This is a genomic window from Nodosilinea nodulosa PCC 7104 (assembly GCF_000309385.1).
GTDB classification, from domain to species: Bacteria; Cyanobacteriota; Cyanobacteriia; order Phormidesmidales; family Phormidesmidaceae; genus Nodosilinea; species Nodosilinea nodulosa.
Window position 1 is genome coordinate 1,092,527 of the sequence record NZ_JH976537.1, and the last position, 57,671, is coordinate 1,150,197.

A 57,671-nucleotide genomic window follows, 5' to 3' on the forward strand; every position below is an offset into this window, starting at 1 on the left:
GATCTCCGCATCAAGGGCTTTGACCCGCTGCTTGAGCCAGTCAATGTGAGTATCAATATCGGCCTGGGCCGTGCGGTTGCGCGCACTGTGGCGACGACGCTGCTCACTGTTGAGCATCTCAATCACTTGAGAACGCCGATGGACCAAGTCAGAGAGCGCTTCCTGATGCTCTGAGGCCAACGGTTTCGGTAACGGCTGCAGCGCCTCGCCAAAATGCGCCAACATCGACGCATCAATGCGATCGGTCTTGGCCAATCGCCCAGACGCTTTGCTAAAGTCCCGCGCCCGCTTCGGATTGATCACCGCCACCGCGATTTCATGGCGCTGCAAGACCTGAACCACGCCCCGTTCCATCCCACCTGTGGATTCCACCACCACCAGCGCGACGGTGACAGCCTGTAGTTCATTCAACAGCCTCTGCCATCCCGACTCGTCATTAGCCACTTGCCAGTAGCGTCCCGAGGGTCGCAGCGCTACGTCCAGCTTGGCCTGACTCACATCAATACCCACCCATTGCCGTTCTTCACTCGTCCCCATCACGCACCTCCTGAGGAATAGAATGACCATTCATCACTCGACCTTGTTCGATGCGGGTTCATGACCCTGGCGATTTTTCGAGCTGTTGACAAATGGCAGAACGGCGACCTGGACTAAATCTCGGTTTCTAGAACCGGGGGGAGATCGGTCTACCGTCCTGCTGCTTAAAATACAAGGGGGATCTCCACTTTTGCTACAAAAATAGGGCTTTTCAAACATCCTCTCAGCCTCAGATTCCGGATGGCTATTCAGCTAGCCGTTTTTGTAGATGGGGGCAATGGGCGCTTGCGACACCTGGCCCAGTTGCCCCACTGCTGTTTACCCATTTTTTTATGACGCGATCCCTACTTCGACTGGCTACTCTGCTGCTAGCCCCGGCTGCGCTGCTTATGGCGATCGCCTTTGGCTACCAGCCCGCCAACCCCATCGACCTAGCCGAGGCGTTGGCCAATAGTGCTCCAGGCGACACGGTGAATTTGCCCTCCGGCACCTACGAACTGTCGGCCCCCCTTGAACTCAAGCGCGGCACGGTGCTGATTGGGGCCGGGCCAGAAAAAACGGTAATTAAAGCGGCCTCTGCCTGGGCTCCAGGCCTGGAGGGACTGCCCCAGCAGGAAAACCCCGGCGCCTATCTGCTAAAGCTGATGGGCACCAACAATGTGCGCATTGCCGACCTCACCCTGACGGCCCCCGCCCTGCACGGCGCTATCTACGCCGATGATGCCAACCGCGTGGAGCTGAGCAATCTACAGATCAAAGATTTTCGGTGGAGCGGCGTGCGCACCTTTCGCATGAATAACCTCAAGGTGCACGACTGCCAGTTTATCGATGCTGGCGGCGAGGTGCAGTGGACTGGGGGGGCGCTTTTCACCAGCTACACGCGCAACTCAGAGTTTTGGAATAACCGCATCCAAAAATCTGAGGATTTAGACCGCAACTTCTACGGGTTTAAGGGCCAGGGGGGAGAGTCGAATCGCTTTCACCACAACGATGTGGGGGTCAACTTTTCCTTTGAGTCGCCCTTTGACAACGAAACCGGCATTGAAATCGACCACAACCGCTTCGATGGCGTCATCTCCATTCCCAAGTTTGGCGGTGGCCCGGTGCTGCGCAATGGGTTTTCGTACCACATTCACCACAACTGGCTAAAAAGCTCCTACGCCCTGGAGTGGACGCGCAACTCGGTTGAGGTTGACCACAATCTGTTTGATTTTGACCCAGATCATAGTGACGGCAACCTGGTATCTAGCTTTGGGGATGAACCCGCCCCTGGGCCAACCGACTTTCACGACAACCTGATCAAAAATCCGGGGCGGGGCATTTTTTGGGCCAACGGCGTTTACAACCGATTTCGGTTTCACAACAATGTCGTCAAGGCCGAGGGGGGCGATCGCTCCCAGGGACTTTTCGCCTTTCATCCGGATACGGACTTTAGCACTATCGTGATTCGAGACAATATCTTCGAGAGCACGGGCACCAACCCGCGCCCGCTGATGCGCAACGATGCCAGCTACCGGGCAACGGTGCAAAACAACACCCTGACCCACATTGCCGATGCGGGGCGCCTGCCCAACCGCACAACCGCAGCGGCCCGGGGCCTCGCTGCTCCCCTGAGCTTTACCGTCGGGGTCAATGGCGCTTACCAGGTAGACGGCTGGACGGCGCGCCGAGCAGGGGCAGCTAATTCTTAGCGAAAAAATTACCTATGTTAGTATGTGGCCTAAGTGTATCTGCCGACCTGAAATTCGCCATCAGCTGTGATTTGACGTTAGGTCAGGAGATCATACTGTGCAGTACACACCAGCACTGGTTAAAGACATTAACCCCGGCCCTGGAGCCTCTGCTCCCAACGGCTTAAGCGCCCTAGGGGGGCTGCTTCTGTTTGGCGCCAACGGCGGTATTGACGGCCTTGAGCCCTGGGCCAGCGACGGCACCGCCGCAGGCACCAGCCAGATTCAAGACATTCTGCCAGGGATGATGGGCTCCCTGCCCTTTGAGTTTGTTGCCCTTGGCAACCAGGCTCTCTTTGTGGCCAGCGACGACCAGCACGGTCGCGAGCTTTGGGTAACCGATGGCACTGCCGCTGGTACGTACCTGCTTATTGACCTGGTGGAGGGCAGCGGTTCGGCGTCTCCGGCCCAGCTAACGGCCAGCGATGGCCAGGTGTTTTTTACCACCAGCGCTGGCGAGGGGGGCAACGAACTGTGGGCAACCGATGGCACAGCCGCAGGCACCGGGCCAGTGGCCAACATCAACCCCGGCCCGATGGGGTCCTTTCCTAACCAGCTGGTTAGCAGCCAGGGGCGACTGCTGTTTTCGGCCTACAATGTGGCCCACGGTGCCGAGCTTTGGCTCAGCCGTGGCACCCCCGAAACAACCGAGCTGGTGGCCGATATCAACCCCGGCCCCCAGAGTTCTCTGCCCAGTGCCATCACCCCAGGCGATGGCGACAGCTTCTTTTTTAGCGCCGATGACGGCAGCCACGGGCGCGAACTCTGGCTCAGCGACGGTACCACGGCGGACACCCGTCTGGTCAGCGACATTAACCCAACAGGCAGCGCCAACCCCAGCAGCCTGGTAGCGGTCAACGGCAGGGTTTTATTTAGCGCCGACGATAGCGACCACGGCACCGAGCTGTGGATGAGTGATGGCGTTGAGACGAGCCTGGTGGCCGATATTAACCCTGGCCCTGGCGGTAGCGCGCCGCTTGACCTGACCAGAGTCGGCGATGCGGTGTTTTTTAGCGCCGACGATGGGGTAGCCGGGCGCGAGCTGTGGGTAAGTGATGCTGCCGGTACGCGGCTGGTGGCCGATCTCAACCCCGGCGGGGCCAGTGCCGCCCCCGCCAACCTGACGCGCGTTGGCGATCGGCTATTTTTTAGCGCCAACAATGGTGCCCAGGGGGTTGAGCTGTGGGTTAGCGATGGCACGGCCCCAGGCACTCAGCTTGTAGCCGATCTAAACCCCGGTAGCGCCAGCGCTTTCCCCACCGAGCTGACCTGGCTTGACCATACGCTTTTCTTTAGCGCCAGCGATGGCACCCACGGCACCGAGCTTTGGCAGATCGATGTTGGCCCTGGGGAAGATGGGGGTGAGCCAGAAGTTCAGTTTCAAGATTTCTCAGATACCTCGCCGCTGGTTTTCAATGGGGCGGCCAGTCAAGTCAGCGATCGCCTGCGCCTTACCCCGGCCCAGCGCAACCAGGCAGGCAGCGCATTCTATCAAGATGCCTTTAGCTTTGGGGCCGACACCTCCTTTGAAACCCACTTTGAGTTTGAGATTGGCGGCGGCCAGGGCAAAAATGGTGCCGATGGTTTTGTCTGGCTGCTGCAAGACAGCCCGGCAGGCGGCAGGGCACTGGGCAACGAGGGGGGAAATCTGGGCTATGGCGGCATAGGTAACAGTCTGGCGATCGAGTTTGACACCTACGGTGGCAAGTCTAACCCCGGGGATAACGGCAACGACAACCACATTTCTCTGCTGCGCGATGGGGATGTGCGATCGCCCCTAGCGACAGCAATGCCCGATTTTGATCTCAATGGCGGCGGCTCTGCCCACGCCTGGATAACCTATGACGGCACCTCAGACCTGCTGGAGGTGTTTGTATCTCAAATGGCTCAGAAACCTGAGACAGCCCTTATCGCCACGACCGTAGAACTAGATAGATTCTTTGAGCAGGGGGCATATTTCGGCTTTACCGCTGGCACCGGAGGCCGCGTCAACACCCACGATATATTGAGCTGGCAGCTCGATCTAACCGAGCCTATTGCAAGCAGCGGCCAGGCTCAGCAGGCCCTAACCGATAAGTAACTAACCTGAGTTCGGGATAAGAAAAGACCTTGGCAAAGCAGGCCCACTGTCCCCTCCTTGGGAGGGGTGGGTTGTCTATGCCAGCATAGCAACTCACCCTATCTAGAAGCTTGTATTTGGCCGTAGGTTTAACCCACCCCGCCCTTCGGGCACCCCTCCAAGGAGGGGACAGCGTTATCCCGAACTGAGGTTAAATAGGTCTGATTGTCGATAGGACCCATGCCGACTCCGCTCAATGCTCGCTCCGTCACTGGGCAGAGGGTTGAGCGGAGTCGTTTTGCTCCGCAACGCCATCGCGAATACGAAGTGTCTCCCAAAGGGAGAAAACCCGGAAACCTGGTTGACTGACAAAACCCTTGAAACCCTTATGCTGCCGTAGCCGTAGATTGGGTTAGCCTTAGCGTAACCCAACAAAACCGTTACTGGTGTTGGGTTTTCTCTCCTGGAGACGCTACGCGAACGCTTCGCTCAACACCAACCTACATCAGAACTTTTGTCAGTCAATCAGGCCCTAACCTGAATGACTGTGGCTATACCTCAAAGTAAACAAACCAGCAGCACTATTTCCTCACCAATCAGCATTTAAAGTTCAGGCTCAGTTTCATGAGCAATCGATTAAATACTGCGGAATCTACTTACGCCCCCAGAGATCGAATTGTTACTATCGGCGTGAACTGCTTAAGGTTTTATCGGCCCATAGTTATGAGATATTTTTGAGCGTTTATAGCTGTAGCCAGCCTGGTTCAGACATGTCTCCCATGAATGTTCAAACAGTTGAACGTTCATAGGGTTTCTGGATGCCCTAATCAACGTGACTATGGCCATCGCGTGCTCAAAAGATAAATTTCTGCAAATCTACCTTTCGTTTCGATCGATCTGGCTAGTTTTTCCTAGCTAGCTCTATGGCTTTGCGCGTAGCCAAGGCCTATTAGCTGTTGCCTATAGCCCCAGAGCCAGTTCAGCTTCAAGCTGAGTTCTGGCCATCTTCATCTGCCCAAAAAAGGTATCAAGACTGCTATTTGTATGCCCCTTTAACACCTGCTCAAACCCATGGACCTAGTATTAAACACGGAGCCCACGCAACCCTTTCAGGATAGTTTTTATCAATCTGCTACATATTCTCAGCCCGCTTCCCTGGGGGAAAGCATTGGCTCCAGGCAAATTGCCTTTGTCGATCGCGCAGTAGATAACGTTGAAACCCTAACGGCGGGCATTCAGGCGGCAGAAGTCGTTCTGCTCGACCCCAACCAAGATGGCATTCGCCAGATTACAGAAACCCTCAAGGGGCGGCAGGGCCTGACGGGCGTTCATATTATTTCCCATGGCAATGTCGGCAGTGTTTTTTTAGGCAATGCCCAGCTAACCAGCGACACATTAGCCACCTACACCGACCAGCTGCAAAGCTGGGCCGACAGCCTGACCCCAACCGGGGACCTGCTTTTTTACGGCTGCAACGTTGCGGCGGGGGCCGATGGTCAGGCGCTTATTCAACAGCTCAGCCAGCTGACTGGTGCCGATGTGGCGGCCTCTACAGACCTGACGGGGCAGCCCTCGCAAAAAGGCGACTGGGAGCTTGAGTACACCGTTGGCAGCATTGAAACCGACCTGGCTATTGATGCAACTACTCGGCAAAACTACGATGGCCTGCTCGATACCACTGTCAACTACACCGACTTTTCGAGCCTCAGCGGGCTACAGCTCAACGGCAATGCGGTCCGGGCGGGCAACACTCTCCAAGTGACTCCTAACACTAATGGCCAGGTCGGCAGTGCCTACCTGGCTACCCCCATCGCCATTGATACTGACACCTCCTTCCAAACGCAGTTTCAGTTTCAACTCTTGGGTGGCACTGCCGGGGCCGATGGCTTTGCCTTTGTGCTTCAAAACAGCGCGGCTGGGGCCAATGCCCTCGGCGACAAAGGCGGCAATTTGGGCTTGGATACTTTCACTGCTGGCGCATCCAATCAGGTTGATCACAGTCTAGCTGTTGAGTTTGACACCTATAAAAGTAGTTGGGACCCCAACGATAACCACATTGCCCTGCTGCGCGATGGTGATGTTACCACCGCCCTGGCCACAACTACAGCGACGCTGCCAGACCTCAACAGCGGCAACCCCCTCACCGCCTGGGTTGACTACAACGGTCTAACCAACCAGCTCGATGTCTATCTCGCCACTACCACGACCCGACCCACCGCCCCCGTGCTCTCCCAAACCCTCGATTTAGCGGCCTTTGTGGGCAATCAGGCCTTTATCGGCTTCGCGGCTGGCACAGGCGGTAAATTCAATGCCCACCAAATCAATAGCTGGTCTTTTAGCTCGAATGCTCGCCTAATCAGCACGTTTTCCCTGCCGGATAGCAGCCCAATTTTCGTCAGTGAAGGGGCCGGTGCAGTATCGATTACGGCGGCGCGCACCAGCAGCGCCGATGCTGTTGAGACGCTTGAGTTTACTACCAATGAACTAGGCTCGGACGACGCTGCCACAGCTGATGCTGACTACATTACCCCCACCCTAAATGGCAGAGCCAACACCGGGCAGGTTAGCTTTGCCATCGGAGAGACGGAAAAACCCTTTACAGTTGCCATTGCTGACGACACCGACGTCGAAGCCAACGAAACCTTTGCCGTAGGCATTCAAAACCCCAGTGCAGGCTTGCTGGGAGCGCCCCGAACGGTACTGGTTACCATCGTTGACGACGATGGCCCTGCTACGATTTCGCTCAGCAATGCAGCCATTACGGTCTCCGAAGCAGAATCGGCAGTTCGCATTACGCTGCAACGCAGCGGCGATAATTCTGAAACCGCATCGATCAACTACGCAACCAATAACGGCTCGGCGATCGCAGGCAGCGACTATACCGCTATTTCTGGGTCGGTTACTTTTGCTCCAGGTGAAATTGTCAAGTCATTCTTGGTGCCCATCCTCAACGATGGCGCATTTGAGAGCGATGAAACCCTGTCAATTAGCCTGAGCAACCCCACGGGCGCTGTTTTAGGGAGCCAGTCTACCTCCACAGTGACCATTTTGGACAATGACCTCACCTTTGGCAGTCTCACCCGCCAAACAGTGCTAACGGGCCTAAACCAGCCCACAACCCTAGACTGGACACCGGATGGGCGCTACATGCTAATCGCCCAGAAAAATGGTGTTGTGCGAGTGGCCGACAACGGCAGCCTGCTGCCCATACCGCTAATTGATTTGTCCAGCCAGGTCAACGATGTTGGGGACCGGGGTCTCTTGGGGCTGACGATTCATCCAGACTTCCCCAATACCCCCTACGTGTATTTGCTATATACCTACGACCCACCGGAAACCGCTGGAAACACTGGGCTAGCTGGCCCCGACGGCAAAGGCAACCGCCCCTCGCGGCTGGTGCGGGTTACAGTCAACCCCACCACCATGGTGGCCGACCCCAACAGCCTGGTCGTGCTGGCGGGCACCAACAGCACATGGGCCTACACTAGTCGTCCGGATGTAAATAGCACTGGCGATGTCTCGATTTTGCCCTCGGGTATTGTCAACGGCACCACCATTACCGCCCCCGCCGACCAGATTAATGTTGGCACTCAGGACAACGATCCCAATCGCTCCGGCATTCAAAACCAAAACATTCGCGACTATCTGGCGACCGATAGTTCAACCCACAGCATAGGTTTTGTAGATTTTGGTCCCGATGGGCTGCTGTACTTTAGCAACGGCGACGGCACTTCCTTTAACTTTGTCGATCCTCGTGCGGTCAGAGTTCAAGACGTTAATAACTTTTCGGGCAAGGTGCTGCGCATTGACCCAATTACTGGCGAAGGCGTGGCTACCAATCCCTACTTCAATGGCGATCCAGACAGTAATCAATCGAAAGTTTTCTATTACGGAATGCGAAATCCGTTCCGGTTTACCTTCGACCCCGTTACTGACCTACCCGTGATTGGCGATGTGGGTTGGAGCAGTTGGGAAGAAATTAACACCGGAACGCCGGGGTCTAACTTTGGTTGGCCCTACCTAGAAGGGCCAGCCAAACAGGGGCGCGGCTACGGCAATCTCGATCAGGCCATTGCTTTTTACAACAACGGCAACGTCAACCCCGGTAGCCCAAACCCCGAGGCAGCTGTGTTCCCCATTTTGTCGCGCAGCCACGGTGCGCCAGACCAGGCCAACGCCATTATGGTCGGCGACTTTTACAACAGCAACACCCTCATGTTTGGCGACATTATCAACGGCACCCTCTACGCGGCCACCCTCAACGCCAGTCGCCAGGTGACCAACGTTCAGGTGTTTGACTCTGGCCTCTCCTACGTGGTGGATATGGAGGTGGGGCCGGATGGCAAACTGTACGGCGTTAACCTGGTCTCCGGCTCTATTGTGCGGTGGAACAATAACGCCTAGGCGATAGGTAGGAGGGCCAAATTAAACCCAGCTAAGTTTTTGGGTTTTCTCCCTCCGGGAGACGCTTCTTGTTCGCGATAGCGTTGCGGACAAAACGGCTCCGCTCAACCTTCTGCCTAGCAATAGATTGAGCCTTGAGCGGAGTCAAAATGCGTCTTATAGATAATCAGACTCACTTGCTTAGAGGGCGTTTGAAACGTGATCTGTTGTAGCTTTAGCCACCGGCTGATCCCCCTGCCCTCCTAAAAAAGGGGGGTAAAAGTCCCCCTTTTTATAGACGCTTGCGGCTTCCCGCAGAGTAGGGGGATCTAGGGGGATCTCCACTTTTGCTACAAAAAATAGGACTTCCCCACCCCCCTATTAGAGCATTGGCCCAATCTGCATCCAAACTAAATCCCCTACGTTTGGGGGATTTAGTTGACGATTTGACCTCGCCAGCGATCGCCGAGCCATTCGCAATCAAAATATCTGGCTCTATCTGGTCAGGGCGGCCAAAAACCTCCCCCGCTTCATGCCAATTAGCAGGCCCCTCGGCTAAACACGACGGCCCCAATCGTTTCCCAAATTAGCGTCATATCGTGCCCAAGCGACCACTGGGCCTGGTAGTCCAGATCCATCTTGACAATGGCCTCAAAATCTTTGATGTGCGATCGCCCCTTGGCCTGCCACCTGCCCGTTAGCCCCGGCTTAACATTCAGCCGCTGCCAGTGGTGGGGCGCGTACTGGGCTACCTCATCGAGGGTGGGGGGGCGCGTACCCACCAGGCTCATGTCGCCTCTCAGCACATTCCAAAACTGCGGAAATTCGTCCAGGCTGGTGCGGCGCAAAAACCGGCCCACGCGGGTGATGCGAGGGTCGTTTTCGTTTTTAAAGATCAATCCCTGGGCCTGATTTTCAACCAAATGTTTCAGGTCGTCGGCATTGGCGACCATCGAGCGAAACTTCCAGATCCGAAAGGGTTGCCCCCGGTAGCCGCAGCGAATCTGGGTGTAAAAGATTGGGCCTGGGTTGTCGATCTGAATGGCGATCGCGATCGGCACCAGCAAAATTAGCAAAATTAGCATGCCGACCAGTCCGCCCGCGATGTCCAAACATCGCTTCAAAAATGACGTCACCGAGGGGTGAGTAGGCAACGCACCTATACTTTCTGGAATTGTTAGGGTTGCCTTAAGGCCAGACCAGGGGGCCTTAACCGGAGAACTTAGGCGGTGAAACATAGGTCTACCGAGAATTCAAACTACAGGTACGCCAACTGTCTAGGGGTAGCTGTGCTCCAGAAATTTAATGCATAACCATATCGACTCAGCCCTCTGCCTAAATGGGCGATGTATTGCCGTGGTTTTTCCCAGATTTAGGCTTGTATTAAAAGGCTACAGAGCTTTCTTAAAGCTTCCGGATAGTTATTTACGGTTGTGCTCAGCGTCAATCTGTAGGTCGGGTAGAACCTTAGCGGAGCCTAGCAAAGTCCACCGCTGTTGGGTTTCTACGACTACGAGAGGCGTCGATTTTTGATTCATAAGTAACCTCAGTTCGGGATAACGCTGTCCCCTCCTTGGAGGGGTGCCCGAAGGGCGGGGTGGGTTAAACCTACGGCAAAATACAAGCTTCTAGATAGGGTGAGTTGCCATGCTGGCATAGACAACCCACCCCTACCCCTCCCAAGGAGGGGACAGTGGGCCTGGTGCGTCACGCCAAGCGATGACGCACCCTACGATAATTAAGGCGTTCTACTTACGTGCTTTTAGCAACCTCCTTACGATATTTGGGCCAAAATTCTGACTACCTAAAACGGAAATACCAAGGGCGTAACGATCACCGTAATGAGCCAAAACAGCAGGTTGATCGGAATGCCCACCCGCATAAAGTCGGTAAAGCGGTAGCCACCGGGGCCGTACACCATCAGATTGGTCTGGTAGCCAATGGGCGTGGCAAAGCTGGCCGAGGCCCCCACCATAATGGCAATGACAAAGGGCATAAAATCGACCCCCAGACTCTTAGCCAGGGCCAGGGCCACCGGAAAAATCAGCGCTGCCGCCGCGTTGTTGGTGACAATTTCAGTCAGCAGCGTGGTAGCCCCGTAGACCAGCACCAGCGCCAGCCAGGGGTTGCTGTGGGCAGGCCCCAACAGTAGGTCAGCCACAGCCGTCGCCACTCCGGTCGAGGCCATGGCCTGCCCCAGACCCAGGGAGGCCGCAATTACCAGCAGCACCGACCACTCAACACTGGCCAGGGCCTTGTGGGGCGAGCAGCAGCCCAGCGCTACCATAACCACAGCGGCCAGAATAGCGGCATGGAGCATTGACATAAACCCCAGCGACGCCAGGGCAATCATGCCCACCATAGTGGCCAGGGCCAGGGGCGCTTTTTCGTGGTTAATAGGGGTCGAGTCTGGCACAATGCTGACCAGATAAAAATCCTTCGAGGAGCGGTACTGGGTCTCAAAAACCGGGTTGGCCTCCAGCAGCAGGGCATCTCCAGAGCGCAGCCGAATGTCGCCAATTTTGCCCCGCAGCCGTTCGCCATTGCGGGCCACGGCCAGCACAACGGCGTTGTAGCGGGTGCGAAACTCGCCTTCGCGCACGGTTTTACCCACCAGGGGGCAGGTATCTGAGACCACCGCCTCGGTCAGACAGCGCCCCAGGCGGGGCGTATCGAGCTTAAACACCTGGTCGGTGGCGGGCTGTAGCCCCCGCAGCCGATGCAGATCGACAATGGAATCTACTGCGCCCACAAACACCAGCTGGTCGCGATCGCGCAGCACCTCCTTTGGCCCCACGGCGGGAATCACCTGCTGGCCCCGCACAATCTCGGCCAGGTAGAGCCCGGGCAGCTGGCGCAGCCCCGCCTGCTCTACGGTTTTACCGGCCATCGGGCTACCGACGGGCACGCTCATTTCCAGGGTGTACTGGCGGGGGTCGTCGCTGGTGCTAAAGGCCGACTTGCGATCGGGCAGCAGCCAGCGCTGGGTAAACAGCAAAAAGAGGCTGGCGGCGATCGCACAGGGCACCCCCACCCAGGCAATATCCAGCATGCCCAGGCCGCTTTGGCCGGTTTCGGCAATCAGCAGGCCGTTGACCACCAGGTTGGTACTGGTGCCAATCAGCGTACAAACCCCGCCAAAAATTGAGGCGTAGCTGAGCGGAATCATCAGCTTGGAGGGGTTGATCTTGAGCTTGCGGCACCAGTCGCCCACCACCGGAATAAACATGGCCACAACGGGAGTGTTATTGAGCACCGCGCTGAGGCCCATGACCGGCACCATCAGCCGCACCATGGCGCGCTTTTGGCTTTTGGGTAGCCCCAACACCTGCTGCGACACCCAGGTCAACCCGCCGGTTTGCTGTAGCCCGGCCACCACCACGTAGAGCACGCCCACGGTGACCATACCGGCATTGCTAAACCCGGCCAGGGCGGTGTCGGTATCTAAAATGCCGGTAATTAACAGAATGGCCAGCCCCCCCAAGAAAACCACCTCCGCCGGAAGATTGGTCATGGCATTGGCCAAAAAGGTAGCTGTAATGGTGGTCAGGGTAAGCCATCCCTGCCACGACAAATCTATAGGAGTGGCCAGAATCAAATGCCCCAGGCCAACGGCAGCGATGCCTAGCCCGGCCAGAACTAGCCAGATTCCCAGGGATTTTACCTTAAACGCTAACCGCCATTGCCTAAGTTGCATGGTGCGAGGTCTCGTTGTAGTGAATCGCTAGCGGCCATTGTCCGAACGGTAGTCACCCCTAAACCAGAGCTTCTAACCGCTTGTGGGTTTGCAGGTAGGGCTGCAAGGCCGCCATCACCTTAGCCACGCTTTCCTCCAGGGTTTCCTGGTGGGTTTGGCAGTTGATGTCAGGGTTCAACGGCGCTTCGTAGGGGTCATCAATGCCGGTAAAGCCTTTGATTTCTCCTGCCCTGGCCCGCTTGTAGAGGCCCTTGACATCGCGCTGTTCGCAGACCTCCAGCGGGGCGCTGACGTGCACCTCAATGAAGTCGCCAATGCGATCGCGCACCTCTTCGCGAATGTCGCGGTAGGGCGAAATCGCCGACACCAGCACAATCACGCCGTTGCGGGTGAGCAGGTGGGAGACAAAGCCAATCCGGCGAATGTTTTCATCGCGATCTTCCCGGCTAAACCCCAGACCTTTAGTTAAGTTGGTGCGCACAATGTCGCCATCTAAAACTTCGAGGGGGTAGCCTTCTGCCTTGAGCTGTTTGGCCAGGGCATCGGTAATCGTGCTTTTACCCGCGCCGCTCAGCCCGGTGAACCATACGGTTACGCCACGTCGTTGCATAGGACTTCTCACAGTATTGGAACTATCAAATAACAAGTCCCCTCCTGGGAGGGGTAGGGGTGGGTTAGCCAAGTCAGTAGTAGGTTGGGTGAAACAACGTGGAACCCAACAAAGGGTGGTTTGTTGGGTTTTCTCCTCTGGAGATGCTCTGCGAACGCTAGCGCTCTACTCAACCTACAGCCTCAGGCGAGGGGTGCTTAGCTCACCCCAGCGGGTACCTGCATGGCTCGGGCTAGCTCAGCCGCCACCTCAGGGCGAGAGAACTGCGGCGGCGGCATTTCGCCCCGGCGCAGCATTTCGCGCACCTTGGTGCCCGACAGGTGTACCCGCTCCTCCGGGGAGCTGGAGCTGGTTTTGCTGGTGGCCATTTGCTCGGTGCGGGTGCAGTAGAAGGCGTGCTCAAACTTCATCGGCACAATGCCCAGCTCCCCTGGCTTAAACTCATCGAAGATGTGCTGAGCGTCGTAGGTGCCGTAGTAGTCGCCGACCCCGGCGTGGTCGCGGCCCACGATAAAGTGGGTGCAGCCGTAGTTTTTGCGCACCAGGGCGTGGAAAATGGCTTCCCGAGGCCCGGCGTAGCGCATGGCCGCCGGGTTAATCGCCAAAATCACCCGGTCTTCGGGGAAGTACTTCTCCAGCAAAATTTCGTAGCAGCGCATGCGCACGTCGGCGGGAATGTCGTCGCTCTTGGTGGCCCCCACCAGCGGATGCAAAAACAGCCCGTCCACGGTCTCCAGGGCACATTTTTGAATGTACTCGTGGGCGCGGTGAATGGGGTTGCGGGTTTGGAAGCCGACGATAGTCTTCCAGCCCCTGGCCTCGAACATGGCCCGCGAGGCCGCCGGGTCAATCTGGTACTGGGGAAACTGGGGGTGGGGCTGGCGCTCTAGCAGCCACACTGGCCCGGCCAGGTTGACCTCGCCCTGGCCGTACACCACTTTCACCCCCGGATGGTTGGCATCGTCGGTGCGGTAGACCTGGATGGCCTCGTGGGTTTTGTCATAGGTGTACTTTTCGGTCAGTTCGAGCACGCCAATGAACTCACCATTAGTGTCATCAAGCCGCACCAGATCCCCCTCGGTGAGGGCATCGGCCACCGCCTGAGAAACCGGCAGGGTGACCGGAATCGCCCAGGGCAGGCCGCTAGTCAGGTACATGTCGTTGACTACGCCAATATAGTCGGCCTGGCCCATAAACCCGGTCAGGGGACTAAAGGCCCCGATCGCAATCATCTCCAGGTCAGACTGCGATCGCGCATCCAGCTGCACCCGAGGTAAATAGTTGGCCTTTTCAATAAATGTCTGACGCTGTTCGGCGGTAGCAATGCGATTAATTAGCTGCCCGCCATGGGGGGCAATAGCAGATATAGACAAGCTCAAAATAGTCTCCTTTATATCTAAGTCAACAATTTAGAAAACATGGATCTTCAGGACCTTCTCAGGATAAATCTCTGCGGCCATAGGGCAAAAAATCTAGGTCAAAAAAACTCCCTATTTTAGGCTATATTTGGCCCAGATTCAGTAGAGCTTTGCAGGAAATCGGTTCGTCATAAAGCCCCAAAGCATCACCCCAGAAACGATTCTTAGCCTGCCTTCGCCAAAGACTCTACGACCTTTAGATGAGAATTTAGAATGCAAAATCAGGCTCTAGGGCGACTGTCAAAGTCTCTCAGAAAAAAGAGAGCGTTTGAGCTGTTACTTTCTTTTACAAGGTTAAGCCAGGCCTTCCGGACAACTTGCCGGGCTTATCCATACTTTTCCCAGAGTTCAGAAACAAATCAAGATTCATTAAAGATTTCTACATGATCTGGGAGAATCAGATTGATAGGCAGTGTTTCTCGATCTAGTAAATTACACCCCTGTTTTGGCCAATGGGAAGGCATTAATCATGCCTTTTAGCAGCTCCTTGCTTTAGCAAGACCAAACATTTTAAGCCCGTTTCCCTTGGGGTTAATTAGTCAAGTTCGCCCCACCGCATCGTTTAATTAAAACTCCCCACTCATCTGGCTAGCCCCACATTTTATTTGGGTGAGAGCGGCCCTTCTTCAGCGTTCTCTCTCCCAAAAATGAAAGTCGAAGGCTGAGGCATAGGGCAAACCTCAACTATCCAATCATCAGGCTCTCTCCACTGCCGGCCCGCAGGGTAGCTCGGTCTAATACACTCGTGGCGGCGTGGCCATTGAGCGTGACCAAGCCCAGAGCTTGCAGGTCGGCCTCAACCATCAGGTGCACCAGTTCTTCAAAACTGACCGCTGGCTCCCATCCCAGCTTGGCCTTGGCCTTGGTAGGATCGCCAATCAGCAGGTCAACCTCGGTCGGGCGCAGGTAGCGCTCGTCAAAAGCCACGTAGTCTTGCCAGTTGAGGTTGACATGGCCAAAGGCCAGCTCCAAAAACTCCCGCACTTCGTGGGTTTCGCCCGTAGCCACCACATAGTCGTCGGGTTCGTCTTGCTGAAGCATGAGCCACATAGCTTTGACATAGTCTTTGGCGTAGCCCCAATCGCGCTTGGCGTCGAGGTTGCCCATGTAGATTTTGCTCTGCTGCCCGGCCACAATGCGGGCCACGGCCCGAGTAATTTTGCGGGTGACAAAGGTTTCGCCCCGGCGCGGCGACTCGTGGTTAAACAAAATGCCGTTGCAGGCAAACATGCCGTACGACTCGCGGTAGTTGAGGGTTTGCCAGTGGGCATAGACCTTAGCGCAGGCGTAGGGGCTGCGGGGGTAGAACGGGGTGGCTTCGCTCTGGGGTACGTGCTGCACTTTGCCGTACATTTCCGAAGACCCAGCCTGGTAGTAGCGCACATCTATGCCGGTGCGCTGCCGGTAGTCGCGAATCGCCTCCAGCAGGCGCAGGGTGCCCATGCCTACCGCATCCACCGTGTACTCAGGCGAGTCAAAGCTGACCCGAACGTGGGACTGTGCCCCCAGATTGTAGATCTCAACCGGCTGCACCTCTTCGAGAATGCGGCGCAGGGTAGTGCCATCGGTGAGGTCGCCGTAGTGCAAAAACAGCCGGGCGGTGGTGCTGTGGGGGTCTTCGTAGAGGTGGTCAATGCGATCGGTGTTAATCGTCGAAGTGCGGCGAATAATGCCGTGAACTTCGTAGCCTTTTTCTAGCAGCAGTTCGCTCAGGTAGGAGCCATCTTGTCCAGTAATGCCGGTAATCAGAGCTTTTTTAGGATTAGTCATAGAAGTTAGTTGGGTTTATAAACGACAGCGGTTATGAGGTAATCGAAAGCAGATTGAGGGCAGGGGTATTCGTTGTTGCTTCCGTCTTATGGCTGTAGTCAGTCTGGTCAAGCCATTTCCCTTCAAAGCGTTCAAATGTTCGAACGTCTCTGGATGGCCTGCCCTAAGGGACTGTGGCTATGTCTTCGAGCTGAGCCATTTTCCTGACTCTCCACAGCCGTCAACCAATGCGCCCAAAGTCTTTAGCTCCGGCAAAGGTGATCTGTTTCGACTGCCGCCGGGTAAACTCGCTTACGCTGGGGTTGCCCATGGGCAGAATGACTCCTGTGGCCTGCCACCAAAGGTCATCAGGAACTACGCTCAGGGTGTACTGGTTGGCCTTTATTTTGTGGACGTGATACCAGCAGGTTGTCTGGCAATGGCTGCACCAAAAGGCCTCCAGCCATTCGCCTGCGATCGAGACGGTGCCCAGACCAGCCACCAGGGTGAGGGCTCGTTTGCGGCCAAATCCACGAACCTGCAAATGTTCTGGCTTGCTGGCGTAGAGCGGATATTTTTGGCTAACGCTGTCGAGGTAGACATGGTGCACCGGGCAAAGAATAGTTCGCCGCTTAGAGCGATTGCGATTGCGGGAGCGTTTGGGTGGGGTGCCAGGACTTTGCATCATCACAGGTTCCTTGCCTTTGCTTTTTATTAGCTACTAGCGGTTTGTCATCAATCGGGACGAAATACGCCAGGGCGGCAGGTTTTAACTCAGAATTAGCAATAGAGGCCTGACCATGACGCTGACGAAAGCACCGGGAACGGGCCGGGAAGTTAGTTTGAGCCAGCTGTGAGCGCACGCGGCATAAACAACTCCAGGCCAGCTTATCCAATGGTGGTTTTGACTCGCGTTTGGTTCTTCAATCGCAGTTCAGGCGCCGCAGGCGAAAGGTACACCCCCAGGCCTAATTTTTGATGTCTCCCTTTAGCCCATGCGGCTAGCCAGCATTCGGTTCAGCCGCCTGTGGACCCGAGTGGTGACCACCTGCTTGGCCGAGAGATAGACAAAGGGCGGAATAGTTCTGAAGTAGCGCTTCCACAGGCGACCTGGCTCCTGGGATAAACGGTAGAACCACTCTAGCCCCGAGTCTTGAATCCACTGGGGGGCATGCTTTTTAATACCGGCGTAGATGGGAAATACCCCGCCGATGCCGACCATGACGGCGTGAATTCTGTGCCGATGCTGGTGCATCCAGATCTCTTGTTTGGGGCAGCCTAGGGCCACAAAGACAACTCCGGCCTGGCTCTCGTTAATGGCCTGCACAATGTGACGATCTTCTTCAGGGGTCAGGGGTCGGAAAGGCAGTGGCTCCATGCCCGCAATGACGAGATCGGGAAATTCTTGATTCAGGCGCTGCCGCATACCGGCCAGGGTGTCATCATCTGTGCCCAGAAAATAAACTCCCATGCCCGTTGCGGAGGCCCGCTGGCATACTTCTCGCAAAATATACATGCCAGCTACGCGATCGTGAGCACTTTTGCGCAGCATGTTTAAGGTCCAGACGAGGGGCATTCCGTCTGGGGTCAGCATGTCGGCGCCCCACAGCACTCGGGCAAAGGTGGGGCTCCAGCGGGCTTCCATCAGCATATGTACATTGGCGACACACACCATTCGGCCCAAGCGCTGCTGGCCCCACTGCATGATTAGGTTGATCTGATCGTTGAACGAACTAGCAGCTACCGAGAATCCAAGAATTTGCTCGCAAACAAGACTGGTTTTGTTTGACATGATCCTAAGGGCTTAAAGGACAGCACGCGGTAGACGCCCCAGTAGGATTTGTCAGTAATGGTTATTTATTCAGGAGTAGAGGTCGGCTCTAGAAAGCCTTAGCTGGCTTCTACACCGAAGACTTTGCTAATGACGTCGCTCATATAAAAAAGTTCACGTATTGCTGAATATTTTGATCAGGTTAGCTAACGGCCTCAAAGCTTTGGTCACGCAGCACGCGATCGCAGCCCCGCAGTCGAGTCCGTTCTACGAACAAAAGACTCGTTCGCAAACCACACAAATGACCTGTCACCCAGCAGTAAAACAATTGTCGTGGAAAAACCCTGGAAGAATATGGCCCTGAGGTCAATAGGTAGATGCTTTAGCAAATCGTAGCACCTTTGAAAAGAAGGATGACATATTTCTCTACGGACAGAGAATCTCCTGAGTCAGGTTCAAGCTAGCTTAGCAAAACCCCTCCGGTATACAGAAATTAGGTAAACCTCCCCAGGAAATTACCGAGTTCCGCTAAAACCTTACGGATTTTACCTAACGCCTGCGGAGTAGTAATGAGACCTGGGGCAGTTTACCGGTTATATCATCTATGTCAATCTACTCAATACCACGGCTTTGGCCACTTAACCATAGTTCTCAATGGGTCTTGATGTTGGGATTAGCCCTGGTGGGTTTTGATGCCCTGCTGCCCAGTCCTACCATGGCCCAGCGCATGCCAGGGGGGCCAGAGGCATCGGCGCCCCTGACTAACGCTGCTCGCCCCCGACCTGCCGCCGCCCAAAATGCGCCCGTGCTCTCATCTCCACCGATCAATGAACCCTATACGCTGGGGCAGGGCGATCGCGTTCGCGTCAATCTTTTTCAGCTACCCGACTACAGCGGCGACTACGACGTTCAGGTAGACGGTACCCTCAACCTGGCCATGATCGGCTCGGTTGTAGTTGAAGGGTTGACCATCGATCAGGCCACAGCCCTGATCTCCAATCGATATGCCCAGACCCTGCGCCGCCCGATCGTGACCCTCAACGTACTGACCCGCCGCCCGGTCGAAATTACGATCGCTGGCGAGATTAACCGACCGGGCTCCTACTCTATGGATGGAGCCGACTACCCCAAACTGACCCAGCTGTTTGAAACGGCGGGCGGCGTCACCCAGAGTGCCGACTTGCGCAACGTGCAGATTCGGCGACAGCAAAATGGCCGTACCCAGGTTCTGACCGCCAACCTCTGGCAGCTCGTCAACGCCGGTGACACGAATCAAAACCTCAACCTGCGCGACGGCGACAGCATTTATATTCCGTCTACTCTGGTTCCCCTCGACGAAGGCCCTCTAATTGCCACCTCCAACCTGTCGTCCAATGCTGCCCAACCCGTCAACGTCGCCGTTGTAGGCGAAGTGTTCCGCCCCGGTCCCTACCTATTACGAGGAGGCGCTACCCGCACCGGCAGCGCTGGGGTACCCGGCGGCGAGCAGGGTTTTACCGGCAGCCCAACCACAGTGACCGATGCCATTCAGGTGGCCGGGGGCATCAAACCCCAGGCCAACATTCGTCAAATTGAGGTGCGCCGTACCACCCGCAGCGGCAACCAGGAAGTGTTTAAGGTCGACCTGTGGGAGATGCTCCAGGCCGGTGACCTGAGACAAAACGCCATTCTGCAAGAAGGCGATACAGTCTTTATTCCGACCGCGACAGGAACGGTTGACCCCGGTGAGGCCACCCGCCTGGCAGAAGCCAGTTTTTCACCCAACTCCATCCGCATCAACGTGGTTGGCGAAGTGCGCAATTCAGGATTGGTCAACGTTCCCCCCAACACGCCGTTAAATCAGGGCATTTTGGCCGCCGGGGGATTCAACAATCGAGCGCGGGAAGACGTCGTTGGCCTGGTCAGACTCAACCCCGACGGCAGCGTTACCCAACAGGAAATCTCCGTCGACTTTGCCCAGGGCATCAACGCCGAAAACAACCCGCTTTTACAGAACAACGACATCATTATTGTGGGCACCTCGGGATTGGCCAACTTCTCAGACACCCTTGGCAGCATTACCAGTCCCCTATCAAACCTGCTGTATATCTTAGGATCGCCCTTCCGGTTATTTAACTTGCTCAATTGATGCTTTGGCCCTGCCTCAGACGGCTCAATTGGCTCACTGTCGAGCCGATACTATCAACGCACACGCCTCGTCTACCCGAGTTCACACCAATACTTATTCTTAGGAATCAGGGATGAAAGCTCAAACCCTTCAACCGTCTCTCTTGTCATCGCCGACCCCAACGGTAGAACCCTTACAAGAGGGAGGGTTAGACTTTGGCAGTTTGCTCTCTATGCTGGGGCGGCGAGCGTTACTCATTGCGGGGGTAACGGTGACGGTAACCGCCGCCGCTGGGGTTAGGGCCTATCTCAGCCCACCCACCTTTTCCGCTGGCTTCGACATTTTAGTGCAGCCCCTCAGCGCTGAAGCTGAGGTAATTTCAGCCCTGTCAGATGTGCCCATTAACCGCAAAGAAACTGAATTGCCTCTGTCTGACAGGATCAGAATTTTGACTAGTCCTGGCGTGCTAAAGCCCGCCGTTGATGACCTGCGAGCAAAGGGTTTGATTGGCTGCGTTCCGCCAGATCAAGCAGCCCTGACCGGGATGAGTAACGAAGCTCTCGACCAACAGTGCTACAACCGGTTGAAGGGGGGAGTAAATACTCAGCTAGGCAAGAATTCAAGAATTTTTAGAACTACCTACAGTGGCGGTTCTGAGCAGGATGTTCAGTATATTGCTACGCTGCTGTCCAAAACCTTTTTAGACTATGGACTGGCATCGCGCAAACAGGATCTTCAGCTGGGTCTAAATTTCTTAAATGATGAAATTCCTGAAGCCCAAAAGCGGGTTGACAGCTTGCAGGACGACCTACAAAACCTGCGCCAGACCTATAACATAATTGACCCTAGCTCCCAGGGCGGCAATATTTCTGGCCAGATTAGCAGCTTTGAAAAGCAGTACCAAGATACGATAGTTCAGCTAGAAGAGAATGTCGGTCTCTACGAAGATTTGCAAAAGGAGCTAACTCAGCGACCCCAAGATACAGCGGCATCCCCTGCCTTGAGCGATAGCAGTCGCTATGGTGCCCTAGTTGAAAGTCTCTTGGCGCTAGATAGCCGTATCGCGTCCGAGTCAACTCTCTATCTAGACAGTAGTCCCAATATGCAGGTTTTACAGGAGCAGCGGCAAAATCTGCTAAAACTACTGGCTCGCGAAGGAGAAGTTGCCCAGGAGGAACTCATGGGCCGCATCGACCAGTTAGAAACCCGCGAAGCAGCTCTTTCGAAGACCCTTGCGTCTCTAGATGTAGATGTCAATGACCTAGCTGCAATCACCCGCCAGTTTACGGATTTAGAACGGGAGCTAACCCTGGCCAACAACAGTCTCAGCGATCTGCTGGTAAGGCGAGAAAACCTTCAGGTTGAAGTGGCTCAGCGAGAACTCCCCTGGGAGTTAGTCAACCCCGCCAGTGTGACAACCCAGGTGGCGAACCTGCAAAATAGTCTAATCCTAGGCTTTTTGCTCGGGTTGCTGGTCGGATCGGGGCTGGCCTTTCTGCTGGAATCACAGCGGGATGTGCTTTATACGCCTAAGGATCTAAAACGCATAACGCCAGTGCCGATCTTAGGCCTGATTCCCAACAACACTGCGGTCGATCGCGGCTACGACGAACAGTATTTGCTGGGCCTGTATCAACCCCAAACCATCCCCTCGGCTGAAGTTGTTCACGGCAGTAACGGCAATGGCAGAAGGGTCAAGAATGCTGCTGTTCCCAGGGATGAAATTTTTGCCTATCGAGAGGCCTTTCGATCGCTGGTAGCCAATCTGCAGCGGCTTGACGCTGACCGTCCACTCCGGTCGCTCGTCATTAGCTCAGCAGACAATCAACTGGCTGACTCGACTACGGCGGCTTATCTAGCCTGGGCCGCCGCTGAACTGGGCAATCGGGTATTGCTCATTGATGCAGACTTGCGTTTCCCGCACCTGCACGATTTTTTAGACTTGCCCAACGACCAGGGCTTTAGCAATATCCTGGCGGGGGAGCTAGATTTGAAAAATGTGATTAAGCGATCGCCTTCCGAGCCCAACCTGTTTGTGCTGACCACAGGCACGACCGAAATTGATCCAGCGCGGCTTCTGTCATCGGTCAAAATGACGCAGTTCGTCGCTAAAACCGAATCCTATTTCGACCTAGTTATCTACGACTCACCCCCGTTTGCCGAGTATGCCGACGCCGCTCTGTTGTCGGCAGAAACCAGCGGCTTAATCCTGGTTTCTCACCTGGGCACCGTGAAGTCAATTCAGCTTGAGCAAGCGCTAGAAAAACTCTGGATCGCTAAGATTCCATTAATTGGCCTAATTGCTAAAGAAGCCACTTCTAAGCCTTCATTGCTGCCGGTTTAAGCATGGAGATTATGAAATAATTGTAGTCCTACCCATGCCGCATTGTCATATTCTGGCATTTTGAGTATCGTAGTATGGAATCTAGGGTTTTGGGCTTTGTTTGCTTAGGCGTTCTATCAACAAAGCTTGCCTAATGCCAAACTAATGGGAAAGAGTGATTATGTAATCACTTAAGCATCTTCCAAGCTCAGGGGGCTTTATCGACTTATACGTCCTCTTTTGGAGTGAATTCATGCGGATTTCTGCTTTAGTTAGACTTTCGATTGTCGCTGCTGGCGCTGGCATGCTTTCTCTAGGTATTGTACAGCCGTCTCAAGCGGCCACCATTTTCTCAGACAATTTTGATTTTGAGAATGGTGGTGATGGTGTACTAAATTTTGCTGGGTTTAGCAATTGGAATGTTACAGACGGCACCGTTGATCTAATTCCTGTGAACGGAAACTTTGACTTCTACCCTGGCAACGGTCTGTACGTGGACTTGGACGGCAGCACATTGAATGCTGGCGTTTTGACTACTAAACAAGCCTTCGGGCCTGGCAATTACACCTTCAGCTTCAAGCTGGGTGGATCTACTGTTCTGGGGAATAGTAATCAGGTAACAGTTAGCTTCGGCAACTTCTCAGAGGTGTTTTCTCTAGCCAGTGCTGACCCACTAACCACCTTTACTCGTTCAGTTAGCCTGACTAGCTTGGCTTCTCTCAGTTTCTCTAACGGAGGAGGAGATAACATCGGTGCCATTCTAGATGATGTTAATGTTTCTACTGTTCCTGTGCCCACTCCGGCCCTGCTGCCTGGCCTATTTGGCATAGGAATTGCAGCTCTGCGGCGTAAGCAAGATGAAACCGGTGAAGAAACCGCCTAGTCTTTGAATAGATGCGGTGGTTTAGGCTTTTGAGAACCTATACTTACCGTAACCCCTGTTTAATTTGCAACTTCCGATACAAGCCATCTGTAAAGGTGGCTTTTTTTAATGAATAGTAGCCAAATACTCCAAGCGGATTAGCTATCCTGCTAGCATGAAGGGAGCGTCCGTACCTAACTCAAGCCCAACAATCCCAATTCCTGCATATCTCGCACAAGAAGTGATGTTTATCCTTTATATACAGAGACACATAGATTAATCCCCAACGATCGAATAGCAATGTTTCCACATAAAGAGAAGATTCATATATTCTGTTGCTTCTGTAAAGATAGGTAGCTCGGGGTTGTAAATTTGAGCAAATACTACCCGTCTCACTTAGCCTAGACGAGTGGGTGCTACATACGTCCCTTGACCAGGTATCGGGAGAGTCTGGAGAGTTTTACGCAGTAAATGGGTGTTTGAGCATCAGGGCTAAGTCTACCGCAAGTGCAGATACCACTATTAACTAGAGGGTTATGGTGATGTCTGATCCGCTTTGGCACTTCTGCAGCCCTAGCAACGTCTAACTAAAAGGCTCCAAGAAATAAAGCGAGGAGCCCCGTGCATTTATCCCAGTGCATCACATTTTTCATCCAAGAGCATCGCTGCCTGCACCCTTGGGTCAGGTATCCCTGATACACCATTTCATTGAACTAGGGATTGTTTCATCTACCGTAGCTAAATCTACCGCAGTTGGTTTGAACTAATCTCTACAGCTTGCTTAAGGATTTAAAGCAATGAAAACACTTTCTAAATTTGGCCTAGCTGTTGCGGGCGCAGCAGCAATGGGTTCAGTTGCTACTGTATTTGACTCGGGGGAGGCCTATGCTGCTACCCTCAATGGTAGTATTTCGTTCGGTGGCTTTTTGACTGGGGTTAACACTGGCGTCAATCCTACCTCTGATACTTTTAACTTTGGGGCACCCTCTGGTTCCACTGGAACCGGCGATTTTAGCGGAGTAACTATCAGCTCCCTGGTGTCGTCACTCAAAATTGATTTCTTGAGCGCCCTTCCTAGCTCGGGGACTACCACCTCAGGACTGTACAGTTTTGGGGCTATTCCCAACTTATTTACGTTGAGCAACGGTTTTACCTTTGCTCTAGACCCTGGAACGTTAACCAGAGACCGAACAAAATTTGGCAACCTCGTGTCTGTAGGAGGCTTCGGTTTCTTAACCGGCAAGTTTTTTAATACCAGCGGTGAAGTGAGCGGATTAGGTTCCCTTTCCTTTACCGGTGCGACGGGTGGTTCAGGTACCTATGGGGTTACTATCACGACTGAAGAAATTCCGACTCCTGTGCTGCTTCCTGGCCTGCTCGGCCTAGGCGTAGCTGCGCTGCGGCGCAAGCAAGAGGAGGATGAGCTAGCAGATTCCTAGGCTTATGCAGAAGTACTCTGCAAGCTTTCGTACAAGGTTTGCTAGTCGTCTCGTTGAATACTCGTAAATCACTAGCGTGATTTGTGTCGAATATGGGCCGCCTTTGAGGCGGCTTTTTCATTGTGTTGGTTTGGCAGATACAGCTTAAGTTGCCTCTAGATTTTGAGTCTCGACCTGGCGCAGCAGAATCACAGTGATGTCGGTATTTTGCGCGATCTCCAGGGGCACGTTGCCCTTGATCACCTGGCTGAGCAGATTTTCGCGGGAGGCTCCCAGCAGAATGGCATCGGTACAGCACAGGCGGGCCATGTCAACAATGGCCGCAGAGACCGAGGGGTGGGTGAGGATTTGGGTATAGACCGGCCGGCGCAGCGTGGTTTCTAATTCGTCGGCCATGGCGGAGATGTGCTGGGGGGTGAGGCACTCGCCTTTTTCGGGGTGGCAGATAGTGCAAAGCTGAATTTCGGGCGCGTTGCCCAGGGTGATCAGACCGGGCAGCAGCTTTTGGGCGCTCTGAGCATTGGGGCCACCTGCGGTGGGAATCAGCCAGTGGTTAAAGGTGAGGTTGCGGCCGGGGCGAACCACGACCACCTGGCAGGGGGCCTGGCGAATGAGGGTGTCGACTACGCCGCTGATGGCGCGGCCGGGGGTGAGGCTGGGGTGGTGCCAGCCCATCAGCACCAGGTCGACGTGGCGCTCTTTGATCACTTCGAGCAGGGTGCGGCCAATTTCGTGGGCGGCTCGCACCTGAAAATGCACCGATAAACCGCTGTGGTCGGCGTAGGACAGGGCAAGCTGGCGCAGCGGCTCGACTCTGTGCAGGTCGACGTTGGCTTCGGCGGGGGCGACGCTGCGGGGCACCGATACCACATGGACGCATTCGAGTTCGTAATGCAGGCCGTGGGCGATCGCGGCGGCAATCTTAATTAAATCGGGCGCGGTGCGGGGGTCGGCCAGGGGCACCAGCAGCCTCCCCTGGCCCGTGGCGGGGGCGCGCTGCTGGAGCACCACGTAGGAAGGCTCCGCCTGGGGGCCGAGTTCGGCCAGTTCGCCGCTGACCTGGTCCGACTCGGCCCGAATAATGTCGGCGCGGGTGATGATGCCCACCAGCTTGTTGCCCTCGGTGACGGGCAGACGGCTGAGCTTGAGGCAGTTGAGCAGGTGCAGCACCCGAGGCAGGGTGGCATCGGGGGCAACGGTAACCGGGTGGGGCGTCATGATGTCGGCCAGGGTGAGGTAGCGGTCCATGCCCTGGGCCGAGGGTTCACTCAGGTCGCTCTGGGTGACGATGCCCACCAAGCGACCATTCTCAAGTACCGGAAAGCCCCGGTGGTGCGATCGCGAAAACGCCTGCACCACCTCGGGCAGCCCCATCTGGCTAGAGAGGGTTTCGACCCGGCGCTGCATCAGGTCGGCGGCCTTCAGGTGGGCCCAGGGGTTGTTGGCCTGGGGCACCGGCTCCAGGTGAATGCCCTGGAGGGCCAGCAGGCGATTGTAGATAGAGCCGTTGTTGGCGCGATCGGAAATCAGGTAGGCAATGCCCGAGCCAATCATCAGCGGCAGCACCAGATTAAAATTGGCGGTCATCTCAAAGACGATGACAATGGCGGTCATGGGCACCCCCGTCACCGCGCTAAAAAACGCGCCCATGCCGGTGAGGGCGTAGGTGGTGGTGGTGGCCAGGTCCTCGGGCAGGGGCCAGGCGCCAAAGCCGCTGTAGACCCCCTGGGCCAAAAAGCTGACCAGGCAGCCCAGTGCGGCCCCCAGCACTAGCGACGGCGCAAAAATACCCCCCGACGCCCCCGAGCCGTAGGCCAACAGGGTGAGCAAAAATTTGACCACGAAGGCGATCGCAATCAGCTGCCAACCCGCCGACCCGGTGACCAAAAACTCTTGCAGGCCGGTGTTATCGATCGCCGCCACCGGCACAAATACCCCTACCAGGCCCGTCACCAGCCCCGCCAAACCAATGCGCCCCGGCAGCCCCAGCCTATTAAACTGCCGAAAAAAGGCCAGACTGCCAAAAATGCCGCTGCGAAACAGCGAACCCAGCAGCCCCGCCGCCAGCCCCAAAATCATCAAAAAAGGCAGGTCGTGGATCGAGAGACTGATAGATCTGGAGTCCATGGCCAGATTCAGCCCCTGTCCGCCCAGCAGCCGCGACACCACCGCCCCAATAAACGAGGCCAAAATAGCGCTGCCCAGGGTCAGGTCAGAAAAGTCCTGCAACAGTTCTTCGACGACAAACATTACCCCGGCAATGGGGGCGTTAAACCCCGCCGCCAGACCTGCCGCCGCTCCCGCCGAAATCAGCTGCCGTCGGTACTCCGGTGAGGTCGGCACCCAGCGGCTGAGCTGTGCGGCCAGGGCGGCCCCAATCTGCACCGTTGGCCCCTGCCGCCCCAGGGAGAGACCCGAGCCTAGCGCCAGCAGCGTTGTGCCCAGCTTCACCAGCGCCACCCGCAGATTCAGCGGAATTTTGGCGAATCCCAGGGCCGCTTTTACCTGGGGAATGCCGCTGCCTCCCGCCTCTGGGGCCAGCCGTTCAACCAGCACTCCAGAAAGCCAGCCTCCTACCAGCCCAATGGTCGGCAATACCAGCCACAGCGGCCAGTCGCTGGAGTTGCGCCACAGGGTCAGGGACTCTACGCCCTGCTTGAGCAGCACCGCCGCCAGCCCCGATACTAGACCAATGACACACGCCTCAACAATGGCGACCCGCTTGCGGCTCAGCAACGGCTCCAGGCGTTTTTGCAGCATCAGGAATGAAACGGTAGGGAAGAACAGTGAGCTAGGTGCCGCAGGCGATCGCCACCTCACTCAAAGTGTAGCTGCTCAGGCTTTTCTCACCTACCGGCTGGTTTTCCCAGATTTTCTATTCGGCCTGGCCCAGCCCTAAGGATGTAGCTCACAGTCAGGGAAACGTCCCAAACCGTTAGCCTCTACGATCGCATTGCGACATTTCAGCGGAGTTTTCCCCGTCAATTCGGACAACCGTTTCAGGCTGATGGCAGGCGATGAAGCGTGCGGCGCCGTCATGTAGAGTCTGTAGGCCGCCTCTAGTACCTGATCATCGAGCAGCAGGGGTCTGACGGTGGAGCTGATCACATCTAGCATGGCGGTAAGGGAAACGCTATACCTAAGCATATTTACGTAAGCGGCTCGCCAGGCCGTCTATCTGGGGGATGGTTTTGGAGGTTAGGGGAGGGGGAGATGGGGGGATGAGGGGATGGGGGGATGGGGAGTTATAGGTTCTCAGGACCTGAGGAGACTGAGCAGGCTTACACAAAAATCTGAACTCCCAAAAATGCTCCCCCACCCTCCCCATCTCCCCTACCCTCCCTACCTTCCCATCACTTCATCACCCCCCACTCCCCCACCCCCTCCCAACTCTACCCCCAGCTCAACCTCCCCCGCCCAGCGCTCCAGCGTGGTGCCAACGGTTTGATCTAGGCGGGCAACGTTGTTGAGGAAGGTAATGCGAGCCGCTAGCTCGTTGGTCTGAGCGTTTACCAGCGATTCTTCCTGGTTGATCAGCTGAAAGAGGGTGACGCCGCCTCGCCCCAGACGAAACTGTTCCTGAGCAGCTTCGAGCTGGCGGCGGGCGTTGAGGGTGGCGCGTTCGGCGGCATCGACCTGGAGCAGGCTGGCCTTGGCCTCGTTCAGTCCGGCCGTGACATCGTTGCGAATTTGGTCTTGCAGTTGGGCTAGGGTGTTGTCTTGCTGCTGTAGGGCGATGTCGCTGGCGACGCGGCTGGTTTCGGGCTGGGGGTCGCCAAAGGTGCGGGTGGCTACCAGCCCGACGGCGCTGCGATCGCTGTCGCCCAAAGTGCCATCGGCCACGGCGTTAAGCTGCCAGCGCAGGTTGTCTCGGGCTACCAGCAGGTCAAGCTCCTGCTGCTGCCGCTGAAGCTGGGCCTGCCGGTAGTCGGTGCGCTGGGTCAGGGCTGCGGCCACCAGAGTATCGGCATCGTAGGTGGCGACCCGGGCGGCGGCGGCTTCAAACAGCTGGGCGATCGCATTCACCGAGGCCACAAAGCGCAGGTCTTGGTCGGTACCGATCAGGTTGAGCAGGGCGCTGTTGGCCTGGTCGAGCTGGTTGCGGGCATCCACCAGGTTGCGTTGGGCATCGGCCAGCGATCGCTCGGGGTCGTACAGGTCGACGGGGGCGCGCCGCCCTGCCTGCACCAGGGCCTGCAAAATTTCGAGCTGCTGCCGCCGCCGCCCCAAGGCCTGGGTCTGAATGTCTACCTGGGCCTCGGCATTGATCAAGTCGTTGTAGCTGAGAATAGCGGTGGTCAACGTATCGATCGCGGTGCTGCGCAGGGCCAGCTGATTGCGGGTTTCGCCCAGGCGAGCCTGACTGACGGGGGCCTCGTTGACCGCGCGGCCAAAGCCCCGCAGCAGCGGCTGACTGACCCGAAACTGGAGCGATTGGCCGCTCTCAAAGGGGGTGAGGCCCAGCTCAAAGCGGGTGCCCAGGGGGGTGGTCAGGGTGGTATCTAGACTGAGCTGCTGGTTGAGGTCGGTGCGATCGCCCCCCAGCAGCACCGACCCCAGGTTTTCGTCTATGCCGATGCTGGTGAACTGGCTGCGGGTGGCATCGACCCGCAGGGTAGGGGTAAAGCGCGGGCTAAAGGTCTGCTCGGCAGCGGCGAGCTGCTGGCGCTGCACAATTCGCCCCAGGGTCTGGTTGCGCAGATCGCGGTTGCCCGCCAGGGTGAGGTTGAGGAGATCCGGCAGGGTCAGATTAACGACCTTTGAATCACCCAAATCTTCTGGAACAGCGGGTTCCGCCGCTGTTGGGGGTGCTGCCAGCGGCAGGGATTCAGCCAAGGCTGGCGGACAGAGGGCAACTAGCCCGAGGGCAAACCCCGCACTCAATCCCTCACAAACCAGAACAGTCAGGATTCTCATGCTTTCAGCCATAAAGCATTGCTCCTACAGGCGAGTTTCTCGATTATGCTGGCTTTCTCCCTTGAAAAAACGCAGCGCGAACGACTCCGCCCCGCCAGAAGCCGATGATTTCAGCCCCCACAACCCCTAAATTCTCGCTCAGATTTACCGCCCCAGGGCCAGCACCCCATTCTGGCCGCCAAAGCCAAAGCTCAGGCACAGCGCTGCCGTTGCCTCAGCGGCCACCGCCTCAGTCACCAGCCTTGGATAAATACCTTTACCGCGATCGCCCACATTCGGCGGCAGCACCCCGTGCCGCAGCGCCAGCAGGCAAAAGGCCGCCCCGATCGCCCCCGAAGCCCCCAGCGTGTGCCCGGTCGCGCCCTTGGTCGAACTCATCCACGGCAGCGGAGCAAATCCTTCCTGGAGCAGCCGCACTTCGTGGTCATCGTTGAGCCGCGTCCCCGTGCCGTGGGCGTGAATATAGCCCACATGATCTGGCTTCAGGCCGCTGTACAAAAGGCAGTTTTTCAGGGCCAAACGGCTGCCCCTCAGCTCTGGGTCTGGGGCGGTGCGGTGGTAGGCATCGGTGCTAAACCCGGCCCCCAGAATGCAGCCGTAGGGTGGCGGCCCCGCTCTTTCCCGGAGTGACGCTTCCGACTCCAGCACCAGCACCGCCGCCCCTTCCCCCAGCACCAGCCCCTCTCGATTGGGATCAAAAGGATAGCAGCCGGTGGTGGCCAGCGCCCCCAGTTGCTCAAAGCCCGCCAGGGTGAGAGGGGTGATCGGCACTTCGGCGGCACCGACAATCACGCGATCGCACTGCCCCCGCCGCACCAGCTCGTAGCCTTGAAAGATTGCCGTCAGCCCCGTGGTACAGGCTGCCATCGGTGCCAGCACCGGCCCAGTAGAGCGAATTTGGCGAGCGACAGCGATCGCCCCCATGTGAGGCAATGCCTCCAGCCAGGCATATTCTGCCCCAGACGCGCCCCGCGCCAGGTGCTCCCAACGGCCCTGAAAGCTTCGGCTAGAGCCAATTACAACACCGCAGTCGGGCAGCGGCAGGGCGAGATCGGCATCGGCGATCGCCTCCGCTACCGCCAATTGCAGCAGGTCTTCCAGATCGGCGGGCCGACTGCCCACCAGGGCCAGGGGGCGAGGCGGCAGCTCAGCAAACGGTTGGTCGAGGCAAATCCCCGATTTTCCCGCCAGCAGACTGGCCCAGGTGGCTGCGGCGTTGGTGCCCAGGGCCGTCACTAGCCCTATGCCGGTAACAACAACTCGTGGGTGGCCTGGCTGAGACACAGTCTACGGGGTCTTGAGATTCTCCAGCCCCGAGACCACCCGCGCCGACTCAATGCGATCGCCCTGCTGAATGGCATCCACCACATCCATGCCGCTGGTCACATAGCCAAACACCGCATAGCTGCCGTCCAAAAAGGGCAGCTCCGCCAGGGTGATGTAAAACTGCGCCGAGGCGGAGTCCACCGCCTGCGATCGCGCCATGGCCACCGCGCCGCGCTTGTGGGTTAGCTCTGGAGCCGCGCTAATGTTGGCTTCCTCAAAGGTTTTGCTGTAGATCGGCTCCGCCGCCCCAGCGGGCTTAATCTCCAGCGGCACATAGCGGGGAGCGCCTGTATCTGGGTCAATAAAACTGCCGGTGCCGAGCTGCTGGGCCGGTACGTTGGGGTCTTTGCTCTGGGGATCACCCCCCTGAACCACAAAGGGCTGAGGATCGCGCACGACTCGATGAAACACCAGACCGTCATAGACGCCACGGTTCACCAAATCGACAAAATTACCTGCGGTAATCGGGGCATCGGTGCCGTCTATCTCCATGGTAATCGGGCTGCCGTTTACCACCATTTCCACCGTGGCCATTCCCTCCAGCACGGGCAAGCCCGCCTGAGCAGCCGCCAACTCCGATCCTGTGGACGCAGAGGGAGCGCTGCCAGAGTTCGCATCCAAATTGGCAGAATTGGCGCAGGCGCCCAGCCAGAGAGTCAGCAAAGCGGCCAGAGCCAGAGAAAAAGGGCGCATAGAGAGAGCCATCAATACGTCAAGTCCTAATAGAGCAACCGACCCATCATCTTATCTCAACGGATCGCGAATCGAGGACGGTGGCCGGGCCGTCTGGGCTTGGTTACGCATGCCCCCTTAAAGCCCTTCTAGCGGCACCTGCAAAAACCGCGCTAGCTCAGCCCCCTGATTTTCCAGGTCAGACAGCGGAATGGGCTGCCCCACGCGGGTCAAGGGAATATCGGGCCGCCCCTTAATCCGCAAGTAGAGGGTGCGCCTGGGGTTCAGCCCTTCCTTAATGGCTACCCGTACCGCCGTTGCATCCTCCAAGGGATGCTCAATTTCAATCTGACGGTTTTCGCCCCAGAATCCTTTTCGCACAATTTTCAAGCGGTTGCTGGCCTTGTCAAATTGGTTGTAGCCACCGCCAACATCCAGGCCAATGATCACCCAAAGGAAAGTGGCCAGACCCAGGGCCGCTACCCCATAAAAGCTCATGGCAACGCCCTGGGGAATAAACACCAGCTGGGTTGGATCGGCGAAGGGCAGTAGATTGGTTTTCAGGTAGCTTGAGGCTCCAGCCAGGGCAAAGCCCAGTCCTCCAAAGGTGAGTACCGTAGCCCAGAAAATATTGCTCAGGCGGCGGGCCCCCAGGACGGCACGCTTGAGAGTCTGAGGTTGAGTCGAAGAGATGGAGGCGGTCATAGCTGTTAACGGAAGACGCATTGAAAAGGTGTTTAAAAAAGCTGACAAAAAACGCCAGGCAGAGAAACCCAGGGGGTAGCCGTGCCGCCGACCCAGGCAATTGCCAGACAATAGCTTGGCGATCGCCAGACGATCGATAGGGTCCGTGCATCGGATTCATGCATTTGTATCGAGCCCGCCGCAGGCGCAGACATCGGCTAGACCTAGTCTAAACCCCATCGGCCCCCGCGAAACCACAACGCTCGCACCTTGGCCGCCGGTCTGTAGCCGCGATCGCCAGTCTGAGAATTTACGTGTCAGATTGTAAAAAATTAGAACACTCCTTATCATAAATAGAAACCTGGCCTCTCGGAGCCTGCTTCGGAGGTCAGCTAGTGCGACTCAGGCAGGGTTGTCGTTATTAGGGCAGGAATATTTTTTTCCGTGGCTCTAATATCTGGAATACTTAGTAGATATAAACCCCTGCTCTGAGGCAACGCTCTGCCAGACTCGGTTCAAATTTAGAATCAAGCTGGATCCAACAGAGTTGCGACCTTATGGATCGGATGTCATATAAAGAGGATTTGACATGACCATAGCAATGGGACGCGCGCAAACCCAGCGAGGATGGTTCGACGTCCTTGACGACTGGCTAAAGCGCGATCGCTTTGTGTTTATCGGGTGGTCCGGGATTTTGCTGTTTCCCTGCGCCTTTCTGGCGGTGGGGGGTTGGCTGACGGGCACCACCTTCGTCACCTCCTGGTACACCCACGGCCTGGCGTCGTCGTACCTGGAAGGGGCCAACTTTTTAACCGTCGCCGTATCGACGCCAGCCAACAGCCTGGGCCACTCCCTGCTGCTGCTGTGGGGTCCCGAGGCCCAGGGCGATTTTGTGCGCTGGTGCCAACTGGGCGGCCTGTGGACCTTTGTGGCGCTGCACGGCGTGTTCGGCCTGATTGGCTTTATGCTGCGTCAGTTTGAAGTCGCCCGCCTGGTCGGTCTGCGGCCCTACAACGCCATCGCCTTCTCGGCGCCAATCGCGGTATTCGTCAGCGTCTTTCTGATGTACCCCCTGGGCCAGTCGAGCTGGTTTTTTGCCCCCAGCTTTGGCGTAGCGGCCATTTTCCGCTTCCTGCTGTTTTTGCAGGGCTTCCACAACTGGACGCTGAACCCCTTTCACATGATGGGGGTAGCGGGCGTGCTGGGTGGGGCGCTGCTGTGCGCCATCCACGGGGCCACCGTTGAAAACACCCTGTTCAAAGATGGCGAGAACGCCAACACCTTCCGCGCTTTCGAGCCGACCCAGGCTGAAGAGACCTATTCGATGGTGACCGCAAACCGATTCTGGTCTCAGATTTTCGGGATTGCGTTCTCCAACAAGCGCTGGCTGCACTTCTTCATGCTGTTTGTGCCGGTGACGGGTCTGTGGATGAGTGCGGTGGGCATTGTGGGTCTAGGGTTGAACCTGCGGGCTTACGACTTTGTGTCCCAGGAGATTCGGGCGGCGGAAGACCCCGAGTTTGAGACCTTCTACACCAAGAACATCTTGCTGAACGAAGGCATTCGCGCCTGGATGGCCCCCACCGACCAGCCCCATGAGAAGTTTGTATTCCCCGAAGAGGTACTCCCCCGTGGTAACGCTCTCTAGCAACTCGTATATTGCTGGGCGCGACCAAGAATCTACCGGCTTTGCCTGGTGGTCTGGTAACGCTCGTTTGATTAACCTATCTGGCAAGCTGCTGGGTGCCCACGTGGCCCACGCTGGTCTGATTGTGTTCTGGGCAGGGGCTATGACCCTGTTCGAAGTAGCTCACTTTATTCCCGATAAGCCTCTCTATGAGCAGGGCTTTATTCTGCTCCCCCACCTGGCTACGCTGGGCTGGGGTGTAGGGCCTGGTGGTGAAGTTATCAACACCTTTCCCTACTTTGTGGTCGGCGTACTGCACCTGATTTCGTCGGCGGTGCTGGGTTTGGGCGGTATTTACCACGCCCTGCGCGGTCCCGAAGTGCTGGAGGAGTATTCATCCTTCTTCGGCTACGACTGGAAAGACAAGAACCAGATGACCAACATCATCGGCTATCACCTGATCCTGCTGGGTTGTGGTGCGCTGCTGCTGGTGCTGAAAGCCTGCGTTTTTGGCGGCGTGTACGACACCTGGGCACCGGGCGGTGGCGATGTGCGCATCATCACCAACCCGACCCTCAACCCTGCCGTCATCTTTGGCTACCTGGCCGGTTCTCCCTTCGGTGGCGACGGCTGGATTGTCGGCGTCAACAACATGGAAGACATCATCGGTGGCCACATCTGGGTCGGCCTGATCTGCATCGGTGGCGGTATTTTCCACATCTTGACCAAGCCTTTTGGCTGGGCGCGCCGCGCTCTGATCTGGTCGGGTGAGGCCTATCTGTCCTACAGCCTAGGCGCTCTGTCCCTGATGGGCTTCATTGCCTCCTGCTACGTGTGGTTTAACAACACCGCCTACCCCTCCGAGTTCTACGGCCCTACCAACGCCGAGTCTTCTCAGGCTCAGGCGATGACCTTCCTAGTGCGCGACATGCGCCTGGGTGCCAACATCGGTGCGGCCCAAGGTCCTACCGGTCTGGGTAAGTACCTGATGCGCTCTCCTACGGGTGAGATCATCTTTGGTGGTGAGACTATGCGCTTCTGGGACTTCCAAGGCCCATGGCTGGAGCCCCTGCGTGGCCCCAACGGCCTCGACCTCGATAAGCTCACCAACGACATCCAGGATTGGCAGGTGCGCCGCGCCGCTGAGTACATGACTCACGCGCCCAACGCCTCCATCAACTCGGTGGGTGGTGTGATCACCGAAATTAACTCGGTGAACTTTGTGAACCCCCGCCAGTGGTTGTCGACCTCTCACTTTGTGCTGGGCTTCTTCTTCCTGATCGGCCACCTCTGGCATGCTGGTCGCGCCCGCGCGGCTGAGGCAGGCTTCGAGAAAGGCATCGATCGCGAAGCTGAACCCGTGCTCGCTATGAGCGACCTCGACTAAGGTTGAGGCTTGCTCAAAGGGGCTAACTAAAAGAGGCTCCTGACCTACGTCAGGAGCCTCTTTTGATGATTTCAAGGGTTTGCGGATTGAGCGGTTCCTGTCTCAAATCCTGCACTAGTGATGTTTTTAACAGCGCCGCGCTAAAGCTGAGAGACTAGAGGCAGTACGGCATTGCAGTCTCTAGCGTCGCTGTGCCGATTGTGATTAAAGCTAGTAAATCTCGGGCTCAGGCATGGGCATGACGAAATTGGAAGGGTCATTGAGGTAGCGAATGCTGTCTTCTTCGAGCCGGTTGACCCAGTAGGGCTCTAGGGAGTCGGAGTGACGGAGGGCCGCTAGGTAGCCTTCAAGGTAAAGGCGCAGTTCGCTGGTGCGATAGCCTCGGTTCCACTGGTCGACGAAGGCGTCGGTAATCCGCTGGTAGTACCGAACAGCTTTGGCATCCTGAAGCATGGGAGGTTGACCTGTAACTCGGCGGTGGCTAGGGGTAGATCTCGCTCTAGGTTTAAATTTTCCACTAAAGAGTGAAAAATTTAATCGGTCTCTTAACGTACCGTTATACGTATCTTTATACACCGTTTCCTGATCGGCTGTAGGTGTGGATTATGACACTATTGTCAATTCAGCTAGCACTGAGCTATAGCTGGGGTCAGCACGGTGTCGTAGGCTACTAGGGTTTTCTGCGCGATCGCATCCCAGTTATAGTGTTCCCGCGCATGGGCCTGGGCCTGCTGCCCCCGCCGCTGCCGTTCATTAGGATTGCTTATCGCGGCTGCCATTCCCTGGGCCAGCTCCGCTACGGTCAGTCCGCAGACCCAACCGCTGCCGCTGGCTGCAATATCGGGCCAGATGTAAACGCCCTTAGACACGACTACTGGCACTCCGGCGGCCATCGCTTCGGCCACAGCGATGCCGAAGTTTTCGTAGTGGGAAGGCAGCACAAATAAATCGGCCGATTGCAGCAGCGCGGCTTTGGTGGGGCCGGTGACAAACCCGGGGAGTGAGGTGCGATCGCGCAGCCAACCCGCCTCGATGCGCTGGACAACGCCCTTCTCGTAGGCCGGATCCTGGGGGTTGCCCCCCGCCAGCACCAGGTGAAAATCCAGCCCCTCAGCGGTGAGCTGCTCCAGGGCGGGCAGCAGCAGGTCCAAACCCTTTTTGGGATCAATGCGGGAGAGGTAGAGCAGGAGGGGGCGATCGGACGGAATTCCCAGCTGAGCCAGGATCGTCTGGCGATCGGCATCAGCTATCTGAGGCGGCGGCTGAACCCCCAGGGGAATCACCCAATCCGGTGCCGTAGCCCCAAACCGATGGGATACCTCTGCTTCGATGGGGCTGGTAAAGTGCAGCGCCGCTGCCCCATTTAGGTTGGGTGCCTCTAATAACCGTCCGTAGACCTGCTTGAGGTACTTTTTTTTCTGTAGATCTGCCGGGTCGAGGGTGCCCAGGGGCCGCAGCACATAGGGTAGGTGGCGCGATCGCGCGATCGCCGCCGCCGCCGTACTCAGGGGCGAAAACAGCGCGTGAATGTGGGCCAGGTCGTATTCCCGACCGTGCTGATAAAGCCACCCCAGCAGCCCCGCCGAAAACTTGTACCGCCGCCAGGGAGCACAGGCAAAATAGCGCACCGTGTAGTCGTCTTCCTTCACTGGAACTCCCAGCGGTACATCCAGGGGTGGTTGCCCCGCATCGCCGTTCGAATTGGTCGTGAGAATCGTCACCTCGGCCCCCGCCGCTGCCAACCCCTGGGCAAACCCCCGCACCATCTGGCTAGGACCACCGTAGACGAGGGATATAGAAGGGACGATTTGGAGGACGCGCATTTGGGCAGTGGGTGAAGAAGTACTTGGGTGAAGTTTAATTCTGAACAAACTGCATTTTTGCAATCATAGGCCGATGGTCCGAGCCTCCATCGCTGCCGACGTAGGCATTCACGGATTGCAGGTCAGCGGTGTGCCATAGGTAATCAACCCTTTGAATAGGAAATGGCACAGATTTGACGGTTAAGGTATGGCCCAATCCCCATCCAGCTTCCCGAAAGCTATCGGAGAGAACGCCTTGCAGTTGGGCATAGGTTTGGGAGGTATCCGTCATGTTGCAGTCGCACGCGACAACAGTCGGGTGACTACGGTTCTGAAGCATTTGCTTGAGCAGTTCTACTTCATCGGCACGGCGGGTATACCGGTCTCTGGTCTGCTTGACAAATTCGCCCAGGGGAAACAGGGGCATGTTGTTGGGGGCTAAATGCACAACGATTGCCGTCAGCAGCTTTCCGTTCACGTCGATAACCAGCTGAAGGCCTCGTTCAACCGGTGGATCGGGCAGTGCCACCATAGAAACAATCGGGAAACGACTCACGATTCCGACCGTATGATCTTCATCTGACTGGTGGAAGGCGGAATATGGGTAGTCGGAAAGAGCCTTGGTCAATGCAGCCTTGTTGGCCGGGAGAACTTCCTGCAAGCCAACAATATCGGGATTAGTTCTGTGAATGGCCTGGGCTATTTGAGCATAATTTTGGTTGTCCCATAGAATATTGAAGCTCATCACGGTGAAAGCACTTTGGGGGACTAGCTCTGGCCTGGAAAAGGGTGGCAAGATTACTTGGCTAAAAAGTCCTACAACTATGGCGATGGGAATTGCCAGCCCGATCATCAAGTGCCGCTGACGTAGCCAGATGCTGACGGGAAGCAGTAAGGCAAGGGGCACAAATAAGTAAAATGCAGCTGTATTCAGCAGCGCCAGCCACCAGAGCTGGTCAAAGAAAACTAGCCGCAAGCCAAACCAAACCGTGATTAGGCCAAGATAAAGCCAGCCCAGACGGTTAACTAGGTGTTGAAAATTAGCCCTCAGCCGATTTCTCACTACCTGACCTACCTACGCCTAGTTCCTCATAAAACCCGAGGAGCTGCTTCGCCAGCGCCCGGTTGGTGTAGCGACTCATAGCGCGGTGGTAGCCCGCCTCAGCTAGCTCCCGGCGACGAGTGAGATTCTCCATCAGCAGGCGCAGGTGGTCGGCCAGGGCCGAAACGTTGCCCTCGGGAAAAACAAGGCCCGCCTGATCAATCACGTTGGGAATTTCGCCGGAGTCGGAGCCGATGACGGGGACGGCGCAGGCCATGGCTTCGATCAGCACATGGCCAAACTGCTCTTTCCAGCCCTTGGCGGTGAGGGTTTTGAATCTATCGGTGGTCTCCGATGGCAGCACCAGGCTGTGCATCAGGTTGATGTAGTTGGGCACCTGGTGGTGGGGAATGTCGGTGACCCAGCGCAGGCGATCGCCGATACCCGCCCCATCGGCCCTAGCCTGAATCGTGCCCTGCAGCTCGCCCCGGCCCACCAGCAGCCACACCCAGGGTTGGGGGCGATCGCGCAGCGTCGCCAGGGCATCGCAGAGGGTGAGCAGTCCTTTCTCTTCAACAAACCGCCCGCAGTAGCCCACCACAAAGGCATCGGCGGGAATATCGAGACATTGGGCCAGCTCTGGCTGAGGCTGAGGGCGAAAGAGAGTTTCATCGACGCCGAGCTGGGGCATCACCTGGTAGGGAGCGGTGTAGCCGCGATCGCGCAAAACATCAGCTCCATCCTGGTTGCCCACCACCAGCCCGTGGCTGTGGCGCAGGTTGTAGGCCTCCAGGGCTGAAATGGGGAACTTGAGCCGGTAGGGCAGATTCCACCAGGTAAAAAAGACATTTTTGGCCTTTAGCCCCAGCAGACGGTTGAGGGTAATAGTCTGGGCGTAAGCCAGGGCTCTAGACCCCTGCTCCACCTGAATCACCTGGGGCCGGAACTGCCGCAGTAGCTGCACTAGGTCGGGGCCAAAGGTGAGCAAGCCCTGGTTGTTTTGGCTCAGGTTGCTGATGGGCTGCACCCGAAAGCTGCCCTCCACCAGGGGCTCTGAGACGATCAGCCGGTTTTGCACGCCGCCAGGCTGCCAGCACCGAGGCACTCCCACCACTACCTCCATATCGGGCGAAAGCTGGGCCAGGGCGCGCAGCTTTTCGCGGTTGAGGTCAACAATATAGGTGTGGCTGAGCACAAGCACGCGCATGGCAGCGGCACTCCAGGCATGGGGGCAGGGTTAGGATGCCCTCTGGGCACCCGGCACCAGCCAAAATCGCCAATCTAAAATCCTAAACTGGCTCAGACCTTAGCCGGGCGATACTCAAAGGTGGCTCTCACCATCCCGTGATCCGAAGATCCATCGGCCTCGTGGTTATCGTAGTTAAGGTGGTCATTGACGATATCCATGCCCTTGAAGGCCCACTGGCGCTGGCGAGAGTTGTCGTAAAACTCCTGGGACACCAAAATGTGATCCAACGACTCGCGCAGGTTTTGGTGAATGTGGGTGTAGTAGACATCGCGATCGCTGCGGTACTGCTGCAATCGGCTGACCGCGTAGAGCGCTGTATCACTGCCCCCCTGCTCTAGCCCGCTGAGAATGTAGTTGGGCTGGCCCGTGAGAATGTTCAAGGTGTTGCTGGTTTGGCCGTCGTTGAGGTCACCCAAAACCACCACCGCATCGTCGGTGCCCTTGAGCACTTCGGTGAGCATCATCCGCAGGGCGGTTGCTTCTGCGGTGCGGCGAATGGTTGAAAGGGCGCTGCCGAGGGCGTCGCTGTGGCGACTGTAGTAGTCTTTCTCGTCTCGGTACCAGCCCTCGGTGTAGATTGCGGTGGGCGCTTTAGATTTGAAGTGAGCCACGTAGACTGAAATGGGCGCACCATTTGAGCGAGGGCGTACCTTGAAGTGCAGCACGGGGCGCGAGAAGCCGTTAATTCTCACCGCGACTTCAGGCGTTTGGGGGTCGCCGCCGCTGCTTTGCAGCCGAAATTTTTCGGGAAAGCGATCGATCCACTCGGGTTCACCCACGAGAATGTCTGTCCTAACCGCGCCGCTGCAGACAATCTTTTGTCCGGTGTGGTCAGTTGGCACCAGCAGCGTGTAGCCAGCCAGGTCAGGGTGGTCAAACACGGCAGCGATCGCCTCTCTATGCCACAGCTCCTGAAAGCCCCACACATCTGACGGATGCTGGAGAATGATGTGACGAATCCAGTCGAGCTTGCGGGCGTAGGCGGCTTCATCCCAGCCGTCGGAGTCAGAATAGATCCGCAATCCGGGCAAATTGAAATTGTAGAGATTGAGAGTTGACAGGGCAAATTGCGTGCGTCTAGCCATGACCACTTATCTCCACTAAAAGCGATGAGGCTTCGTTAACAGAGACTGACTTCACGCCTGAAGCCAGCTATTCCAGAAACGTGCAGGGCTTAAAGTCATCAGGATATGCAGCTATGGTAGCGTTGACCCCAAAAAGCGAACAACCTCAAGCTCTGTCTTTAATACTTGAATACTTGGCTCTGACAGTTCCGGGGTAATTTATTGATCTTCTCTTAAACACTAAACTAAGAAAGAGATTTTGATGTCTCTTTCAACTTAACCCTTTTTTTACTGCATAGATAGCTGCCTGGGTGCGATCCGCTAGGCCGAGCCTCATCAGAATATTAGAAACATGGTTTTTGACCGTGCCTTCACTCACATTCAGTGCCTGGGCAATGCCCTTGTTAGTAACCCCTTGAGCGATTAGTTTTAGCACCTCCACTTCTCTGGTAGTAAGCGGCAGGTCAATGGATGGCGGAGAATTGATAGGCACCTGTTTATCCTTTAAAGCTCCAATCAGTTTACCTGCGACCTCAGGCGCTAGCTGATATACACCTGCGTGGGCTAGCTTAATAGCCTGACCTAAATCCTTGGGGGGAATATCTTTCATCAGATAGCCACAGGCCCCAGCCAGGAGCGACTGCACAATAAATTCTTCATCATCAAAGGTGGTGAGCATAATCACTTGGCAGGTGGGTAAGGCCTGCCTGATTTTTGCGGTCGCTTCTACGCCATTGATTTCGGGCATCCGCACGTCCATGAGAACAATATTTGGTTTTAGGTCCAGGGCTTTTGCGATCGCATCCCTCCCATTAAGGGCCGTTCCCACCACCTCAACGGCCTCTTCAAGCTCGAGCAATGAGGCAATTCCTTCTCGAATTAGGTACTGATCATCAACAATCAAAATTCGAATTTTCAGCGTCATAAGCTCTCCCCTAGACTCAAGTAGGGCTGAGAATCAGACTGAGGAATATGTGCCGTGAGCGTTGTCTCTTGAGGCCGACTGCTAATGCTGAGGGTTCCCCCCACCAGGCTCAGTCGCTCCTGTAAGCCAGTTAATCCCTGGGTTGTTGGTTCGTTCTTGCTTAATTTGCAGGTAGCCAGGTCAAAGCCAGAACCATTATCTGTCAGCTCAAGACTGGCCTGTTGATGACCAAAATCCAGCGTTATTACGACATGGCTGGCGTTGGCGTGCTTGTGTACATTGGTCAACCCCTCTTGAATCACACGGTATAACGTCATGAGCTTTAGTTTGCTGTAGCGCGCACTGTCTCCCGACTGATTGAGCGTGAGCTCCAGTTCACTATGGCGCATCCGTCCGAGTAAATCCTGTAGAGATTTCTCAAACACAAAAGACTTACCATCTTGACGCAGACTGCTCACCGACTCACGTACATCCTTTAGGGCATCTTGTACAGTGCGCTGCGCGTGGTGGATTGCCTCATGGGCACGATTTGGATCTCGCTCTCTGTAGGCGTTTGCTTTTTCTAGCTGGATATTAATCGCGGCCAGGTGATGGCCCAAACTGTCGTGGATATCGCGCGCCAAGCGGTTGCGCTCTTCAGTTACGGCTAAGTCGGCCACCCGAGCGGCATACTGTTTGAGCTGGGCATGGGACGCTTCGAGTGAGGCCAATAACCCCGCCAGCTTTTGCTGAGCTTGAATGGCCTGTGACATAGCTCGGGCCAATAGCAGCGTAAAAAATAACGTAATCAGCGAGCCCATGCTTTCATCGAGCACCCTGCCCCCTAGATTGGACCTATGGTGAGGTATGCGGTGAGGCACGCCAGCATTGGGCATACCACTAGCTAGGGGCGGTAACGGCGGTACACCCATACCGCCAAAGTCAGATAATCTAACCACCAAAAATAATGTGACCATCAAGATAGCAATGAAATAGCTCAGACGTTTGCTAACGGCTAAGTAGCTATAGAGAAGAATAGGCAAAAAAAGAATCTTCGAATAGGTGAGGTCAGTGACTAAACAAGCGCCTATAAATAAAAATATTCTCACCAAGAAAGGAATGATCTGCGTCCCATCCGACATTAAAAAACTGGCTTTACCCACAGCCCATAGCTCAAGGCCGATTAGCAAGAGCACCATCGTCAAAAAGAACAAAAGCCGATAATTCTCCGGCTCATCTACGATACTCCTCGGTCCGATGCCTCCGTCTAACCAGTCTACAACGCCCGCCAAAAGCACGGCTGCATATACGGCTAAGGCAATCAATCGGTAGCGCTGATAGAGAAGGTTCGATTCCTGCGTCATCTGAGAAAACCTGAGCACAGGTTAACCCTATCAAAATAACAGCAAAATATACCATCTATTCCGGATGCTGAGACCTTTTAGCCATTACTTTAGCCACTATGGCCATGACTTTTGGCTAATCTGATTTGGCTACTTAGCATATGTAGGACTCCGAAACCTGTTTTACACTCAGACCAGGCCTGGTCTTCAACTGATGTGATTTATCCTGAATACCTGCTCTTTCTCAATCAGGAGCTATGCTCAAATCTCCACCAAAACAACGCTTTTCCCAAGGTTTCATCGGCCTGCTCGCTATTAGTCTGCTGACCGGTGGTAGCTATCTGCTCTACCGGCAGTTTGTGATCTTGCCGCGGCAAGAAGTCATCGCTCAGACCAAAACGGCTGGTGTAGAAACCGCGACGCTGCCCATCACCGTTTCGGCCAACGGCACCGTTGAGCCTGAGCAGCAAACTAACGTCAGCCCCAAAACCGCAGGGCGCTTAGAGCAAGTAACCGTGGATGAAGGCGCAGTCGTCAAAACAGGGCAAATCCTGGCCTACATGGATGATTCTGAGCTACAGGGGCAGTTGATCCAGGCAAAAGGACAGCTTGATGCGGCACAGGCCAATCTAAACAAGCTCGTGGCGGGCAATTTGCCTCAGGACATTTCTACCGCTGCCGCGAACCTGTCCAGCGCCCAAGCTGAACTCCGCAAAGCCACCAGCGATTTGCAGCGCTATCAGGGACTTTACGCCCGGGGGGCCATCGCCGCCGCAGATCTCAGCACCTATCAAACCGCGAAAGACACGGCGCAGGCCAGCGTGACCAGCGCCCAGCAGGCGCTAGATCTGGCTCGAATGGGCAGCCGTCAGGAAGACATCGCCCAGGCAAAAGCTCAGGTCGTTGAGGCCCAGGGGACTTTGACGACGGCTCAAACGCAGATTGACGATACGGTCATCCGCGCGCCGTTTAGCGGCACGGTAACCGCTCGCTACGCCGATCCAGGCGATTTTGTCTCGCCCTCGACAGCCGCGAGTGAGACGACGTCTTCTTCGTCATCTTCTATTTTGTCTTTGGCCTCCAATTATCAGGTCGTGGCCAAAGTGGCAGAGGCGGATATCGCCAAAATCAAGCTAGGGCAAGCGGTGCGCATTACGGCAGATGCCTACCCCACCGAGCAGTTTGACGGCAGCGTCGCGCAGATTGCCGAGCAGGCGACCGTTACCTCGAACGTGACCAGCTTTGAGGTGCATGTCGATCTGTCTGAGAGCGCCCAGGCGAAGCTCAAGCCGGGCATGAATGTCGATGTGGAATTTCAGGCGGGTGAGCTGGCCAATGTCATGGTGGTGCCAACTGTTACGATTGTGCGGCAGGCCCAGGGCGAGGGAGTGATGGTCATGGGTGCAGGCAATACGCCTCAGTTCAAGCGGGTTGAAACGGGATTAACCGTGGCTGACAAAACGCAGATAGTGTCTGGCCTCACCGGGAATGAACAAATTGTGCTGAGTGCTGCGCAGGGATTGCCCGAGAATCGCCGCAATATTGGGGCGGGGCGAAGGTCGCCGATTCCAGGGGTGGGTGGTCCGCCGGGGGGCAGCAGATCTGGAAGTAGCTCTGGCGCTGGTGCGGGCGGGGGTCGCGGTGGATAAGCATGCGCTGCCTTCGCTGTCTGCAGCGGAAATTTTGGCGATGGCGATCGCCGCGCTGTGGAGCAACAAACTGCGGACGGCGCTGACCATGCTGGGCGTAATTATCGGCATTACCGCCGTGATTGCGGTGACCTCGGTGGGCCAGGGCGTACAGTCGCAGACAGAAGCCAACCTTCAGGGCTTGGGGGCAGATATTTTGCAGGTGCGTCCGGGTTCTGCCAGCAGCGGCAATGTCAGCCAGGGTAGCGGCAGCGCCACGACGCTCACCTGGGATGATGCCCAGGCGATTGGTTCGCAGGTACAGGTAGCTGGCTCGGTGTCGGCCTACCTGCAGCAAACCTTCCAGGTCGTGTACGGGCAAAACAACACCTCCACGACGATTTTAGGCACCGATACAACCTATCCGATGGTCAACAATTTGACGATGCAATCCGGGCGGTTTTTTACCGCCGATGAGCTGACCCAGGCCCAATCGGTGGTGGTGATCGGCCCGACGCTGAGGGATGAGCTGTTGGGCGTGGGCGCCGAGGCGGTGGGCGAAAAGATTCGCATTCAGGGGCAGCGCTATAGCGTGGTCGGCGTGGCCAATGTGAAGGGCTCGCAGGGGCGGCAAAATCCGGATGAGCAGGCCTACGTGCCGCTGACGAATATGTCGGCGCGGCTGGTCGGTAACAATGCCCTTAGCGGCATTGCGGTGCAGGGCATTTCGGTTAAGGTGAGCGCGCAAGATCAGCTAGAGGCGGCTGATTTTCAAATTACGAATCTGCTGCGGGTGCGGCATAGCATCTATCCGGCGCGGGGCGATCAGGACGATTTTCAAATTTCGAGTGCGGCTAACCTGGTGGAAACCCTGAGCAGCACGGTGGGATTGTTCACGGTGATGGTTGTGGCGATCGCCGGCATTTCCCTGGTTGTTGGCGGCATTGGTATTGCCAACATCATGCTGGTATCGGTGGTGGAGCGCACCCGCGAAATTGGCATTCGCAAGGCCATCGGCGCGACCAATCAGGCGATTCTGAGTCAGTTTTTGGCCGAGGCGATCGCCATTTCAGCCGCCGGTGGTTTTTTGGGCGTGGGGCTCGGGGTGGCGATCGCCCGCCTTGCCGCCAGTCTGTTTCGCTTTCCGTTTGTAGTGTCGCTGTGGGCGATTGGCTTGGGTGTTGGACTCTCTTTTGTGATTGGCATTGTGGCGGGCGTTATTCCGGCTCGCAGCGCCGCCAAATTAGACCCCATCGTAGCGCTTAGAAGTGACTAGTACTCTGAGGCGGAAGTTTAGGGACTATTTCTGCAAGCTAGGGAGCAGGGAAACTAGGGAGCCAGGCGCGCCAAAACGGTGGAGATATTTCAGCCTTCTAGGACTAGAAAAGAGCAGCAGGATTGATCATGACAGCCATGATTTGGATGGAAGGCATCCATAAAACCTATCGATTGGGTGAAGTTGATGTGTCTGTACTCAAGGGCATTGATCTCACCATTGAGGAAGGCGATTATGTGGCGATTATGGGAGCCTCAGGTTCGGGAAAATCTACTCTGATGAACATCATGGGCTGTCTGGATCGCCCTTCGGCTGGCCATTACGTTTTGGAGGGGCAAAACTTAACCACGCTGAGCAATGAGGGGCTTGCATATGTTCGCAATCAGCGCATTGGCTTTGTATTTCAACAGTTCAATCTGCTGTCTCGCTCAACCGCGTTGGAAAATGTCATGCTGCCGATGGTCTATGCCGGGATAAGTCGACGGCAACGGCAGCAGCGGGCAGCGGCAGCGCTGCAGCGGGTGGGACTAGGCGATCGCATGGGCAACCGGCCCAGCCAGCTCTCTGGGGGGCAGCAGCAAAGAGTCGCGATCGCCCGTGCCCTGGTCAATCGTCCGGCGCTGGTTCTAGCTGACGAACCCACGGGGGCGTTAGACACCCAAACCTCTTACGAAGTCATGGCGCTCCTCACCGAACTCAACGACCAGGGTATTACGGTCATTATCGTGACCCATGAGCCTGATATCGCAGCCCAAACCCACCGCATCATTCATGTTCAGGATGGGCTGCTGCAGGGGGAAGCCAGAAACCATGGGCGCACGAGCTACCCAGCAGACTAAAACTATCGGTAAAGGCGGGTGGCCCACCCGCTCGCAGACCACCCCTGGCGGCGGTCCTGCTGATGCTGGCAATCATGGCCTCAGTCTTTTGCCTGCCGATACCGAATCGGTCCTTTAGCGCTTTGGGGATTCACTACCCGCCCCTTCTGAGTCACAGCAATGCAGCCTTCAGCTGCCAGCGCTATCCCGGCCTCGCGCACGGCGGGCATGAGGTCCTGCCAGGCCTGAGCGCTGAGCGCGCGGGCCACCTCAGAGGGGCAAATGGTTTTATCGGGACCGCGCTGGGCGACCAGAGAAAGCAGGGTAGCGCGAATGGTATCGGCAGAAACGGTCATGGTTCCAGGCCCAGAAACTCGGCCATTAAAGCATTGACCTGGTAGGGCTGCTCTTGCTGCACCCAGTGGCTGCACTGGGGAATGTAGCGCAGCCGTAGATTGCTGACGTAGGCTTCGGTGCCGAGGGTGAGCTCTTTGCCCAGGGCGGCGTCCTCTTCGCCCCAAATTAGCAGGGTCGGCACGTTGAGAATGCCCCAGGGCTGTGACCAGGAGCGACCCAAAGTCAGGGCGCGGTAGTAGTTGACCATGGCGGTGAGGGCACCGGGCTTGGCGGCGGAGTCTTTGTAGGCCCGCAGGTCGGCGTCGCTAAAGGCCGTTTTGTCGATCGCCATGCCCCGCAGCATTTGCTCGATCGCCCAGTAGTCCCCGGCTTGCAGCAGCAGCTCGGGCAGCAGCGGCAGCTGAAACGCACCCACATACCAGCTCTTCAGCAGCTGCTGAGGGGTACGCAGGCCCTCAGCAAATTTAGCCGGGTGGGGCATGTTCATCACGACCAGCGATCGGAGCAACTCGGGATGGGCATAGGCAAAGGCCCAGGCGATCGCGCCGCCCCAGTCGTGACCGACTAGCACCATCTGCTCGTGTCCCAGGGCCACCATCGCCCCCCGCACGTCTTCCACCAACACCTCCAGGCGGTAGGCTTCGATGCCCTCGGGTTTGTCGCTGTCGTTGTAGCCCCGCAGATCGAGCGCCACGCAGGTATAGTGAGCGGCAAAGGAGTTGAGCTGGTGCCGCCAGGAGTACCAAAACTCTGGAAAGCCGTGCAGAAACAGCATTAGCGGCCCCTGCCCCTGGCGAACGTAGTGCAGTCGCACGCCGTTGGTGTTTAAAAATCCGTGCTGTGGACTGACCGCTGCCGCCATGAGTACACCTAGATTTACCCTCCCCTAAACTATAGCGACCCCTCCCGGGGAGGGGCTGAGGGGAGCCGAGCAGGGGCAAAGCCTCAGTTTCGTTAACCTTTGTGGACAAGTATTTAATCTGGGCACAAAAAAACCTGATCCCAATCCTCAGGTTCTGTAAGAGGTAAAGAGTAATAAGCGTTTGGTGTTGGCTTGGCTGCCGAAACAATACCTGCATGGGCTACGGCCTAAAGTCGCTTATTCAACGGCCAGACCTGGTAGGGGCTGCCTGGCTTGCGAGGGCTCATGTTTATCTGCTGACCCGGATGGGCTCATAGATAGCTCATAGATAACCGTCGCAATCTGGAATGGCCTGTGGGTTTTGGCCCTCGTCACGTTCCTTGCGACTGTTCCTGAAATGACTTCACTAGACGATATTACGCTGCTGCAATGGTTTGTTTCGGGGGATGCCACCCTGGAGGCAAATCAGTCCCTTCGCATTCAGCCGGCCAACAGCCTGCGTCAGCTCCTGGGCCGCAAGGGCCTGCTGCTGGCCACGGCCTACGATGCGGCTATGCCACCCCGCATTGAGGTGCGCCGCAACACAGACTACGCCGACCTGCTGCATCAAATTCTGATTGACCACCACTTTGTGCCCATGGGCCAGGGCCTGGGCAGCCACGTCCTCTGCTACGCCCACTATCCCATCCCCGAAGGCTACCGGATCGTCTACGGTCAGGCCCGGCAGCTGTGGAAGCTGTGGTGGACTCACCCCAGCCATTTGCGAGATCGCCACCTACAGCTCGACTTGTTTGTGTTGGTCAAAGCCCAGTGGTACCCCGTGCGCGAGATCGCCATCAACAGCGGCACCCTCTACGTCGAGACCCTGCGCGGAGAGACCGTCCACCACGGCGATGACATGATGGTGTGGCTCGAAAAAGACCTGTGTGAAGAAAGCGACAAAACCTGTTTTTGGGCGCCGCCGCCGGCTCAGCCAGCCCCCGCCCCCGCTGCGGCGATGCCGTCGGCTAGCGCGCCCCTGCCATCGCTGCGGTCTGCCGGTGCCCGCACATCCCTGGCGCACTATCCCCCCCCGGCCCCCGGCTCTTCAACGGCGGTAGACCCCACCCTGGCCCCGGTGGTTTACGCCCTCAACGGCAAGGTCTACGTGCAGACCGCCGTTGGGGTTGTAATTGTCGAAGGTGACAACCTCAAGGCTTACGGTGCGGCCTCTCAGCCAGCGATCGCAACCGTTAGGCAGCTTTCTAGCTAAAGAATCTGGGTGGTTGTCCCACGAAATTTTCCCCGGCGGGCCAGACTTGGGCTAGAAGCTGATGGCCATTTCAGCTACAGGTCAACTCTGGCAGGGGTGGATACGGCAGCCTTTCACCGCACATAGCCCGGAAACTGTATAAGAATTTACAGAATCTTGTTGGTACTACAGGGAAATTATCCGGTTTTCCCCAAAGAGTTTTTCTAGCATGGAAGAGCGCTGATCTGTTGCGAGTTGACCAATCACCCGCACTGTCTCAGAGCCCATGGCTCCCCCACTGAACCCGATGGAATTGATCGGCCTGCGATGGTTGGACGCTTTGCAGCGATCGCGGCCACTAACCCAGGGGTTTAGCCTTTGTCACCTTCCCTGCGGCTGTATCTACCATGACCACCCTCGATGATTTGACTCTGTTGCAGCTATTTGCTTCGGGAGATGCCACCCTAGAAGCAAATCAATCGCTTCGCGTTCAGCCCGCCAATAAACTGCGCCAGCTTCTGGGCCGCAAAGGTCTGCTGCTGGCCACCGCCTACGATGCCGCCACCCCTCCCCGCATTGAGGTGCGCCGCGACACCGACTACGCCGATGCGCTGCATCAGACGCTGCTCGATCACCACTTCATGCCCACCGGGCAGGGGGCCGATAGCCAGGTGCTGTGCTACACCTACTCGCCAATGCCGGCGGGCTACCACATGAACTACACCGAGGCCCGCCAGCTCTGGAAGCAGTGGTGGATACGCTTTAGCCGCCAGAGCAACCGCAATCTACAGCTCGATCTGCTGGTGCTGGCCCAAAACCAGTGGTACCCCATCCGCGACATTGGCATCAGCAGCGGCACTCTCTACGTGGAGACCCTGCGGGGCGAGACCGCCCACCACGGCGACGACATGATAGTGTGGCTCGAAAAAGACTCCGCAGACGAGGCTGAACAGACGCGCCTGTGGGCACCCTCGGCGGCAGCGCCCGCCGCCCCAGCACCGCCAGCACCCCTGCCGCCAAAGCCCCTGCCGCCAGAGCCAGTGCCGGTAAGTACCCCAACTGCCGCCCCAGCCCAGAGGGTATGTGTTCAAGCCCCGCCGCCGCCCTGCCGCCCCCTCACTCCGCCGCTGGCTGGATCATCTGCTCCAGCCAACCCAGCTCTGGCCTCGGTAGTGTGCACTCGGGAAGGCAAGATCTACGTCAAGACTGCCGTGGGGGTCGTGGTGGTTGAGGGGAACGACTTAAGGGCCTACAGCCTCGCACCCCGCGCTGCGGCCGCGAGGATACGACAGCAAGTTTAGACAAACAGGCGGGGAGGCAGCAGCCACAGCAGTACGCCTCGCCCGGCCTCGACCTTGGCCCAGGTGGTCACCTCAAACTCCAGGCAGGCCATTACCGCCGTCGGCATCTGCACAGCCCCGCCGCCCATAAAGTAGGTAATAGCATCAGACCAAGTGGGCTGGTGGCCGACCAGCATGACCGAGCTGTGCTGGTCAGGCACCTGGTAAATGACCTCTAGCACCTGCTTGACAGAGGCTTCGTAGAGGTCGTCGGTGATCTCGACGGGGCAAGACCAGCCCCCCGCCTCTGCGGCCAGCTCCAGGGTGGTGCGAGCCCGCACCGCTGACGAGGTAATGGCGAGGTCGGGAACCTGGCCCGCCGCCGCCAGCAGCTTCCCCATGGTCTTGGCGGCGGTAATGCCGCGCTCAGCTACCGGGCGATCGCGATCGCGCCCATAGCCAGCCTCCCAGTCTGATTTTCCGTGGCGAAAGAGAATGAGTCGTTTGGTCATAGTCGTGGCTAGGTGGTGGCTCCAGGGCAGTTGCCCTTGCCCACCTTAGGAGATTTATAAGGATACAATCAACGGCGTGGCCGATCTTCCTCTAGCGGTGGGATGCTCTGGCCGCAGAGGCACCGCGCTAGCTCGCGGCCCGCATGGAGAGACTAATGCGCTTGAGTTTGGTGTCGACCTCCATTACCCGCACCGTTACCACCTGGCCTACCTTAACGATGTCGTTGGGGTCGCTGACAAAGCGATCGGCCAGCTGCGAAATGTGCACCAGCCCGTCCTGGTGTACCCCCACGTCCACAAAGGCGCCAAAATTGGTGACGTTGGTGATGCTGCCCTCCAGGGTCATGCCCGGTTTCAGATCGGTGATGTCGTTGATGCCCTCCTGAAAGCGGGCGTAGGTAAACTGCTCGCGGGGGTCGCGTCCGGGTTTTTCTAGCTCGCGCAGAATGTCGCGCAGGGTGAGTTCCCCGGCGGCGGCGGTGGTGTATTTTTTGATGTCGAGGCGCTGGAGGCGATCGGCGGCCTTAGAGATTTGGGTGAGGGGCAGGGCCAGATCGGCGGCGATCGCATCCACGATCCCGTAGCTCTCCGGGTGCACCGCCGTATTGTCGAGCGGGTTTTTGCCGCCTGGAATGCGCAGAAACCCCGCCGCCTGCTCAAACGCCTTGGGTCCGAGCTTCTTGACCTTCAGCAGCTCTTTGCGCGATCGAAAGACCCCGTTAGCATTGCGAAAGTCTACGATGTTGCCCGCCACCACCGGGGTCAGGCCCGACACGTAGGTCAACAGCTCCCTGGAGGCCATGTTTAAATCGACCCCCACGTAGTTGACGCAGCTTTCGATCGTGTCGTCGAGCTTTTGCCTGAGGCGCTTTTGATCCACATCGTGCTGGTACTGGCCCACGCCAATCGACTTTGGGTCGATTTTCACCAGCTCCGCCAGGGGGTCTTGCAGGCGGCGGGCAATGCTGATCGCGCCCCGCACCGTCACATCCAGGTCGGGAAACTCCGCCGCCGCCACCTCGCTGGCCGAATAGATCGACGCCCCTGACTCATTCACAAACACCTTGACCGGCGGACTGGTCAGGGTTTTGAGCACCTCCCCTACAAAGGCGTCGGTCTCGCGGCTGGCGGTGCCGTTGCCAATGGCAATCAGCTCGATCTTGTGCTTGCGAATCATCCCCGCCAGGGTGTCCGCCGCCTGCTGCCGCTGCCGGGCCGACTGGTGGGGAAATACCGCCTGGTACTCCAAAAACTTGCCGGTGCCATCCACCGCCGCCACCTTGCAGCCGGTGCGAAAGCCGGGGTCAACTCCCAGGGTGGGCTTCATGCCCGCCGGGGGCGACAGCAAAAGGTTTTTCAGATTGGCCTCAAAGGTTTGGATCGAGACATCATCGGCCCAGGCCTTTTTCTCGGCCATCACCTCGCTGGTCAGCGAGGGTTTCATCAGGCGGCTGTAGGCATCCTGAAGCAGGCGGCGGTAAAACTGGCGAATTTCCGGCACGGGCGTTTTTACCACCCGCTTTTCGAGGGTTTGCAGAATCGGGTCTGGCTCCGTCTCCAGCCCCACTTTGAGAATGCCCTCGCGATCGCCCCGCAGCAGCGCCAGCAGGTTGTGGGATGCGATTGCCCGCACCGGCACCTGGTAAGCCCGGTACATCTCGTACTTGGTGGTGCCTTCGGGGTAGTCTTTTTTGATGCTGGCGGTGAACTGGCCGTGGTTGAGCAGGCGATCGCGCACGTACCGCCGCAGATCCGCCCGCTCCGCCACCTGCTCCGCCAAAATATCCGCCGCCCCCTGGAGGGCATCTTCGACGGTCTCGACTCCCAGATCAGAATTGACGAAGGCTTGAGCAGCCTGCCGCAAATCTCCCCGTCTGCCCGACTGGTTTAGGGCCTCAATCTGCTGAGCCAGGGGCTCCAGCCCCTTTTCTTTAGCCATGGTGGCACGGGTACGGCGCTTGGGGCGGTAGGGCAGGTAGAGATCCTCCAGCTCCGTCTTTTGCTGACAGGCGAGAATAGCCGTCTTTAAGGATTCGGTCAGCTTGCCCTGGGACTGGATCTCGGCCAATATCGCCTGCCGCCGCTCCTCCAGATCGGTTAGATACTGGTGCCGTTCGGCAATTTGCCGCAGCTGCACCTCGTCTAAATCGCCGGTACGCTCTTTGCGATAGCGGGCCACAAAAGGCACCGTTGCCCCCTCGGCAAACAGCTCTAGCGTGGCCTTTACCTGGGCCGGGCGAATATCGAGTTCGGCGGCAATGATAGTGGCAGGGGTGGTCATAAAAAGCTGCTTTACTCTCCGTACTCCTGCAAGAATAGGAGAAAATCCTCTAGGGCTGCTCGGGTCGACTCGCCAGGGGCAAGTTGATGCCGTGTTTGGAGAACGATCCATCGATTTTGGATTGCAGCTCTGCGAGTCGCTCGTTCTCGCTCCTCAAGTCCTTGCCGTTCTTCCTCAGCTCTTCGTTGCTCTTCCTCAGCTCTTCGTTGCTCTTCCTCAGCTCTTCGTTGCTCTTCCTCAGCCTGGCGGTCTGTTTCTCGATTTCGACGGTTCCACTCAACGCCGAAATTAGCCAGTGCAGCCAGGAGGGCTGCCACAGTGAGTCGGTTACTCCAGATTCTGGGCTGGCTAATGAGTTCGAGGAATCGGAAATCTTGTTCGCCATAAAAACGCAGAAATACCACAGCGATAGTCAACATTGTCAGCCCGGTGGCGGGCAGCAGGGTCAAAAAATTAAGCCAGATCTGACGACTGAGTAATTCCATCCTAACCGATTGGCCCTAACTCCTATCCGACTGGCCTATCCAGCTTGCATCGGATAGAAGCCGTGAAATTGCTTTTAGCAGTGTTCCCTTTGGCGGCAGCTTGCTCAGTAACTGACGATCGCGCCCAGAGATTTCAGCATCCGTTGTTCGGTATCCGACAGACCGGTGGCCCCGCGAATGTTGACGCCCTCGTAGGGGCGATCGGGCCGCAGGGTCTGCTGGCATAGGCCGGAGTCTAAAGCCCAGACGCGAATTTCGTCATCCTGGCTGGCGGTGACCAGGTGGGTGCGGCTGGGGCTGACAGAAACCTGCCAAATGTCCTGGCTGTGGCCCCGCAAAACGTGGGGACAATGGTTGGTCTCAACGGCCCACACTTCCACCTGGGCGGCCTCGCTGGTAATGGCCAGAATCTCCCCGGTGGGGCTGGTGGTCACTCCCTGTAGCCACTGCTCGGTTGGGTGTCGCCACTGGCCCAGGGCAGGCTCCTGACTCGAAACGCCCGCCAAAATATCCGCCAGGCTCCACCAGCGCAGGGTGCCATCGTGGCTGGCGCTGGCCAATACCGCCCCATCCAAACTCACCGCCAGCCCATGCACCTGGCCCTGGTGCCCGCTCAGAATGCGCGGCTCAGGCCCCTGATTCTCTGGGGAGACTTCACCAACGCGGCTGTGCAGCGGCCAGAGGCCAATGGTGCCATCCCGGGCGCCGACGATCAGCCATCGCCCATCGACACTGAAGGCCAGGGCCGATGGGCTATCGGGGGTGCCCTCTAAATCGCCGATGCAGCTGCCGGTGGTGATATTCCACAGAGAGATATGGCCCGCCAGGCTGGCGCTGGCTAACCATGGGCCAGCGGGGCTAAAGCTGAGCAGGGTGGCCGGGGCGGCGGTGGGCCAAACCCACTGGCTCTCGCCGCTGACCGCCGACCACAGGCGCAGGGTCTGATCGTCGGCGCTGCTGGCCAACCACTGGCCATCGGCGCTCAGGGCTACAGTGCGCACCAAGCCACCGTGACCAACCAGGGTGCGAGGGCCGCTGGCGTAGGGGCTATCTGAACGGATCTGCCACAGGCGCAGGTGGGTGTCATCGTGGCCGGTCAAGATGGTGCCGCTGCCATGGTCGGCGCTGGAGGCGGTGGCGGGGTCGGCACTAAAGGCCAAACACCCCACCCGGTGCGCCTGACTGAGAAAGCTGCGCCAGCACTGGCCTCGCTTAGCACTCCAGAGCTTGATGGTGTAGTTGCTGCCGGTGACAAAGTAGCGGCTGTCGGCGCTAAAGGCCAGCGCCCACACCGGCGCCCCCAGCGAGGGCAGGGTGTAGCAGGCACGACGATCGGGAATATCCCAGACCGAAACGCTGAAGTTCTGGCGGCTGCACACCAGGTAGCGCCCGTCAGGGCTGATGGCCAGGGCCGGTAGCGCCTGCACCTCGGCGGGTAAAATCCAGCAAGGCAGCCCGGTTTCTAAATTCCAAATAGTGAGGCAGTGATCGTCGTACCCCGCCGCAAAGGGAATGGCCGGGCAGGCAGGGGCGTTGGGGTCGGCCAAAAACCCAGCGGTGCGCAGGTTCGCCGTCGATCGCGCCTGGAAGTCTTTGAGCAGGGTGCGATCGCGCGTCTGCCACAGACAGGCCCGCTGATCGTCGCCGCCGCTGACCAGGCGATCGCCTGCGGCACTGTAGGCCAGACTGTGAATCGCCCCATAGTGGCTCTCTAGCCGCCCCTGGCAAAATCCCGAGGCAACCTCCCACAGGCACAGTCGTCCGCTGTCGTCGCCCGAGGCCAATTGGCCACCGTCGGGGCTAAAGGCCAGGGCGCCCACCGCTGCCTGGTGATCGTTGAGGATATCGGTTTGGTAGGTAGCCCCCACTGGCCACAGCCAGATCTGCCCAGTCTCGGTGCCCACCGCCAGCAGATCGCCCTGGGGGCTAAAGGCCAGCGATCGCACCCCCTGGGACTGATCTTCGTCAAACATCCACTCCAGCTTGCCCCGCTTCAGGTCCCACAGCAGCAGGCGACCCTCGTGGTCGCCCGTGGCCAGGTAGCGGCGATGGGAGGGGGCAGAGGCCGGGCTAAAGGCCGCCACCGGGTCGCGGCCCAGGGCGGTGGCAAAGGCAGTATCGCTGAACTGGGCCTGGCTAAAGTCAGCGCCCTGCAGGCTCACCCGGCGCAGGTCTCCCTGCCAAATCGCCAGGTGGGAAAAGTTTACTCCGCTCAACCCCAGCCCCAGGTGCTGGCAGAGATGGATCAGATTGCTGGCTCCATAGCCGGGTCGATTGGCCAGGCTAGAGAGGGTTTTGAGCAGGCGATCGCCCTTGGCAGCCAGCAGCTCCTTGGTCGCGTAATGGCGTCTCAGCCCATCGGCCAAAGGGACTAGCACAACCGCCCGCTGTCGCTCCTGCACCACCTCGCGCGCCGTCATCGTCACCAGGGGCAACCGCTGGAGCCAGCCCAGGGACTCAGTCTCTAGCTCGGCCATGAGTTCCCCCCGCAGCCGCTCTAACACCATGCTCTGCACTATGGGCCTCAGGCTCAGCACGAGATCGCTGCCTTCGGTGGCGACGCCCACCACCCAGCCGCGACCCAGCACCGACTGCACCACGGCGTCTTCGAGCGCTGGCTGTAGGGTGGCGAGCAGGTCGTCGCGGGTGATAGGCTCCTGGGCCAGAGCCAGCCCGTAGAGCAAGGCCCACTCCTCGGGTAGCAACCGCTCTAGGGCCTCGCTAAAGGTGCGCTGCACCACCATCGGCACCGCCAAATTGGGGGCCTGAAGCAGCGCCCTGGGCTGCCCCTGGTACAGGTCTCGCAGAATTGCCCCGACCCCCCTCAGCACCAGGGGGTAGCCGCCATAGCACTCTGCCAGCGCAGCCCAGTCCTCGGCACTGACGGTGGGGCTTCCGGATGTTTGCAGCAGGGGGCGCACCCCCTCGATCGCCAGGTCGCCCAGGGCACACTCCCTCACTCGCGGTCCCTGCACCTGGGAGAGGTCGGCAGGTTTTTCGCGGCTGACCCAGATCAGGCAGCTCTGGTGGCGACGCTCGGCCCCCTGGTGAAACAAGCGCTGCATCGCCTTAGCGCTAGATCGGTAGGTACCCAACAGCGCCTGTGGCTCAAACAACTGCTCCATGTCGTCCAAAATCAGCAGGGTCCGGCGCTGCTCCAGCTGGTCGAGGACCCAGTCAACGGCGGCCAGGGGCGATAGGGCCGGCGCAGCCGGGTCGAGCCATTGCACAATGGCGGCCAGTACCGCTTCATCGGCGGCATTGGGGGGCAGTGCCAGGTAGCCGCAGTGCTCCATCTGAGGGCCGATCGCGGCGGCGATCGCGGCGGCCAGCGTGGTCTTCCCCATCCCTGGCAGGCCCCACAGCACCACTGTGCGGCAGCGATCGGCCACAATCCACTGGCTGATCCGGTCTAGCTCGGCTGCGCGCCCATCACAGTCGGTCAGGTCAATGCGGGGCGTGTCGCGCACCACCAGGGCCGGGCGGGCAACCGTTGGGGTAGCGGTATCTAGAGGCGGTGGTGGCGGTCCTTTTTCGTCGAGATCTGGGTCCGCCATTCGCTCCTGAGCCGCCCAGGTCTGAAGCACATTTTGAATATTGCGCTTGGTGACGCGAATGCCTCGACTGTCGACATCTACCAGGTCTGTCAGAAACTGCCAGAGCTTGGGGCCAACATCTTTTTTAAGATAGTCTTCGGTGTAGCCCACGGTGGGAGTGGCCATGGCCGAATAGGTCTTGTTCTCCCATGACCCCTTCAGCACCAGGCGCTCTACATCTTTTAGAGGGCGACCCTTGCGCTCTACGGCAACCTGGTTGATGAGAATAGCGATGTCCTCAAAGTCCATTGGCCAGACAGCTACAGATGACCCCAAATCTTGGCCTCAGTTTAACCTGAATTTTTCAGAACTTTTGGGGGCGAGCCTAGGTCTGATCGGGCTAATCGAACCCAAAAAAATTCCCCAGCCCGAGGGCCAGGGAATGATCAGGGTGCATCTACCAGTTCATATTTCAGCGCTGGATTGATACATCAGGATGGTTTAGGACAGATTTTGCTACAGTGCCGAGGGAGATGAGATGAGTGGGGCAGTAGGGACGTGAGGCCTGGCAGCATTTTTATTCAGGGCTAAGGGCGGGAGAAGAGGCCGAAATGGGCCATCATGTAAGACTTTCAGGGACACGACAGGGAGAATATCGTGGCTGATGCGCTAAGTTTGACCGCCTACGACCTCTGGAAGTCCT

Annotated in this window: 41 protein-coding genes (1 of these 41 cut by a window edge); 15 read left to right on the top strand and 26 right to left on the bottom strand. The window is 57.4% G+C overall.

What is annotated here, in order from left to right; translation table 11 throughout:
* Positions 1-537: IS110 family transposase (locus LEPTO7104_RS0104750; protein ID WP_040696071.1), on the bottom strand; the 537-nt coding region annotated here is incomplete at its 3' end.
* Between the two features lie 332 nt (positions 538-869).
* Between LEPTO7104_RS0104750 and LEPTO7104_RS32800 the strand changes: the two genes are divergently transcribed.
* The 3 genes from LEPTO7104_RS32800 (at position 870) to LEPTO7104_RS0104770 (ending at position 8,730) form a co-directional block, all read left to right on the top strand.
* Positions 870-2,228 carry a glycosyl hydrolase family 28-related protein gene (locus LEPTO7104_RS32800; protein ID WP_017297407.1) on the top strand — a complete coding sequence of 453 codons (1,359 nt, stop codon included), beginning with the start codon at positions 870-872 and terminating at the stop codon, positions 2,226-2,228.
* Positions 2,229-2,325: 97 nt separating this feature from the next.
* Positions 2,326-4,347 (top strand): ELWxxDGT repeat protein, encoded by a 2,022-nt coding sequence (locus tag LEPTO7104_RS36730; protein WP_017297408.1) that lies wholly within the window; start codon positions 2,326-2,328, stop codon positions 4,345-4,347.
* Between the two features lie 1,050 nt (positions 4,348-5,397).
* Complete coding sequence (locus LEPTO7104_RS0104770; RefSeq protein WP_017297409.1) at positions 5,398-8,730, top strand: DUF4347 domain-containing protein; 3,333 nt, start codon at positions 5,398-5,400, stop codon at positions 8,728-8,730.
* A gap of 518 nt (positions 8,731-9,248) precedes the next feature.
* Here LEPTO7104_RS0104770 and LEPTO7104_RS32810 read toward each other — a convergent pair.
* The 7 genes from LEPTO7104_RS32810 to LEPTO7104_RS0104805 all read right to left on the bottom strand — a co-directional run bounded on the left by LEPTO7104_RS32810 (position 9,249) and on the right by LEPTO7104_RS0104805 (position 17,975).
* The gene (locus LEPTO7104_RS32810) at positions 9,249-9,947 is read right to left on the bottom strand and encodes a sugar transferase (RefSeq protein ID WP_083887003.1); all 699 of its coding nucleotides are present in this window, start codon (positions 9,945-9,947) and stop codon (positions 9,249-9,251) included.
* A gap of 566 nt (positions 9,948-10,513) precedes the next feature.
* Positions 10,514-12,406, bottom strand: coding sequence for an SLC13 family permease (locus tag LEPTO7104_RS0104780; RefSeq protein ID WP_017297411.1), 1,893 nt, complete (start codon positions 12,404-12,406; stop codon positions 10,514-10,516).
* A gap of 58 nt (positions 12,407-12,464) precedes the next feature.
* Positions 12,465-13,016: an adenylyl-sulfate kinase gene (gene cysC / locus LEPTO7104_RS0104785; protein WP_017297412.1), complete on the bottom strand. Its 552-nt coding sequence runs from the start codon at positions 13,014-13,016 to the stop codon at positions 12,465-12,467.
* Between the two features lie 197 nt (positions 13,017-13,213).
* Positions 13,214-14,389: a sulfate adenylyltransferase gene (gene sat / locus LEPTO7104_RS0104790; protein WP_017297413.1), complete on the bottom strand. Its 1,176-nt coding sequence runs from the start codon at positions 14,387-14,389 to the stop codon at positions 13,214-13,216.
* Positions 14,390-15,118: 729 nt separating this feature from the next.
* Positions 15,119-16,204 (bottom strand): GDP-mannose 4,6-dehydratase, encoded by a 1,086-nt coding sequence (gene gmd, locus LEPTO7104_RS0104795; RefSeq protein ID WP_017297414.1) that lies wholly within the window; start codon positions 16,202-16,204, stop codon positions 15,119-15,121.
* A 220-nt stretch (positions 16,205-16,424) separates the two neighbouring features.
* Entirely contained in the window at positions 16,425-16,871 is a 447-nt protein-coding gene (locus LEPTO7104_RS0104800) for a hypothetical protein (RefSeq protein ID WP_225886926.1), read from the bottom strand.
* Positions 16,872-17,171: 300 nt separating this feature from the next.
* A complete protein-coding gene (locus LEPTO7104_RS0104805; protein ID WP_017297416.1) occupies positions 17,172-17,975 on the bottom strand; it encodes a WecB/TagA/CpsF family glycosyltransferase in 804 nt (267 codons plus the stop codon).
* 643 nt (positions 17,976-18,618) lie between these two features.
* Between LEPTO7104_RS0104805 and LEPTO7104_RS0104810 the strand changes: the two genes are divergently transcribed.
* The 4 genes from LEPTO7104_RS0104810 to LEPTO7104_RS0104825 all read left to right on the top strand — a co-directional run bounded on the left by LEPTO7104_RS0104810 (position 18,619) and on the right by LEPTO7104_RS0104825 (position 24,685).
* Complete coding sequence (locus tag LEPTO7104_RS0104810; protein WP_017297417.1) at positions 18,619-20,082, top strand: polysaccharide biosynthesis/export family protein; 1,464 nt, start codon at positions 18,619-18,621, stop codon at positions 20,080-20,082.
* Between the two features lie 112 nt (positions 20,083-20,194).
* The gene (locus LEPTO7104_RS0104815) at positions 20,195-22,405 is read left to right on the top strand and encodes a GumC family protein (RefSeq protein ID WP_083887004.1); all 2,211 of its coding nucleotides are present in this window, start codon (positions 20,195-20,197) and stop codon (positions 22,403-22,405) included.
* A gap of 232 nt (positions 22,406-22,637) precedes the next feature.
* Entirely contained in the window at positions 22,638-23,267 is a 630-nt protein-coding gene (locus LEPTO7104_RS0104820) for a PTPA-CTERM sorting domain-containing protein (protein WP_017297419.1), read from the top strand.
* 776 nt (positions 23,268-24,043) lie between these two features.
* Positions 24,044-24,685 carry a PTPA-CTERM sorting domain-containing protein gene (locus tag LEPTO7104_RS0104825; RefSeq protein ID WP_155523521.1) on the top strand — a complete coding sequence of 214 codons (642 nt, stop codon included), beginning with the start codon at positions 24,044-24,046 and terminating at the stop codon, positions 24,683-24,685.
* A gap of 144 nt (positions 24,686-24,829) precedes the next feature.
* Here LEPTO7104_RS0104825 and LEPTO7104_RS0104830 read toward each other — a convergent pair whose 3' ends face one another.
* The 5 genes from LEPTO7104_RS0104830 to LEPTO7104_RS0104855 all read right to left on the bottom strand — a co-directional run bounded on the left by LEPTO7104_RS0104830 (position 24,830) and on the right by LEPTO7104_RS0104855 (position 32,305).
* Positions 24,830-27,445 (bottom strand): chloride channel protein, encoded by a 2,616-nt coding sequence (locus LEPTO7104_RS0104830; RefSeq protein WP_017297421.1) that lies wholly within the window; start codon positions 27,443-27,445, stop codon positions 24,830-24,832.
* Between the two features lie 582 nt (positions 27,446-28,027).
* On the bottom strand, positions 28,028-29,602 hold the full coding sequence (locus tag LEPTO7104_RS0104840; protein ID WP_196358090.1) for a TolC family protein: 1,575 nt from the start codon (positions 29,600-29,602) through the stop codon (positions 28,028-28,030).
* Positions 29,603-29,746: 144 nt separating this feature from the next.
* A complete protein-coding gene (locus LEPTO7104_RS0104845) occupies positions 29,747-30,886 on the bottom strand; it encodes a beta-ketoacyl-ACP synthase (RefSeq protein WP_071527187.1) in 1,140 nt (379 codons plus the stop codon).
* 3 nt (positions 30,887-30,889) lie between these two features.
* A complete protein-coding gene (locus tag LEPTO7104_RS0104850) occupies positions 30,890-31,621 on the bottom strand; it encodes a peptidylprolyl isomerase (RefSeq protein ID WP_017297425.1) in 732 nt (243 codons plus the stop codon).
* Positions 31,622-31,738: 117 nt separating this feature from the next.
* Positions 31,739-32,305 carry a photosystem I assembly protein Ycf4 gene (locus LEPTO7104_RS0104855; protein WP_017297426.1) on the bottom strand — a complete coding sequence of 189 codons (567 nt, stop codon included), beginning with the start codon at positions 32,303-32,305 and terminating at the stop codon, positions 31,739-31,741.
* Between the two features lie 568 nt (positions 32,306-32,873).
* Between LEPTO7104_RS0104855 and psbD the strand changes: the two genes are divergently transcribed.
* Together psbD and psbC are read left to right on the top strand one after the other, a co-directional pair.
* Positions 32,874-33,932 (top strand): photosystem II D2 protein (photosystem q(a) protein), encoded by a 1,059-nt coding sequence (gene psbD / locus LEPTO7104_RS0104860; protein ID WP_026072380.1) that lies wholly within the window; start codon positions 32,874-32,876, stop codon positions 33,930-33,932.
* Entirely contained in the window at positions 33,916-35,298 is a 1,383-nt protein-coding gene (psbC, locus tag LEPTO7104_RS0104865; protein ID WP_026072381.1) for a photosystem II reaction center protein CP43, read from the top strand. Before psbD ends, psbC begins: the two co-directional genes overlap by 17 nt.
* Before the next feature lie 210 nt (positions 35,299-35,508).
* On the opposite strand, the gene LEPTO7104_RS0104870 is transcribed toward psbC, so the two are convergent.
* The 7 genes from LEPTO7104_RS0104870 to LEPTO7104_RS0104900 all read right to left on the bottom strand — a co-directional run bounded on the left by LEPTO7104_RS0104870 (position 35,509) and on the right by LEPTO7104_RS0104900 (position 42,723).
* A complete protein-coding gene (locus tag LEPTO7104_RS0104870; RefSeq protein WP_017297429.1) occupies positions 35,509-35,751 on the bottom strand; it encodes a DUF6761 family protein in 243 nt (80 codons plus the stop codon).
* A 173-nt stretch (positions 35,752-35,924) separates the two neighbouring features.
* A complete protein-coding gene (gene hpsP, locus LEPTO7104_RS0104875; protein WP_040695290.1) occupies positions 35,925-37,121 on the bottom strand; it encodes a hormogonium polysaccharide biosynthesis glycosyltransferase HpsP in 1,197 nt (398 codons plus the stop codon).
* Positions 37,122-37,155: 34 nt separating this feature from the next.
* Complete coding sequence (locus LEPTO7104_RS0104880) at positions 37,156-38,163, bottom strand: endonuclease/exonuclease/phosphatase family protein (protein WP_155523522.1); 1,008 nt, start codon at positions 38,161-38,163, stop codon at positions 37,156-37,158.
* Positions 38,141-39,349 (bottom strand): hormogonium polysaccharide biosynthesis glycosyltransferase HpsO, encoded by a 1,209-nt coding sequence (gene hpsO / locus LEPTO7104_RS0104885; protein WP_017297432.1) that lies wholly within the window; start codon positions 39,347-39,349, stop codon positions 38,141-38,143. Before hpsO ends, LEPTO7104_RS0104880 begins: the two co-directional genes overlap by 23 nt.
* Before the next feature lie 92 nt (positions 39,350-39,441).
* Entirely contained in the window at positions 39,442-40,476 is a 1,035-nt protein-coding gene (locus tag LEPTO7104_RS0104890; RefSeq protein WP_017297433.1) for an endonuclease/exonuclease/phosphatase family protein, read from the bottom strand.
* A 250-nt stretch (positions 40,477-40,726) separates the two neighbouring features.
* Complete coding sequence (locus LEPTO7104_RS0104895; protein WP_017297434.1) at positions 40,727-41,380, bottom strand: response regulator; 654 nt, start codon at positions 41,378-41,380, stop codon at positions 40,727-40,729.
* Positions 41,377-42,723: a sensor histidine kinase gene (locus LEPTO7104_RS0104900; protein WP_017297435.1), complete on the bottom strand. Its 1,347-nt coding sequence runs from the start codon at positions 42,721-42,723 to the stop codon at positions 41,377-41,379. Before LEPTO7104_RS0104900 ends, LEPTO7104_RS0104895 begins: the two co-directional genes overlap by 4 nt.
* 236 nt (positions 42,724-42,959) lie before the next feature.
* On the opposite strand from LEPTO7104_RS0104900, the gene LEPTO7104_RS32815 reads away from it, so the two are divergent.
* The 3 genes from LEPTO7104_RS32815 to LEPTO7104_RS0104915 all read left to right on the top strand — a co-directional run bounded on the left by LEPTO7104_RS32815 (position 42,960) and on the right by LEPTO7104_RS0104915 (position 46,445).
* A complete protein-coding gene (locus LEPTO7104_RS32815; protein ID WP_017297436.1) occupies positions 42,960-44,351 on the top strand; it encodes an efflux RND transporter periplasmic adaptor subunit in 1,392 nt (463 codons plus the stop codon).
* A gap of 40 nt (positions 44,352-44,391) precedes the next feature.
* Positions 44,392-45,606 carry an ABC transporter permease gene (locus LEPTO7104_RS0104910; RefSeq protein WP_155523857.1) on the top strand — a complete coding sequence of 405 codons (1,215 nt, stop codon included), beginning with the start codon at positions 44,392-44,394 and terminating at the stop codon, positions 45,604-45,606.
* Between the two features lie 128 nt (positions 45,607-45,734).
* Positions 45,735-46,445 (top strand): ABC transporter ATP-binding protein, encoded by a 711-nt coding sequence (locus LEPTO7104_RS0104915; RefSeq protein WP_017297438.1) that lies wholly within the window; start codon positions 45,735-45,737, stop codon positions 46,443-46,445.
* Positions 46,446-46,525: 80 nt separating this feature from the next.
* On the opposite strand, the gene LEPTO7104_RS0104920 is transcribed toward LEPTO7104_RS0104915, so the two are convergent.
* Positions 46,526-46,780 carry a DUF3253 domain-containing protein gene (locus tag LEPTO7104_RS0104920; protein WP_017297439.1) on the bottom strand — a complete coding sequence of 85 codons (255 nt, stop codon included), beginning with the start codon at positions 46,778-46,780 and terminating at the stop codon, positions 46,526-46,528.
* Positions 46,777-47,643 (bottom strand): alpha/beta fold hydrolase, encoded by an 867-nt coding sequence (locus tag LEPTO7104_RS0104925; protein ID WP_017297440.1) that lies wholly within the window; start codon positions 47,641-47,643, stop codon positions 46,777-46,779. Before LEPTO7104_RS0104925 ends, LEPTO7104_RS0104920 begins: the two co-directional genes overlap by 4 nt.
* 397 nt (positions 47,644-48,040) lie before the next feature.
* Between LEPTO7104_RS0104925 and LEPTO7104_RS0104930 the strand changes: the two genes are divergently transcribed.
* Both LEPTO7104_RS0104930 and LEPTO7104_RS0104935 read left to right on the top strand, forming a co-directional pair.
* Positions 48,041-48,895, top strand: a complete 855-nt coding sequence (locus LEPTO7104_RS0104930; protein ID WP_017297441.1) for a hypothetical protein — start codon at positions 48,041-48,043, stop codon at positions 48,893-48,895.
* 386 nt (positions 48,896-49,281) lie between these two features.
* Positions 49,282-50,175: a hypothetical protein gene (locus LEPTO7104_RS0104935; RefSeq protein WP_017297442.1), complete on the top strand. Its 894-nt coding sequence runs from the start codon at positions 49,282-49,284 to the stop codon at positions 50,173-50,175.
* On the opposite strand, the gene LEPTO7104_RS0104940 is transcribed toward LEPTO7104_RS0104935, so the two are convergent.
* The 4 genes from LEPTO7104_RS0104940 to LEPTO7104_RS0104955 all read right to left on the bottom strand — a co-directional run bounded on the left by LEPTO7104_RS0104940 (position 50,172) and on the right by LEPTO7104_RS0104955 (position 57,277).
* Complete coding sequence (locus LEPTO7104_RS0104940) at positions 50,172-50,666, bottom strand: SixA phosphatase family protein (protein ID WP_017297443.1); 495 nt, start codon at positions 50,664-50,666, stop codon at positions 50,172-50,174. The two genes, LEPTO7104_RS0104935 and LEPTO7104_RS0104940, sit on opposite strands and share 4 nt — an antisense overlap.
* Positions 50,667-50,793: 127 nt before the next feature.
* Positions 50,794-52,947: a Tex family protein gene (locus LEPTO7104_RS0104945; RefSeq protein ID WP_017297444.1), complete on the bottom strand. Its 2,154-nt coding sequence runs from the start codon at positions 52,945-52,947 to the stop codon at positions 50,794-50,796.
* A gap of 49 nt (positions 52,948-52,996) precedes the next feature.
* Positions 52,997-53,227, bottom strand: coding sequence for a hypothetical protein (locus tag LEPTO7104_RS43190; protein WP_264307743.1), 231 nt, complete (start codon positions 53,225-53,227; stop codon positions 52,997-52,999).
* 309 nt (positions 53,228-53,536) lie between these two features.
* Positions 53,537-57,277 carry a WD40 repeat domain-containing protein gene (locus tag LEPTO7104_RS0104955; RefSeq protein ID WP_017297446.1) on the bottom strand — a complete coding sequence of 1,247 codons (3,741 nt, stop codon included), beginning with the start codon at positions 57,275-57,277 and terminating at the stop codon, positions 53,537-53,539.
* Between the two features lie 348 nt (positions 57,278-57,625).
* Here LEPTO7104_RS0104955 and LEPTO7104_RS0104965 point away from each other — a divergent pair, with 348 nt between their 5' ends.
* Positions 57,626-57,671, top strand: partial view of an ABC transporter ATP-binding protein gene (locus LEPTO7104_RS0104965; protein WP_017297448.1) — the 5' end (the start) only. Its footprint extends 875 nt past the window's final position; the window shows 46 of its 921 coding nt (coding positions 1-46); it begins with the start codon at positions 57,626-57,628; the stop codon falls past the right edge of the window.

Bases quoted from the DNA above. Each gene is read 5' to 3' on its own strand.
- LEPTO7104_RS0104825 (WP_155523521.1), top strand. From the start codon at position 24,044: ATGAAAACACTTTCTAAATTTGGCCTAGCTGTTGCGGGCGCAGCAGCA.
- LEPTO7104_RS0104820 (WP_017297419.1), top strand. From the start codon at position 22,638: ATGCGGATTTCTGCTTTAGTTAGACTTTCGATTGTCGCTGCTGGCGCT.
- LEPTO7104_RS0104815 (WP_083887004.1), top strand. From the start codon at position 20,195: ATGAAAGCTCAAACCCTTCAACCGTCTCTCTTGTCATCGCCGACCCCA.
- hpsO (WP_017297432.1), bottom strand. From the start codon at position 39,349: ATGCGCGTGCTTGTGCTCAGCCACACCTATATTGTTGACCTCAACCGC.
- LEPTO7104_RS0104840 (WP_196358090.1), bottom strand. From the start codon at position 29,602: ATGAGAATCCTGACTGTTCTGGTTTGTGAGGGATTGAGTGCGGGGTTT.
- LEPTO7104_RS0104890 (WP_017297433.1), bottom strand. From the start codon at position 40,476: ATGGCTAGACGCACGCAATTTGCCCTGTCAACTCTCAATCTCTACAAT.
- psbD (WP_026072380.1), top strand. From the start codon at position 32,874: ATGACCATAGCAATGGGACGCGCGCAAACCCAGCGAGGATGGTTCGAC.
- LEPTO7104_RS0104870 (WP_017297429.1), bottom strand. From the start codon at position 35,751: ATGCTTCAGGATGCCAAAGCTGTTCGGTACTACCAGCGGATTACCGAC.
- LEPTO7104_RS0104770 (WP_017297409.1), top strand. From the start codon at position 5,398: ATGGACCTAGTATTAAACACGGAGCCCACGCAACCCTTTCAGGATAGT.
- LEPTO7104_RS0104930 (WP_017297441.1), top strand. From the start codon at position 48,041: ATGACTTCACTAGACGATATTACGCTGCTGCAATGGTTTGTTTCGGGG.
- LEPTO7104_RS0104810 (WP_017297417.1), top strand. From the start codon at position 18,619: ATGTTGGGATTAGCCCTGGTGGGTTTTGATGCCCTGCTGCCCAGTCCT.
- LEPTO7104_RS0104830 (WP_017297421.1), bottom strand. From the start codon at position 27,445: ATGCTGCAAAAACGCCTGGAGCCGTTGCTGAGCCGCAAGCGGGTCGCC.
- LEPTO7104_RS0104895 (WP_017297434.1), bottom strand. From the start codon at position 41,380: ATGACGCTGAAAATTCGAATTTTGATTGTTGATGATCAGTACCTAATT.
- LEPTO7104_RS0104800 (WP_225886926.1), bottom strand. From the start codon at position 16,871: ATGATGCAAAGTCCTGGCACCCCACCCAAACGCTCCCGCAATCGCAAT.
- LEPTO7104_RS0104925 (WP_017297440.1), bottom strand. From the start codon at position 47,643: ATGGCGGCAGCGGTCAGTCCACAGCACGGATTTTTAAACACCAACGGC.
- LEPTO7104_RS0104920 (WP_017297439.1), bottom strand. From the start codon at position 46,780: ATGACCGTTTCTGCCGATACCATTCGCGCTACCCTGCTTTCTCTGGTC.
- gmd (WP_017297414.1), bottom strand. From the start codon at position 16,204: ATGACTAATCCTAAAAAAGCTCTGATTACCGGCATTACTGGACAAGAT.
- LEPTO7104_RS0104940 (WP_017297443.1), bottom strand. From the start codon at position 50,666: ATGACCAAACGACTCATTCTCTTTCGCCACGGAAAATCAGACTGGGAG.
- LEPTO7104_RS32810 (WP_083887003.1), bottom strand. From the start codon at position 9,947: ATGTTTCACCGCCTAAGTTCTCCGGTTAAGGCCCCCTGGTCTGGCCTT.
- LEPTO7104_RS0104945 (WP_017297444.1), bottom strand. From the start codon at position 52,947: ATGACCACCCCTGCCACTATCATTGCCGCCGAACTCGATATTCGCCCG.
- hpsP (WP_040695290.1), bottom strand. From the start codon at position 37,121: ATGCGCGTCCTCCAAATCGTCCCTTCTATATCCCTCGTCTACGGTGGT.
- LEPTO7104_RS0104910 (WP_155523857.1), top strand. From the start codon at position 44,392: ATGGCGATCGCCGCGCTGTGGAGCAACAAACTGCGGACGGCGCTGACC.
- LEPTO7104_RS0104855 (WP_017297426.1), bottom strand. From the start codon at position 32,305: ATGACCGCCTCCATCTCTTCGACTCAACCTCAGACTCTCAAGCGTGCC.
- LEPTO7104_RS0104900 (WP_017297435.1), bottom strand. From the start codon at position 42,723: ATGACGCAGGAATCGAACCTTCTCTATCAGCGCTACCGATTGATTGCC.
- LEPTO7104_RS0104915 (WP_017297438.1), top strand. From the start codon at position 45,735: ATGACAGCCATGATTTGGATGGAAGGCATCCATAAAACCTATCGATTG.
- LEPTO7104_RS0104955 (WP_017297446.1), bottom strand. From the start codon at position 57,277: ATGGACTTTGAGGACATCGCTATTCTCATCAACCAGGTTGCCGTAGAG.
- LEPTO7104_RS32800 (WP_017297407.1), top strand. From the start codon at position 870: ATGACGCGATCCCTACTTCGACTGGCTACTCTGCTGCTAGCCCCGGCT.
- LEPTO7104_RS0104850 (WP_017297425.1), bottom strand. From the start codon at position 31,621: ATGCGCCCTTTTTCTCTGGCTCTGGCCGCTTTGCTGACTCTCTGGCTG.
- LEPTO7104_RS32815 (WP_017297436.1), top strand. From the start codon at position 42,960: ATGCTCAAATCTCCACCAAAACAACGCTTTTCCCAAGGTTTCATCGGC.
- cysC (WP_017297412.1), bottom strand. From the start codon at position 13,016: ATGCAACGACGTGGCGTAACCGTATGGTTCACCGGGCTGAGCGGCGCG.
- LEPTO7104_RS0104805 (WP_017297416.1), bottom strand. From the start codon at position 17,975: ATGTCAAACAAAACCAGTCTTGTTTGCGAGCAAATTCTTGGATTCTCG.
- LEPTO7104_RS0104780 (WP_017297411.1), bottom strand. From the start codon at position 12,406: ATGCAACTTAGGCAATGGCGGTTAGCGTTTAAGGTAAAATCCCTGGGA.
- LEPTO7104_RS0104935 (WP_017297442.1), top strand. From the start codon at position 49,282: ATGACCACCCTCGATGATTTGACTCTGTTGCAGCTATTTGCTTCGGGA.